Origin of the sequence: Aeromonas sp. QDB18, assembly GCF_027705325.1 — a bacterium.
GTDB classification, from domain to species: Bacteria; Pseudomonadota; Gammaproteobacteria; order Enterobacterales; family Aeromonadaceae; genus Aeromonas; species Aeromonas caviae.
In genome coordinates, this window is sequence record NZ_JAPDBQ010000018.1 from 1 (window position 1) to 41193 (window position 41193).

The following is a 41193-nucleotide window of genomic DNA, read 5'->3' on the forward strand; positions in this document are numbered from 1 at the left end:
CACAGATGAGCTCAAGGATCACTTGATTCAGCTCTGGCCGGTGATCACGACTATAACCACGCACCAGTTGCAGCTTACCGACCAGATCCCCATCGGCACAGTCATAGGCGCCATCGACGTGGAAGCTGGTAATATCGAGGTGCACTGCGGTGCTTTTGAGCCCCAGCCGCTCGACAACTTGCGCCGCCATCACCTGATACAAGGCGCTGACATCGGCCTCAAAGAGGGCATCGAGACAGCGACCGAGCACATCATCATTGAGGTCATCAGCACAGATCCCGGGGCCAATCAGGCGCTCAACCGGCTTGTTAGCGAAGAATTGCGGGAACATGTGCAGGGTGCTGCTGTGAAAGCCGAGGCCGTTCACTATCATGGCGACCAAGGCTTCACCATGTGAGACCTTGAAAGGCGGGGTTTTGGGGAGCAAGGCATCGATCATGCGGGCAATGCCCAGTTCCTGGCAGAGTGCGGCGACCAAACCAAGGTGATCGAGGTTACGGATCGAGATAGCGGGTGCGGCCATGATGATCTACCTGCAAAAGAGAGTAATAGATCAGAACGGCCGATCGCCGTCAAGCACTGAAAATAGCAAAATCAGGTGCGGAATGACGGTTTGAACGCATCTGTTGTCCATTGTCATGGACGATGGGAAGGAGGGGTGACGTTCCGTATGGCTGCGAAATGCCCTGGAGAGGCTCGCCTGACCTGGTCAGGCGAGCCGGCTCATATCGCGTCAGTCATCACCCCTGGACATTGACCAGGATCCGACCGCGCACCTGGCCTGCCAGGAAGGCATCCCCCAGGGTCACGACCTGGGAGAGGGGCACTTCCCGGGTGAGGAGATGGAGGCGAGTCAGGTCGAGATCCTCGGCCAGCCGGGCCCAGGCCTGCTGGCGCTGCGGGCGCGGTGCCATCACGCTGTCGATGCCATAGAGGGTGACGCCGCGCAGGATGAAGGGCATGACGGTGGAGGGGAAGTCCATCCCTCCCGCGAGACCGCAGGCGGCCACGGCGCCGCCGTAGCGGGTAGTGGCGCAGGCATTGGCCAGGGTGTGGCTGCCGACGGTGTCGATGACGCCGACCCAGCGTTCCTTGCCCAGCGGGCGTCCCGGCGCGGCCAGTTCGGCGCGATCGATCACCTCGGCGGCGCCGAGGGACGTCAGATAGTCGGCCTCGTGCAGCCGCCCGGTGGCGGCCACGACCCGATAGCCCAGCTTGGCCAGGAGGGTGATCGCCACGCTGCCCACGCCGCCGTTGGCGCCCGTCACCAGAATGTCACCGTCACCGGGGGTGATGCCGTGCTTCTCCAACGCCATCACGCAGAGCATGGCGGTGTACCCTGCGGTGCCGATGGCCATGGCGTCCCGGGGCTGGAAGCGCTCAGGCAGGGCGACCAGCCAGTCGCCCCGGACCCGTGCCCGCTCAGCCAGCCCGCCACTGTGGGTCTCGCCCACGCCCCATCCGTTGAGCACCACCTTGTCGCCGGGGTGCCAGTCGGGATGCTGGCTCTCCAGCACGGTACCGGCAAAGTCGATGCCGGGGATCAGAGGGAAGCGGCGTACCACGGGGGAGGCGCCGGTGAGGGCCAGGCCATCCTTGTAGTTGAGGGAAGACCACTGTACCGCCACGGTCACATCCCCGGCAGGCAACATCTCCTCGGAGAGGCTCTGGTAGCTGGCGCGATAACCCGCCTCGTCTTTCTCGATCAGAATACCGTTGAACATCTTGTCTACTCCCATTAATTGGACTGACTGACTATTAATCTTCGTAAAAAAATCACTTTGCTAACTTCATGAAAAAATTGAGAAAAGAGAGCATTGGCTCGGTATCGCCCACCAGGCGTGCGCGCAGTACGGCCCCTTCCCAGCCGATCCAGAACTGATGGGCGAGGGCAGGGCAGTCACAATCAGGGGGCAGCTCCCACGCCGTCACCGCGTCCCTCAGGCAGCGGGCAAGCAGCGCCTCCCAGTCGAGGAGGATCTGCTCGAGGCGCAGGCGCAGCTCGGGGGACAGTTGCACCACCTCCTGACCCAGGTTACCCACGAGACAGCCCCGCTGGAACGCAAACCGGGTCATGCCCCGGCAGGCGCTGTCGACGAAGGCAACAAGACGGGCCAGGGGGGGCAGGCTCTCATCCTCCAGATAGCGCGTCAGCTTGCGGCAGAAGTAGTGGTGATAGGCATCCATGACCGCCAGAGTGAAGTCGTGCTTGGTGGCGAAGTAGTGATAGAAGGAGCCCTTGGGGATCCCGGTCGACTGCAACACCCGCTCGATGGAGGTGGCGGCGATGCCTTGTTCGGTCAGCAGCTCCATGCCCCGGCGGATCAACAGCTCCCGGGTATCGGCATAGGTGTGCCCGTGCTGGGCAGGGCGGCCGCGAGGGCGGCGAGGCAGGGGGTCATTGGCTTGCATGGGGCTTATTAGACGTCTCAACTAGAAATGATGCAAGCGCGGCATCGAACGGACGAAACGAGTGGATGAGATCGGGTAGTCGAGACAAGCTGGCGCCAGCGGGGCTGAAAACAGCGAGGGCGCCATTGGCGCCCTCGCATCGATGGGGGGGCTGCGCCTCAACTGCGCAGCTTGTTGTAGACAAACAGCACGATCAGGGCGCCAACGGTGGCGATGATGATGCTAGGCAGGTTGAAGCCGGTGACCGTTCCCATCCCAAGCAGGGTGCTGACATAGCCCCCCACCATGGCACCGACCACCCCCAGGATCACCGTCATGAAGAAACCGCCGCCATCCTTGCCCGGCATGATCCATTTAGCCAGGATGCCGACGATCAGCCCCAGTACCACCCAAGTAAGAAATCCCATGGTCATCTCCTCGTTATGTGCAGAGAACCAGAGTATATGCAGGGATCCAGCTTGTATCCCGCCGCAGCACGACGTGAGTCAGAAACGGTCATATGAGACTCGCTCCTGACCATGGCAGGCAGAGGGCCTCAGCCGAGCGCGCGGGTGTCGAGGCGCTGCCCGGCGGGGGAGCACACCAGCACCGACCCCTGCTTGAACCAGTCTCCCAGCACGATGCGCCGCGCCGCACGCCCATCCAGAGTGAAGTCGTGGATGGCGGGCCTGTGGGTGTGACCGTGGATCATCAGGCGGCAGCTGTGCTGGCGCAGCATGTCGTCCACCGCCTCCGGAGTCACGTCCATGATGATCTGGCTCTTGTGGGCATTCTCCATCTGGCTCTGGCCGCGCATTTTGTGGGCGATGGCCTGGCGGCGCGAGAGCGGCAGGCGCAGGAAGATCCAGCGCAGCCATTTCTGTTGGGTGATGCGGCGAAACTTCTGGTAGCCCTCGTCCCGGGTGCAGAGCAGATCCCCGTGGCTCAGCAGCACCCGCTCGCCGTACAGCTCGATGACACAGGGGTCGCCAAGCATGGTCATGCCGGCCCGTTTGGCAAACTGGCGCCCCAAGAGGAAGTCGCGGTTGCCGTGAATGAAATAGAGGGGCACCCCCTGCTGGCTCAGGGCGAGAAAGGCATCGGCCACCTCGCGGTGGAGCGGGTTGGGGTCGTCGTCCCCAATCCAGAATTCGAACAGATCCCCCAGCACATAGAGGGCGTCGGCACCGGGCGCGTCTTCGGCCAGAAAGCGCACCAGGGCCGCCGTCATGTCGGGCCTGCCTTGGCTGAGGTGAATGTCACTGATAAAGAGGGTGCTCATGAGTTCCTGGGCATCATGGTAAGAGAGTCCCGCCTGGGTGCGGACAAGGCCTGTGACCTTGCTCGTCGAACGGGTGGGGGAGGGAAGGGCAGCAGAGCCCCGCAAGGTTGACGCCCTCCAGGGTCAGCAACGCCTCGTAAGGGTCGCCGGACAGGCCCAGCAGGCGGCACATGGCCGCTTCCCCCTTGAGCCCTTCATCAACACGCAGGCGCAGCACTTCCCGGTGGAAGGGGGCGCCAAAGTGCTCAAGCAGGGCGGCCATCAGGCTGAGGTGGCGCCAGCCATGACATGTCTCGAGGGGATCAGAGGTGAGGTAGAGCTCGACTGGCCAGCACTGGCCATCTGGCCCGTGGCGTTGCTGCTCGGCGATCCAGACCTGTTCGCCCTTGCTTCGCACCTGCCAGCCTTGTGCGGCCAGTGTCGCGGCAAGGAAGGCCGGGTCCGGATGCTGGCAGAGGATGTCGAGATCGCTGCCGGGCCTATCCAGCCCGATGGCGATCGTGCTCACCAGGGCCAGATCGTTGCACAGGGGGCCAAGCTCATCCCACAGGCCGCCGCTCAGCAGGGCGTGGGCCGAGCGCTGACGTTCGTTGCCCTGGGCCAGATAGTCGAGGCGGCGCCAGTTGGGGGCTGCAGATGGAAAAACTGCGGCCGGGGCCGCAGTTGTGTCAGAGCCTGGCCGGCAGGGATTACTCGGCAAGGGTCACCTTGGTGATGACGACGTCTTCGGTCGGAACGTCCTGGTGCATGCGGCCGTAGTTGCCGGTCTTCACACCCTTGATCTTGTTGACCACGTCCATGCCGGCGGTCACTTCACCGAACACGCAGTAGCCGAAGCCCTGGGTGGTGGCGGACTTGAAGTCCAGGAAGTCGTTGTTGTTCACGTTGATGAAGAACTGGGCGCTGGCGGAGTGCGGCTCCATGGTGCGGGCCATGGCGATGGTGCCGACCTTGTTGGACAGACCGTTGGCCGCCTCGTTCTTGATGGGAGCGCGGGTCTCTTTCTCTTCAAAGCCCGGGGCATAGCCGCCGCCCTGGATCATGAAGCCGTCGATGACGCGGTGGAAGATGGTGTTGTCGTAGTGACCGTCACGGCAGTATTGCAGGAAGTTGGCCACGGTCTCCGGGGCTTTTTCCGCGTTCAGGGTCAGGGTGATGTCGCCGTGGTTGGTGTGCAGAGTAACCATGAGTTGTCCTTTCATTTTGACGCGGGCAGCAAGGTGCCCGCAGGTGTATGGCATAAAGTGGTGGCAATTCTAGCCCATCAAGGCCCTGCGGCATAGATGGCAGGGGGGAGAGGGGGCTTTTTCTGCCTCGTTTTCTATACCGGATGCGGTTAGAATGGCAGGCCATTTTACTCACAGGCAGTGGTCATAAGATGCTGAAGATATACAACACACTCACTCGTCAAAAAGAAGAATTCAAACCTATCCACCCGGGCAAGGTGGGCATGTATGTGTGTGGCGTCACTATCTATGATCACTGTCATATCGGCCATGGCCGTACCTTCGTCGCCTTCGACGTCGTCGCTCGCTACCTGCGTTATGCAGGGTACGACCTCACCTATGTGCGCAACGTCACCGACGTGGACGACAAGATCATCAAGCGTGCCGCCGAAACGCACGTGACCTGTGACGATCTCACCGAGCGCCTCATCGGCGACATGCACCAGGATTTCGACGCCCTCGGCATGGTGCGTCCTGACATCGAACCCCGCGCCACCCAGCACATCGGCGAGATCATCGCCCTGGTTGAAACCCTGCTGGAAAAAGGGCACGCCTACGTGGCGGACAACGGCGATGTGATGTTCATCGTCGAGTCCTACGCCGACTACGGCAAGCTCTCGGGCCAGGATCTGGAGCAGCTGCAGGCCGGCGCCCGGGTCGACGTGGTGGATGCCAAGCGCAATCCGCTCGACTTCGTGCTGTGGAAGATGTCCAAGCCCGGCGAGCCGACCTGGGACAGCCCCTGGGGCCCGGGCCGTCCTGGCTGGCACATCGAGTGCTCCGCCATGAACTCCAAGCACCTTGGCAACCACTTCGACATCCACGGCGGCGGCTCCGATCTGCAGTTCCCCCACCACGAGAACGAGATTGCCCAGTCCTGCTGCGCCCACGGCGGCGACTACGTCAACACCTGGATGCACAGCGGCATGGTGATGGTGGATAAAGAGAAGATGTCCAAGTCCCTTGGCAATTTCTTCACCATCCGTGATGTGCTGGCCCACTACGACGCCGAAACCGTCCGTTACTTCCTGATGTCCGGTCACTACCGCAGCCAGCTCAACTACTCGGAAGACAACTTGAAGCAAGCCCGCGCCGCCCTGGAGCGGATGTACACCGCCCTGCGCGATCTGCCGGCGGCTGCCGCCGCCGGTGGTGACGAGCAGGTGGCTCGCTTCAAAGAAGCGATGGACGACGACTTCAACACCCCGGAAGCCTACTCCGCCCTGTTCGACCTGGTGCGCGAGATCAACCGCCAGAAAGCCGAAGACATGGCTGTCGCCGCTGGCCTCGGTGCCCGCCTGCGCGAACTGGGCGCCGTGCTCGGCATCCTGCAACAGGATCCGGACGCTTTCTTGAAGGGTATTGAGGCGGACGAAGAGGTCGCCGAGATCGAGCGCCTGATCGCCGAGCGCAATCAGGCCCGCGCCGACAAGAACTGGGCCGCGGCGGATGCCGCCCGTAACCGTCTCACCGAGATGGGCATCGTGCTGGAAGACAGCGCTGGCAAGACCAGCTGGCGCCGTGCCTAAGGCCGGTGGCCTTGTTGATGCCAACAGCTTGACCCAATAAAAAAACCGCAGCCCTGGGGCTGCGGTTTTTGTTTCCCTGTGATTAGGGCACGGGTCGGTTTGTCTATAAAGACTCTGCCAATAATGTGTGCAGATGTTTTCTAATGGGTGCCGCCTGCCCCAATCGTGTGTGTAGCCAAGGTTACCCCTAACTCATAAACTAAGGAAGGTGCGAATAAGTCATATGGCACAAGAGCATTTACTGGTAACCCATTGATATTAAATGACTAAAATTTTCATTTTTTGTTCGTGGGATACTTGTTCGCACTTTCCCTAGTCTGACGGCGCTTACTGCTGAATTCACTGTCGGCGAAGGTGAGCTGATGACTCATGATGAACCCTTTTTCATGGCTCCAGATGACAAACATGATCTCATATCAGGGACTTGTTCGCACCTTCCCTGGAAGGGGTGAACAACAAGATCAAAGTGATAAAGCGCATGGCATATGGATTTAGGGACTCAGAATACTTTTTTCTGAAAATCAAGGCGGCCTTCCCCGGAAAGCCGCGATGAACCAAAGATAAGGCATTATGGCACGGCGCCGCGTCTCGGGGCAGGGGCGCCGTTGGCGCTGCGACACAGGTCGCGGCACGGGGCCATGTCTTTGCACTAAAAAGGCCCCCGCCGTGAGGAGGGGGCCTGAAGGACGTCCGGGGCGGCGGTGGCGATCAGTGCTCACGCTGATCCCCCGCCGGCTTCTATGGAGGTCAGGCGAAGATCAGGGTGGAGATGCCAAGCCCCGCAAAGAGGATGGCGCAGGCAATGCGGATCCCCTTGAGGGGGAGCTTGTCGGCCCCGAGCTTGCCGAGCAGCACCACGGGCACGTTGGCCAGCATCATGCCGAGGGTGGTACCGGTGATCACCTGGATCAGGGAGTCGTACTTGGCTGCCAGCAGCACGGTGGCTATCTGGGTCTTGTCACCGATCTCGGCGATGAAGAAGAGCACGAAGGTGGCCATGAAGGGGCCGTACTTGTCCAGGGAACTCTCTTCATCGTCCATCTTGTCCGGCACCAGGATCCAGGCGGCCATGGCGATGAAGGCGCCAGCGACCAGCCAGGTCATCACCTTGGGATCCATCCAGCGACTGATGAATTCCCCTATCCAGGCGGCCCCTGCGTGGTTGAGCAGGGTGGCAGCCAGCATGCCGGCGATGATGGGCCAGGGTTTGCGAAAACGACAGATGAGCAACAGGGCCAGCAGCTGTGTCTTGTCGCCGATCTCGGCGATGGCAACGCTGATGGTTGAGGTTAACAAGGCTTCCATAAAAATGACCGGGGGACGGAATTGTTATAAACCAGAGACAAGCCTGCACCATCCGTCCCCGGTTTTGGCACTGGCCCGTCAAAGGTCTTGTCAAATCCGGCATTGCCCGGATCACCCTGACCATGGTGAGTTGGCACCAAGTATGTTGATCAGGATCGCGCACGAAACGGGTCCGTGGCGAGACTACTCCCCCTCGATGGGAGCGGGCATTCTAGGGAAAAACCCCCGGTGAGGCAAGGCGCGGGATGGGGAATTATCCCCCCACCAGCTTGACCTGAAAGCCGGCCTTCTCCAGTTCGGCCTTGATAAGGTCCCGTTTGTCCCCCTGGATCTCGATGATCCCCTCCTTGAGACCGCCGCCGGTACCGCACTTCTTCTTGAGCAGGGTGGCGAGGGCCTTCTGCTGGTCGGCGGGAACGCCGTGGATGCTGATGACCCCGGCCCCCTTGCGTCCCTTGGTCTCGCGGCGGATGCGCACGACCCCGTCGGCGGGGAAGGGGGAGGCGTGCTGGGCAGGGGCGGATTCCTTGATCATGCCGCCGTCCGTGCTGTAGACCAGGCGGCTGTTGTTGTCGTGACTCATGGCAATACTTTGTCGGTTAGCTAAGCGGAGTTTGATTTTACGCAAATAAATGTTGAGGGCACAGCTTATAATCCCCCCATTAAAAGCGAATTATTCTTGTTTAACTTCAGGAGCCCGTCATGGTACTCACAGAGCTGTCGCCGGGACAGAGCGCTCGCATCACGCACATGAACCACCTTGGCCGCGCCTTGCGGCGCAAGCTGATGGTGATGGGGCTGCTGCCCCAGACCGAGATCCTCTATCTGCGGGCCGCCCCCCTGGGGGACCCGCTCCAGATCCAGTGCCAGGGCATCTGCCTCTCCATGCAGCGGAGTCTGGCCCAGCAAATCGAGGTGGAGCCGGTATGAGCTACAACCTGGTCACAGTGGGCAATCCCAATAGCGGCAAGACCTCCCTGTTCAACGCCCTGACCGGCTCCCGCCAGCAGGTGGGGAACTGGAGCGGGGTCACCGTCGACAAGAAGATGGGGGCCTTTGCTGCCCGCGGGCAGGAATACACCCTGGTGGACCTGCCCGGCATCTATGCCCTGGCCAACCAGGAGGCGAGCCTGGACGAGCAGATCGCCAGTCGCTTCGTCCAGCGCCAGCAGCCGGATCTGCTGCTCAACGTCATCGATGCCGCCAACCTGGAGCGCTCCCTCTACCTCACCCTGCAACTGCGGGAGCTGGGGCTGCCCATGGTGGTGGTGCTCAACAAGATGGATCTGCTGCAAAAGCGGCGCATCACCATCGACGAGGCCTTGCTCGCCAAGGCGCTGGGGTGCCCCGTGGTGTCGCTCTCGGCCCACAATCGCCAGCAGGTGGCGGCTTTCAAAGAGGGGATCCACCAGTTTATCGGTCAGTCCCAGCCCGCCCTGGTGCTCGACTACGGTCAGCCCCTCGAGGGGGACATCGCCGAGCTGGAGACCCTGCTCGCCCCCCATCATCTGCATCGCCGTGGCCGCGCCCTGCGCCTGCTGGAGGAAGACATCGCCATGCAGGAGACCCTGGCGGCGGGGCAGCAGGCGGCGGCCGACAACGTGGTGAGCCGCGCCCACCACGTCCAGGACATCGACCTGCAACTCGCTGATTTGCGCTACGGCCATATCCACCACTGGTGCCAGCAGGCGTGCCGCCATCAGGACAAGCTCACCGTCGCCCAGAGCGAACGGCTGGACAGGGTGCTGCTCAACCGCTGGGTGGGCATCCCCTTCTTCCTGCTGGTGATGTACCTGATGTTCATGTTCGCCATCAAGGTGGGTAGCGCCTTCATCGATTTCTTCGACATCCTCGGGGGGGCCCTCTTCGTGGACGGGGTGCACCACCTGCTGGGGCTGATGAATGCCCCCGACTGGCTGGGAGCCGTGCTCGCGGACGGCGTGGGTGCCGGTTTGCAGACGGTGGCGACCTTCATCCCCGTGGTGGGCTGTCTCTTTCTCTTCCTCGCGGTGCTGGAGAGCTCCGGCTATCTGGCCCGTGCCGCCTTCGTGGTGGATGCCCTGATGCGTCGCCTCGGCCTGCCCGGCAAGGCCTTCGTCCCCATGCTGATGGGCTTTGGCTGCACCGTGCCCGCGGTGATGGCAACCCGGACCCTGGGGTCGGAGCGCGAGCGGCTGATGACCTCGGCCATGGCGCCCTTCATGTCCTGCGGTGCCCGTCTGCCGGTCTACGCCCTGTTCGCGGTGGCCTTCTTCCCCGAGTCGGGGCAGAACCTGGTGTTCGGTCTCTATCTGTTCGGCATCCTGGTGGCGGTGCTCACCGGCCTCTTCCTGCGCAGCACCCTGCTGCCGGGCAAGAGCGACTCCATGGTGATGGAGATGCCCGATTACGAGTGGCCCCGTCCGGTGGACGTGGGGCTGCGCACCTGGCAGAAACTCAAGGGCTTCATCTTCGGCGCGGGCAAGACCATCGTCCTGATGGTGGCGGTGCTGAGCGTGCTCAACTCCCTCGGCACCGACGGCAGCTTCGGCAACCAGGATCAGGAGAACTCGGTGCTGAGCAAGCTGAGCCAGTCCATGACCCCGGTGCTGCATCCCATAGGCGTGCGGGACGACAACTGGCAGGCCACGGTGGGCATCCTCACCGGCATCTTTGCCAAGGAGGCGGTGGTCGCTACCCTCAACAGCCTCTACGCTGGCGGCGCCGGTGATGAGGAGGAGAGTGAATACTCCCTGCTGGGCAGCCTGAAAGCGGCGCTGGCCACCATTCCCGCCAACCTGGCGGACATCGACCCCGCCGATCCCATGGGGCTCAAGGTAGGGGATCTGGAGGACAAGCAGGCGGCAGCCGAGGCCCAGGAGGTGGATACCTCCACCTACGGCAATATGCAGACCCACTTCGACGGCGTGGCCGGGGCCTTTGCTTACCTGCTGTTCGTGCTGCTCTACATGCCCTGCGCTGCCGCCATGGGGGCCCTGGTACGAGAGACCGGTCGCCAGTGGGCCCTGTTCACCGCCGCCTGGTGCAACTACGTCGCCTTCCTGTGCGCCACCCTCTTCTATCAACTGGCGACCTTCGATGCCCACCCGGCGCAGAGCCTGGTCTGGAGCCTGAGCTATCTGCTCTCCCTGGTGCTGCTCTGGTGGCTGGGGCGTCGTCACGGCGACATCGTCGCCCGCAAGGTGGTGACCCTGTGAAGGGGCTCATGGTCAGGGGCGAGTGCGCCGAGAGGGGGGTATCCTGTGATCCTGCGTGAACTGGGGGACTATCTGGCCCTGCACAAGAAGGTGAGCCGGCGGGCGCTGGCCCGCCACTTCCACACCTCCGAGGATGCGGTAGAGGCCATGCTCGGAGTCTGGATGCGCAAGGGGCGCGTCGCCAAGCGGGAGAGCCGCCTGTGTGGCGGCTCCTGCTGCGGCAAGCACGAAGAGGTGACGTTCGAGTGGTGCGAGCCCGGCCAGATAGGGCTGGTCCAGAAGGGCTGACGCCTGCTCATATGCAAAAGGGAACCCGAGGGTTCCCTTTTTCGTGGCCGCCGGGCCCGGTCTTAGAAGAGGTCACCCTCGTCCTTGGTGGGCTCCAGGCTCCAGCCGCTCGCCGCCGCGCTGTTGCCAATCTGGCCCTTCTCCCGCCAGAGTTTGATCTTGAGGCGCAGGTTGTTCTGGGAGTCCGCGTTCTTCACTGCCTCCTCCTCGTCGATCACCCCCTCGACCACCAGATCGAACAGGGTACTGTCGAAGGTCACCATGCCAAGGGCCCTGGATTTTTCCATGATCTCCTTGAGGCCGCCAAACTCGCCGCGCTTGATGAGATCGCGCACCGTGTGGGTTCCGAGCATCACCTCCACCGCCGCCCGGCGCCCGCCGTCCGTGGTCTTCACCAGCCGCTGGGAGACAAAGGCCTTGAGGTTGTTGCCAAGGTCGTTGAGCAGCTGGGGTCTGCGCTCTTCCGGGAAGAAGTTGATGATGCGATCCAGCGCCTGGTTGGCGTTGTTGGCGTGCAGGGTGGAGATGGCCAGATGCCCGGTCTCCGAGAAGGCGAGGGCATGCTCCATGGTCTCCCGATCGCGGATTTCACCGATGAGGATGACGTCCGGCGCCTGGCGCAGGGTGTTCTTCAGGGCCGCATGGAAGCTGCGGGTATCCACCCCCACCTCCCGCTGGTTGATGATGCTCTTCTGGTGGCGATGGACGAACTCCACCGGATCCTCGATGGTGATGATGTGGCCGCCGCTGTTGCGGTTGCGATGATCGATGAGGGCCGCGAGCGATGTGGATTTGCCGGACCCCGTGCCGCCGACGAAGAGCACCAGACCCCGCTTCTCCATGATGGTGTCGAGGAGCACCGGAGGGAGTTTGAGATCCTCGAAGCGGGGGATCTCGGTCTTGATGTTGCGCGCCACCAGGGAAACTTCATTGCGCTGCTTGAAGATGTTGACCCGAAAACGGCCTATCTGGGGCAGGGAGATGGCGAGGTTCATCTCCAGCTCTTTCTCGAACTGCTGTTTCTGCTCGAGATCCATGATGTCGTAGGCGATGCGGGCCACCTCGCCCGGCCCCAGGGGCTCTTGGGTGAGGGGGCGCAAGGCGCCGTTGAACTTGGCGCAGGGGGGGGCGCCGGTGGAGAGATAGAGATCGGAACCGTCCTGTTTGGCCAAGATCTGCAGCATGTCTCTCAATTCCATGAGGGGCCTCGTCGCTCAAAGGGCTGGGGGATGATGAATGGCTTGAGTGTACAGCCTCAGGCGCCGGTCAGTTTTTCGCGGAACACAAAAAAGACCGCGCCCAGGATGCACAGACCCGCCCAGAGGTAGTCCCACTTCAGGTCTTCTTTCAGATAGAAGATGGAGAAGGGAACGAACACGGTGAGGGTGATCACCTCCTGCAGGATCTTGAGCTGGCCGACGGAGAGCACGGTGTGGCCGATGCGGTTGGCGGGCACCTGCAACAGGTATTCGAACAGGGCTATCCCCCAGCTCACCAGGGCGGCGATGATCCAGGGTTTGTGATTCATGCTCTTGAGATGGGCGTACCAGGCAAACGTCATGAAGACGTTGCTGCAGATGAGCAGGCCGATACTGGTCATGATGGGGTTCATTAGGTTCTCCTTTTAAATCAATGCATTTTATCTCGACTCCATGGGTTTTCATAAGTGGTGCTTGAGGGTATTTTTAGCTCACAAGGATGTAACAAAAGAAGGCGAAAGCTGGATGGGCAAGACAAGCTGGGGTGCGCTTTGTCTGTTGTTTGCCTGCTGGGCGCAAGGTGCGCCGACCCTGACGGTGGCCACCGATGTCTGGCCGCCGTTTCGCATGCTGGCAGAGAACGACGACTTCCAGGGGCTGGATATCGACATTCTGCGCCAGTTGCAGGCACGCAGCGGCATTGTGCTCACCCTCAAACGGGTGCCCTGGGGACGGGCACTCAAACAGATGCAGACCGGTCAGGTGGATCTGATGATAGGGCTGGCTCACACCGAGGAGCGGGCCGCCTTCATCGACTACCTGCAGCCGTCCTATTACCAGTGCCGGCCTGCCTTCTATGGCAAGCCCGCCGCCGTGGCCGGTCTCAGGCGCTACGAGGATCTGCGAGGCCGCGAGATAGGCTATGTGCTCAACTCCGCCTACTTCCCCCCTTCGATGGCGACACCCAGCTCGACAAGCACGGGGTCCCCACCGAAGACCAGTTGCAGCGCATGGTGGAGCGGGGCCACCTGCCCCTGATGATAGGGACCGACTGCCAGGTGGATTACGCCCTGAGCCAGCGCAACGACGCCGGCCTCGTCAAGGCGCCCTTCCAGCCCCCCAACCCGGTGGTGCTCTACCTCGGGATGAGCAAGCACTCACCCCACCATGAGCTGGGCCCCAAGCTGGCGCAGGCGTTGCTAGCCATGGTGGAGAGCGGCGAGATAGCGGCGCTGGCCAAGCCCTACCAGCCTTGACCTTGGGTGGTAACGCGCTGTTATCATGCAGCTTTCCTGCCTGCCCCCCGGCGGGCCTCGCTTCTTGGGGATCCCGTGTATCTCGCTCTCATCCGTCGCCAGCAGCGCTGGCAGCGCCGCTGGCTGCTCCTGCTGTCGCTGCTGACCCTGGCCCTGTTCCTGCTCTCCCTCGCCCTCGGGGAGTTCGTACTGCTGCCTTGGCAGCCGCTGGGGGATCTGGAGCTGCGCATCCTGCTGGAGCTGCGCCTGCCGCGCGCCCTGCTGGCTCTGCTGGCGGGGGCCTCCCTTGCCTGCGGCGGTGCCGTGCTCCAGGTGATGCTGCACAACCCGGTGGCGGAACCCGGCCTGCTCGGCGTCTCGAGCGGCGCGGGGTTGGCCGCCATGGTGGCGATGGCGGTGGCCAAGGGGCTCGGGCTCTATCTGCCGGGCTGGGGGCTGTCGCTGGCGGCCTTTGGCGGCGCCCTGGTGGTGACCATGCTGCTCATCCGTCTCGCACGCCGGGCACGGCTCGGCCATGGGCGGCTGCTGCTGTTCGGAGTCGCCATCGGCATCCTCACCAATGCGGCCATGACCTGGCTGATGTATTTCGCCGACGACGGCGCCTTGCGGGAATTCATGTTCTGGATGATGGGCAGCCTCGCCTACGGCAGCCAGCAGCTCGCCTGGTGGTGGCTGGTGCTGCCCCTCACCCTCGGCTGGCTCTGCTGGCAGGGGCGGGCACTGCAACAACTGCTGCTTGGGGAGACCCAGGCCCGCCTTATGGGGTTGAACGTGGACAGCATGCGGGTACGCCTGGTGCTGGCGGTCTGCCTGCTGACCGGGGTGGCGGTCTCCCTGTGCGGCGTCATCGGCTTCGTCGGCCTGGTAGTGCCTCACCTGCTGCGCCTGTGCGGTGGCAGCGATCAGCGCTTTCTGCTGCCCGCCTCGGCGCTGGGGGGCGGCGCCCTGCTGCTCGGGGCCGATCTGGTGGCCCGCTCGGCGCTGCACGCCGGTGAACTGCCCATCGGGGTCATCACCGCCTCGGTGGGCGCCCCGCTCTTTATCTATCTGCTGCTGAGGCAAGATGCCGATGTGTCCCGCTGATCCCGCCCCCTGGCGGCTGGAGGCCCGTGCCCTGGCCATCCCCCATCGCCTCGCCCCCCTGGATCTCGCCTGGCCCGGTGGTCAGCTGGTGGCCCTGCTCGGCCCCAATGGCAGTGGCAAGTCCTCCCTGCTCGGGGCCCTGGCGGGCCTGCTGCCCGCCGATGGCGCCGTCTTGCTGGGAGGAGAGGCCATCACGACCCTGAGCTGGCCCGAGCTTGCAACGCGGCGCGCCATGCTGCCCCAGCGCCAGCCCCAGCTGTTCCACATCCCGGTGTTCCAGGTGCTGAGCCTGGGGCTGGAGGAGGGGGCCCCCGATGCCCAGGCGCAGGCGGTGGCGGATGTGTGCGACGCCCTGGAACTGGCGCCCCTGCTTGCACGGGACTTCAGCCGATTGTCCGGGGGGGAGCAGCAGCGGGTGCTGATCGCCCGCACCCTGCTGCAACTGTGGCCAAGCCTCAATCCGACCGGGCGGGTGCTGCTGCTGGATGAACCCCTGGCGGGGCTGGATCTGCATCACCAGATGGCGCTGCTGCGGCTGCTCAAGCAACTGGCCGCGCAGGGATTGCTGGTGGTGGTGGCCATCCACGACATCAATCTGGCCATCGACTGGGCGGATCGCGTGCTCTGCCTGCAACAGGGCCGCGTGGTGGGGGAAGGGGACGTCGGGATCATCGACGAGGCGCTGCTGGAGCGGGTGTTCCAGATCCGCACCGATCGCATCGAGGCGGCCGGCCGCATCTGGTTTATGCCGAGCCTGTGAGGCGGGCTCCCCCCTCATCCCCAGCCCTTCTCCCATTCTTTTGAAACAAGTGGGAGAAGGGAGCCGCTCTGTCGACTACGGATACAGCATTGAAAACCTGCAGAGGCTGAGTGAAGCCAAGGGGGCGATTGAATCACCGTGGACATGAAAAGAGCTAGGCATCCGTGATGCCTGGCTCTTTTGGTAGAGAGAGCGTTGAGTGGTTGCTCAGGCTTTCTGCTTGTCCAGCCGCACCTGGGCGGCTTCTGCCAGCATGGCCAGCAGGGTTTCGGTGTCACTCCACGACAGACAGGCATCGGTGATGCTCTGGCCGAAGGTGGCGGCACAGCCGTTCTCCACGTCCTGACGCCCTTCCACTAGGAAGCTCTCGGCCATGATGCCGGCGATGCCGGTGCGGCCACGGCGCAGTTGATCGCAGATATCCTGGGCCACCAGCAGTTGGCGGCGGTGATCCTTCATGCTGTTGCCGTGGCTGAAGTCCACCACCAGACGCTCCGGCAGGCCCACCTGGGCCAGAGCCTCGCACGCCTCGTCGATGCTGGCGGTGTCGTAGTTGGGACGGTGGCCGCCGCGCAGGATCACGTGGCCGTAGGGGTTGCCGGCGGTGCGGTAGATGGTCATCTTGCCGTCCTTGTCCGGGGAGTAGAAAATGTGGCTGTGACGGGCGGCGCGCACCGCATCGATGGCGATGCGGGTGTTGCCGTCGGTGCCGTTCTTGAACCCCACCGGGCAGGAGAGGGCGGAGGCCATCTCCCGGTGAACCTGGGACTCGGTGGTGCGCGCCCCGATGGCGCCCCAGGTGATGAGATCGCTGATGTACTGGCCGGTCACCATGTCGAGGAACTCGGTGGCGGTGGGCATGCCGGTCTCGTTGATGTCCACCAGCAGCTTGCGGGCCAGTTTCAGCCCTTCATTGACGTCGAAACTGCCGTCCAGGCGCGGATCATTGATGAGCCCCTTCCAGCCGACGATGGTGCGCGGCTTTTCGAAGTAGGTGCGCATCACGATGCACAGGCTCTTTTTGTACTCTTCACGCAGGGTGTTCAGACGCAGAGCGTATTCGTGGGCGGCGGCGGGATCGTGGATGGAGCAGGGGCCGACGATGACCAGCAGGCGCTGATCTTCACCGGACAGAATGGCTTCCACTTGGCGGCGGGCATCCAGCAGGTTCTGGGCGATGGTGTCGGTTAACGGGAAGGCGTGCGCCAGCTCGCTGGGGGTGATCAGGGCCTCCAGGCGACGGGTGCGCAATTCATCGGTGTGAATGGACATACGACTCAATTCTCGAGTGGATAAGGTGGGCGGGATGCCAAAATGCAAGGGAATAAAATAAAGCAAAAGTCACCCGATGGAAACCTTGGGCGGCTCTGATAGGATGTGAACCCAAAAGCCATTTCAAATGAGGTAGTTATCGTGGCAAAGCCAGGCGCGACCGGGATCACCCGCATCATCAACGCAACCGGTTACAGCATGAAAGGTCTCAAATCGGCCTGGGTCAACGAGGCCGCCTTCCGTCAGGAGCTGCTGCTCATCCTGCTGCTGATGCCGCTGGCATTCTGGATAGGTGACTCCCTCAACGAGATCCTGCTGCTCGTCTGCATCAGCTGGCTGGTGGTGATCGTCGAGGTACTCAACTCCGCCGTGGAGGCGGTGGTGGATCGCATCGGCTCCGAGCATCACGAACTCTCGGGCCGCGCCAAGGATCTGGGCTCCGCCGCCGTCTTCATCGCTCTGGCCCTCAATGCCCTGGTGTGGGGCGCCCTGGTGGGCCGCAACCTGCTGGGCTGGTGGTAGGTTACGAGAGCAACCTTTCTCCTGACATAAAAAAGCCCGTCGTCACGACGCAATGCTGTTCAGATAAGCACATTTTTGACTAATTATTCATAAATGCGACTTGAGTTGGGGGAGCAAGGCTGTTTCCAGTCGATGTTCCTTCAGCCTTTATCCAGCGTGGCTTGCAATAGAAAGAGGGAGGCATCATGCCTCCCTCATTTTTTAGCCCTGATACTACGTGGACTGGAACTCAAATTCTCTTAAGTGAACAGCATTGCGTCGTCACGACGGGCTTTTTGCTGCGCAGATAAGGGCTTATCAGTGCAGGATCCGGGCACGGATGGTGCCATTGATCTCTTTGAGACGGGCCAGGGCCTTCTCGCTGTGCTCGGTTTCGACGTCGATGACCACGTAACCGATCTCGCTGCTGGTCTGCAGGTACTGACCGGCGATGTTGATCCCCTCGTCGGCGAAGATCTGGTTGATCTGGTTCATCACGCCGGGCTGGTTGCGGTGAATATGCAGCAGGCGGCTGGAGCCCTTGTGGCCGGGCAGGGAGACCTCCGGGAAGTTGACCGCGGAGAGGGTGGAGCCGTTGTCGGAGTATTTGACCAGCTTGTTGGCCACTTCCAGACCGATGTTTTCCTGGGCTTCCTGGGTGGAGCCGCCGATGTGGGGGGTCAGGATCACGTTGTCCAGGCCGCGCAGCGGGGTGAGGAACTCCTCGTTGTTGGACTTGGGCTCCACCGGGAAGACGTCGATGGCGGCGCCGGAGAGGTGGCCGCTCTTGATGACGTCGGCCAGGGCGTCGATGTCCACCACGGTGCCGCGGGAGGCGTTGATGAAGATGGCGCCCGGTTTCATCATGCGAAGTTGCTCTGCACCGATGAGATCCTTGGTGGAGGCGGTTTCCGGTACGTGCAGGCTGATGACGTCAGACATGTTGAGCAGTTCCACCAGGTTCGGCACCTGGATGGCGTTGCCAAGGGAGAGCTTGTTCTCGATGTCGTAGTAATAGACCTTCATGCCGATCATCTCGGCGATGATGCCAAGCTGGGTGCCGATGTGGCCGTAGCCGATGATGCCGAGCTTCTTGCCGCGGGCTTCGACGCTGCGGTTGGCCAGCTTCTCCCAAACGCCGCGATGGCACTTGGCGTTCTTCTCGGGAATGCCGCGCAGCAGCAGCAGGATCTCCCCCAGTACCAGTTCGGCCACGGAGCGGGTGTTGGAGAAGGGGGCGTTGAAGACGGGGATGCCGCGCACGTGGGCGGCGTCGAGGGAGACCTGGTTGGTGCCGATGCAGAAGCAGCCGATGGCCACCAGCTTGGTGGCGGCATCCAGCACCTTCTCGGTGATCTGGGTGCGTGAACGCAGGCCCACGAAATGCACGTCACGAATGCGCTCGATCAACTCCTCTTCCGACAGGGACGTCTTCAGATATTCCACATTGGTGTAGCCGGCTGCCCGAAAGGTCTCCACCGTGTTGGGATGGACTCCCTCCAGCAGCAGTACCTTGATCTTATCCTTGTCCAGCGAAAACTTGACTGTCATGACGTTCCCTCTATTGTTTTGAAAAATGCGTTCAGGCTTGCAGTGTGAAGAAAACCGTAAAGTAGCAAAAACGTTTGGGAGAGGGAATATTTGTGACGAAAGTCAAATTCTTTGAAGTTATCAACGATTGTTGCAGATGTGCTGCTACAAGCCATTGAGGGATAACCAGAAACGGCGCCATGAGGCGCCGTTGTCCATTTGGGGCAGTCAGGTTGACTGACCCGGGCGGGGGCTTGCCCGGAGGGGGAGGTCCGGGGAGCAGGCCTTAGTTGGTGATCACACCCTCGGGGGTGCCGATCAGCACAACGTCGGCGCCACGGTGGGCGAACAGGCCGTTGGTGACCACGCCCACGATGCTGTTGAGGCGGGTTTCCAGAGCCTTGGCATCGGTGATGGCCATGCCCTTGACGTCCAGGATGATGTTGCCGTTGTCGGTCACCACCCCTTCACGCCACACCGGGTTGCCGCCAAGGGCGCGGATCTCGCGGGCCACGTATTCGCGGGCCATGGGGATCACTTCCACCGGCAGGGGGAAGGTGCCCAGCACGTCGACGGTCTTGGTGTTGTCGATGATGCAGATGAACTGGTCGGCCACGGCGGCGACGATCTTCTCGCGGGTCAGGGCGGCGCCGCCCCCCTTGATCATGTCGCGGCTGGCGTTGATCTCGTCGGCACCATCCACGTAGACGGAGAGGGCATCGATGTCGTTGAGGTCAAACACCGGGATGCCGAGACCCTTGAGGCGCTCGGTGGAGGCGATGGAGCTCGACACCGCGCCCTTGATCTGGTCTTTCATGGTCGCCAGTGCGTCGATGAAGTGATTGACGGTAGAGCCGGTGCCCACCCCGACGATGGTGCCGGGTACCACGTATTTGAGCGCAGCCCAACCGGCCGCCTTCTTCATTTCATCTTGAGTCATGATGGATCCTTATGGAAAAAGCGGGCGCATTATATCCAAGCATCCCCCCCAGAGCGACCATGGTGCTCACGTTCCGGCGCAAAAATCCCCAAGATGTAAATCGTTTGCCTGTTTATTGAACCGAAGGGGGCGCCCCCGTCTCATCAGGCAAAGTGCCAGCTGCGGCTGGGGGTGATGATCTGGGGGAGCGGCACGTCCCACTGCTCCCGGGGGACGGCATCCACCTGCTGGCAGTCGTGGGCGAGCCCCAGAGGTCTTGGGCCGAGCTGGTGCTCGTGCCAGCAGGCGAGGGTGCGATCGTAGTAGCCGCCCCCCATGCCGAGGCGGTTGCCAGCCTCATCGAAGGCCACCAGCGGGGTGCAGATGATGTCCAGCATGCTGTGGGGCAGCACCTGCTGCACGTCGAGCTCGGGCTCGGCGATGCCGTAGCGGTTGCGGGTCATGGGGGTGGTGGCGGTGTAGCGCAAGAAGAGCAGGTGACCCGGGGTGAAGGGGTGCAGCACCGGCAGGTAGACCTCCTTTTGCCGGGCCCACAGCCAGTGGATGGCGGGCAGGGGATCGAGCTCCCCGTCGTTGGCCAGATAGAGGGCGATGCGCCTGGCCGCGAGGATGCCGGGGTGTTCCTGGAAGCGTTCGACCAACTGCTGGGCCGCCGCCTGCTGCTCGGCCTGACTCAGGCTTTTTCTGCGCTGGCGAATGAGCTGGCGCAGGTTCTGGCGTTCGGGTTGGGGATCCGGCATGGGGACTCCTGGGCAAAGGTGGGCTGGCGCTACCTTAGCAAGGGGCCGACGGGATGAAAAGCCGATGGCGGGGCCGCCAGCCGGGCGGCCCCTGAGGTCGGGCGTCAGGAACGGTGGGGGGCGGGAGCCACTGCGCCCATCTGGTGCTTGAGGAAAACGGCCACGATGGCGGCCAGGGCCAGCGCCATGGGGTAGAAGCTCATGCTCACGACCAGGATCGGCGAGAGGGCGAAGATGGAACCCAGCAGCAGCGCCTGGGCGCCCCAGGGAATCAGCCCCTGTACCACGCAGGAGAAGATGTCCAGCATGGAGGCGGCGCGGCGCGGGGTGACCCCGTGATGGTCCGCCAGATCCCTGGCCACCTTGCTCGCGACTATGATGGCCACGGTGTTGTTGGCGGTGCACAGGTTGGTGAGGCTCACCACGCCGGCGATGCCGAGCTCGGCCGCCTTTTCGTTCTGCTCGCCATCGTGGTGGCGGGTGAAGCGGGCAATCAGGGCGGCGATGCGCTCACTTATCCATGCGAGCCCCCCCTGGCGTTCCATCAGGGCACCCAGACCGCCGATGAGCATGGAGAGCAGGAAGATCTCCTGCATGCTGGTAAAGCCCTGATAGATGTCCTTGCTGAACTGGCCGAGGGAGTAGCTGCCAAGCAGCCCCACGCCACCGGCCGCCAGGATGCCGAGCCCCAGTACCATGAAGACGTTCATGCCAGAGAGGGCCAGCACCAGGATCAGCAGATAGGGGGCGACCTTGAGCAAGTCCGCCTCGGCGGTGGGGGCCGGCGCTTCACCGGTGGAGCCCAGCACCAGATAGAGCAGGATCACCAGCACGGCGGCGGGGGCGGCAATCTTGATGTTCTCGCGAAACTTGTCCTTCATCTCGCAGCCCTGGCTGCGGGTGGCGGCGATGGTGGTGTCGGAGATGATGGAGAGGTTGTCCCCGAACATGGCGCCGGAGAGGATGGTCCCCGCCATCAGCATCGGATCGATGCCGGCGGCATGGGCGACGCCGAGCGCCACCGGTGCCACGGCGCCGATGGTGCCCATGGAGGTACCCATGGCGGTGGCAATGAAGGCAGAGATGAGGAAGAGCCCCGGCAGCAGGCACCAGCCCGGAATGAGGGAGAGGCCGAGGGCGACCGTGGCATCCACCCCGCCGGTGGCCTTGGCCACGGTGGCGAAGGCGCCCGCCAGCAAATAGATGAGGCACATGGCCATGATGTTGCTCTCGCCCACTCCCTTGAAGAAGGTCTCGAGGTTCTTGTTGAACCCCTCGCGTCCCATCAGCAGGGCCAGCATGACGGCGGGCAGGGCGGCAACGGGGGCGGGGAGCTGGTAGAAGGCGAACTCGACCCCCTGCAGGGTCAGCCAGGTACCGGTACCGATGAAGAGGGCAAGAAAGACCAGAAGGGGCAGCAGGGCTCTGGCACGGGGTTGGGTCTGGATCATGTGTTCCTCGAAACTTGAACAATGACCTCCTGTCGTTGCCTGTGGCGCCTCCAGGGCGGGCACAGGGCGGGCATCCTGCCACCATGGGGGGCCAACAGTAGTGAGTCGGCCCGCCCGGGTCAAGATAGCCGTCCAGATGGATAGGGCTTTTTGCTTCGAGATTCTGACTTGTCTGGTTATTCCGTTATTTATTCTGTTTTTAATGAATTTATCGTTTAAACGTCGGGGTGGTTTGGCGGGCCAGATCGGGCTTTTCAAAGGGGACGCGGGCTGGTAAAACGGTCTCTTTCCATAATAAAGAGATGAGAGGGTGGAGATGGACAATCCGATCCGTGTGGCCGTGATGGGCTGTAATGGTCGTATGGGCAAGGTGCTGCTGGAGGCTATCGCCAACGCCGAGGGCGTGGTGGTGGGAGCGGCGCTGGAACGACCGGGCTCTGCCGTGATGGGTCTGGATGCGGGTGAACTCAACGGCCTGGGGCGCCTTGGCGTCATCATCAGCGACAGTCTGGAGAAGGTGAAGGACGAGTTCGATCTCATCATCGACTTCACCCGCCCCGAGGTGACTCTGGCGAACCTCGCCTTTGCACTGGCGCATGGCAAGCAGATGGTTATCGGCACCACAGGTTTCGACGACGCGGGCAAGGCGGCCCTGCACGAGGCGGGCAAGCAGATCGGCATCGTCTTCGCCTCCAACTACTCGGTCGGGGTCAACCTGGTGTTCAAGCTGTTGGAGCAGGCGGCCAGGGTGATGGGGGAGTACACCGACATCGAGATCATCGAGGGGCACCACAGACACAAGGTGGATGCACCGTCCGGCACCGCGCTCTCCATGGGGGAAGTGGTGGCGAAAACCCTGGGCCGGGATCTGAAAGAGTGCGCCGTCTATGGCCGTGAGGGGATCACCGGTGAGCGGGATCGCAACACCATCGGCTTTGCCACCATCCGCGCCGGCGATCTGGTGGGGGAGCACACCGTCATGTTCGCCGACATCGGCGAGCGGGTCGAGATCAGCCACAAGGCTTCCAGCCGTTTGACCTTCGCCAACGGTGCAGTGCGGGCGGGCAAGTGGCTCGGCCAGCAAGGGGCCGGTCTCTATGACATGCAGGATGTGCTCGGTCTGAAATAAACCGTCTTCAGGGGGAGTGCAGACTCCCGTACTGGTTGCCAAACCCCGGTCCGCCGGGGTTTTTTGTCACTTTTTTGTAGAAATAAGCCTTAATCATCACTTTTTGAGTGAACCTCGCTAAATCCTGCCATTCTTACAAGCCTGCCACCCTCTTGCGACAAAAATGTCATCAAGGGGTAACGGGTTTGGGTCTCAATATTCCCCTGCGGGGGGCATTTCGCCCTGATGTGAAATAGACTAAAAATGCAATCAAAGAAAAACGTTTTCTATTCTTTGCGTTCACTTTTCTGGCTTCAAATGGTGTTTTTGCTGTTGTGTTGTTTATTTTTTGATTTTCTATCTTGCTGTTTACTAAGTGGTAAATCTGGTTTTTTGTACGTTGCACGGCATCGGGTGTCGCTTTGTGGTCTGTGTTTGGCTTTTCTTTTTGAAGAGGGGGTTGCAAAGCGAGTGAGTGCATAGATAATGGGTAATGTTGCTTGTTTATTGAATTTAGATGCATTTCAAACGAGAAAAGACGTTGAAATGAGATCGTTTTTAAGTAGAATGCGCCCAATTTGCCAGAAATCTGCCGGGTTTGAACCCTGTTTCAAACAGCGTCCGGACCCGCAACACCCAGGTAAATTGCTGAATTTAAAGCTAAATAACTGGAGGTTGTCTTGAATCACACTGCATTGCTAGTGCTGGAAGATGGAACTGTGTTCAAAGGCGTGTCGATAGGCGCCGAGGGATGTTCCGTTGGTGAAGTGGTTTTCAATACGTCGATGACGGGCTATCAGGAAATCCTCACAGATCCCTCTTATTCCCGTCAGATCGTTACTCTCACTTACCCCCATATAGGCAACACCGGCACCAACAGCGAAGATGAAGAGTCCAGTCAGGTCCATGCTCAGGGCCTCATCATCCGGGACCTTCCGATACTGGCCTCCAACTTCCGCAATCAGCAATCCCTCTCCGATTACCTCAAGTCTCACAACATCGTTGGCATCGCCGACATCGATACCCGCAAGCTGACCCGCATCCTGCGCGAGAAAGGCGCCCAGGCCGGCTGCATCCTGGCCGGCAAGCAGCTCGATGAAGCCCATGCCCTCGAACAGGCCCGCGCCTTCCCCGGCCTCAAGGGGATGGATCTCGCGAAAGAAGTGACCGTGAGCGAATCCTACAGCTGGACAGAAGGTAGCTGGCAGCTCGGCAAGGGGCACGTCACCCCGGCAGAGGGCGACTTCAAGTACCACGTGGTGGCCTACGATTTCGGCGTCAAGCGCAACATACTGCGCATGCTGGTGGACCGCGGCTGTCGCCTGACCGTAGTGCCGGCCAAGACCCCGGCCGCCGAGGTGCTGGCGATGAACCCGGATGGCATCTTCCTCTCCAACGGCCCCGGTGACCCCGAGCCGTGCGACTACGCCATCGACGCCATCAAGGCCTTCCTGGCCACCAACACCCCGGTGTTCGGCATCTGCCTGGGCCACCAGTTGCTGGGTCTGGCCTCCGGCGCCAAGACCGTCAAGATGAAGTTCGGCCACCACGGTGCCAACCACCCGGTGAAGAGCCTGGACGACAACACAGTGATGATCACCGCCCAGAACCACGGCTTCGCGGTGGACGAGAACAGCCTGCCGGACTGCCTGCGCGCGACTCACGTCTCCCTGTTCGATGGCTCCCTGCAAGGCATCCATCGCACCGACCGCCCGGCCTTCAGCTTCCAGGGGCACCCGGAGGCGAGCCCGGGCCCGCACGACTGTGCCGGTCTGTTCGACCACTTTATTGAATTGATCAAGCAGTATCGCGCTTAAGAGGAAAAGAGAAGCCATGCCAAAACGTAACGACCTACAGAGCATCCTGATCCTCGGCGCCGGCCCCATCGTCATCGGTCAGGCCTGCGAATTCGACTACTCCGGCGCCCAGGCGTGCAAGGCCCTGAAAGAAGAGGGCTATCGCGTCATCCTGGTGAACTCCAACCCGGCCACCATCATGACCGACCCGGAGATGGCCGACGCCACCTACATCGAGCCCATCACCTGGGAAGTGGTGCGCGAAATCATCAAGAAAGAGCGCCCGGACGCCATCCTGCCCACCATGGGTGGCCAGACTGCCCTCAACTGCGCCCTGGCGCTGGAGCAGCACGGCGTGCTGGCGGAGTTCGGTGTGGAGATGATCGGCGCCACCGCCGACGCCATCGACAAGGCCGAAGACCGCTCCCGCTTTGACAAGGCCATGCGCAGCATCGGCCTGGAGTGCCCGCGCGCCGGCATCGCCCACAACATGGAAGAGGCCTGGAAGGTCCAGGCCGAAGTGGGCTTCCCCTGCATCATCCGCCCCTCCTTCACCATGGGCGGCTCCGGCGGCGGCATCGCCTACAACCCGGAAGAGTTCGTGGAGATCTGCGAGCGCGGTCTGGATCTGTCGCCGACCAAGGAGCTGCTCATCGACGAGTCGCTCATCGGCTGGAAAGAGTACGAGATGGAGGTGGTGCGGGATCGCAACGACAACTGCATCATCGTCTGCGCCATCGAGAACTTCGACCCCATGGGCATCCACACCGGTGACTCCATCACGGTCGCGCCGGCCCAGACGCTGACCGACAAGGAGTACCAGATCATGCGCAACGCCTCCATGGCGGTGCTGCGCGAGATCGGTGTCGAGACCGGCGGCTCCAACGTCCAGTTCGGCATCAACCCCAAAGACGGTCGCATGGTCATCATCGAGATGAACCCGCGGGTGTCGCGCTCCTCTGCGCTGGCTTCCAAGGCGACCGGTTTCCCCATCGCCAAGATCGCCGCCAAGCTCGCTATCGGTTACACCCTGGACGAGCTGATGAACGACATCACCGGCGGTCGCACCCCGGCCTCCTTCGAGCCGGCCATCGACTACGTGGTCACCAAGGTACCGCGCTTCAACTTCGAGAAGTTCGCCGGCGCCAACGACCGTCTGACCACCCAGATGAAGTCCGTGGGCGAAGTGATGGCCATCGGCCGCAACTTCCAGGAGTCCCTGCACAAGGCGCTGCGCGGCCTCGAGACCGGCAAGACCGGCTTCGACCCCATGGTGGACCTCAATGCCCCCGACTCCCTGACCCGCATTCGCCACGAGCTGCAGGATGCCGGTGCCGAGCGCATCTTCTACATCGCCGACGCCTTCCGTGCCGGTCTCTCCATGGACGGCGTGTTCAAGCTGACCAAGATTGACCCCTGGTTCCTGGTGCAGATTGAAGAGCTGGTCAAGCTGGAAGAGCAGGTGAAGGAGCGCGGCATGGCCGGCCTGGATGCCGACTTCCTGCGCAGCCTCAAACGCAAGGGCTTCGCCGACGCGCGTCTGGCCAAGATCCTCGGCGTGGCCGAAGGGGAAGTGCGCAAGCTGCGCGCCCGTCACAACATCTTCCCGGTCTACAAGCGGGTCGATACCTGCGCGGCCGAGTTTGCCACCAACACCGCCTACATGTACTCCAGCTATGACGAGGAGTGCGAGGCCAACCCCACCAACCGCGACAAGATCATGGTCATCGGTGGCGGCCCGAACCGTATCGGTCAGGGCATCGAATTCGACTACTGCTGCGTGCACGCGGCCCTGGCCCTGCGCGAAGACGGTTACGAGACCATCATGGTCAACTGCAACCCGGAAACCGTCTCCACCGACTACGACACCTCCGACCGTCTCTACTTCGAACCGGTCACCCTGGAAGACGTGCTGGAAATCGTGCGGGTCGAGCAGCCCAAGGGCGTCATCGTCCAGTACGGCGGCCAGACTCCGCTGAAGCTTGCGCGGGCATTGGAAGCGAACGGCGTGCCGGTCATCGGGACCAGCCCCGATGCCATCGACCGCGCGGAAGATCGCGAGCGCTTCCAGTCTGCCGTGGAGCGCCTCGGCCTCAAGCAGCCGGAAAACGGCACCGTCACCGCCCTGGAGCAGGCCGTGCTGACCGCCGAGCGCATCACCTACCCGCTGGTGGTGCGCCCCTCCTACGTGCTGGGTGGCCGCGCCATGGAGATCGTCTATGACGAGCAGGATCTGCGCCGCTACTTCGCCGAGGCGGTGAGCGTCTCCAACGAGTCACCGGTACTGCTGGACCGCTTCCTGGACGACGCCACCGAGGTGGACGTGGATGCCATCTGCGACGGCGTTGACGTGGTCATCGGCGGTATCATGGAGCACATCGAGCAGGCCGGTATTCACTCCGGCGACTCCGCCTGCTCCCTGCCGCCCTACACCCTGTCCAAGGCCATCCAGGATGAGATGCGCGAGCAGGTGCGGAAATTAGCGCTGGAGCTCGGCGTGGTCGGCCTGATGAACGTGCAGTTCGCGGTGAAAGACAACGAGATCTACCTCATCGAGGTGAACCCCCGTGCCGCCCGGACCGTGCCCTTCGTCTCCAAGGCCACCGGCGCGCCGCTGGCGAAGATCGCCGCCCGCGTCATGGCCGGTCAGAGCCTGAAGGAGCAGGGCTTTACCCAGGAGATCATCCCGCCCTACTACTCGGTGAAAGAGGTGGTTCTCCCGTTCGCCAAGTTCCCGGGTGTGGATCCGCTGCTGGGGCCGGAAATGCGCTCCACCGGTGAAGTCATGGGGGTAGGCAGCAGCTTCGCCGAGGCCTATGCCAAGGCGCAGCTGGGGGCCGGTCACCAGGTTCCGAGTGAAGGTCGCGCCCTCTTGTCCGTTCGCCACGGCGACAAGGAACGGGTGGTCAACCTGGCCGCCAAGCTGCTGGAGCTGGGTTATGACCTCGACGCCACCCACGGCACCGCCGTGACCTTGGGCGAGGCGAGCATCAACCCGCGTCTGGTGAACAAGGTGCACGAGGGTCGTCCGCACATTCTGGATCGCATCAAGAATGGCGAGTACACCTACATCGTCAACACCGCCGAGGGTCGTCAGGCCATCGAGGACTCCAAGCAGCTGCGCCGTGGCGCCCTGCAGCACAAGGTGGCTTACACCACCACGCTGCACGCGGCCTTCGCCACCTGCATGGCCATCAGTGTCGATGCCACCGCCAATGTGAACTCGGTGCAGGAGCTGCACGAGAAGGTGAACAACCGCTAAGAGCACCGGCAGCACGCTGCCCGCTCGATGCACGCAAACCCCGCCAGCGATGGCGGGGTTTTTTATTGCCTGCGCCCTGCCACTCCCGGGGAAACGCCTTCAAGGAAGATGGGTGAGATGGCGAATAAATCATCATGGGTGGTGATACTCACCCCATGAATGAACTTTCGCTGCATCAATATTGCTGAATTGGCATGATGGGGTGCAATCTTCGCAATCTCTCGCCCCCACGACCTCCCTATACTGGGTGCTCATACAAACAAGGTCGTCTGCGCCGACACACCGAAAGGTGGCGTGCGAGAGGATCAGCGCCCGCAGCCCGATCCGGCTGCCGTGGCCGGCCCCGGTGACCGACGGGGGCCGCAGGAAAACCGGTCGCGGGGTTACCGCCGCGCGACTCGTCAGGGCCGGCGTTACCGCGCCAGCCCGCTTCCCCTCCTTGCCCCACCCGCCTGTCGGCCCGGTCGTCCGGCGCCTCGCCCATCCGTCAAGGGAATCTGAATATGAGCTTCGATCATCGCAAATACCGCCGCTCCCCCGTCATCAGTCTGGCGGATCGCCAGTGGCCCAACCGGGTGCTGGAGCGGGCGCCGCTCTGGTGCGCTGTGGACCTGCGCGACGGCAACCAGGCGCTGGTCGAGCCGATGACGGTGGCCCAAAAGCTGCAGATGTGGGCGCTGATGGTGCACATCGGCTTCAAGCACATCGAGGTGGGCTTCCCGGCGGCCTCCCAGCCCGATTTCGACTTCGTGCGCGAACTCATCGATCGCAACCTCATTCCGGACGATGTCACCATCCAGGTGCTGGTGCAGGCGCGCGAAGATCTCATCGCCCGCACCTTCGAGGCGCTCAAGGGGGCGAGGCGGGCCATCGTCCACGTCTACAACTCGGTCAACCCGACCCAGCGCAACTATGTGTTCAACTCAGGCAAGGACGGGGTCAAGGCCATCGCCGTGCAGGGGGCGCGCTGGGTGCGGGAGTATGCGGCCCGCAATCCGGGCACTGAGTGGAGTTTCCAGTATTCTCCGGAGAGCTTCAGCAGCACCGAGGTGGAGTTCGCCGTCGAGGTGTGTGACGCCGTCATCGACGAATGGCGTGCCGCTGCCCGTCCCATGATCCTGAACCTCCCCGCCACGGTGGAGGTGAGCACCCCCAACGTGTTTGCGGATCAGGTGGAGTGGTTCTGCCGACACCTCAAGGCGCGACCCGAGGTGAGCATCTCCATCCACACCCACAACGACAGAGGCTGCGGGGTGGCCGCCGCCGAGCTGGCGGTGCTGGCGGGGGCGGATCGCATCGAGGGCACCCTGCTCGGCAACGGGGAGCGCACCGGCAACATGGACATCGTCACCATGGCCATGAACCTCTACAGCCAGGGGATTGACCCCGAGCTGGACCTGTCCGACATGGATGCCATCGTCGCCACCGTGGGGGCCTGCACCCAGATTGCCCTGCACCCGCGCCACCCCTATGCCGGCGAGCTGGTCTACACGGCGTTTTCCGGCAGCCACCAGGATGCCATCCGCAAGTCTCTCGCGGCAGAAAAACCGGATCACTACTGGGACGTGGCTTACCTGCCCATCGATCCTGCCGATCTCGGTCGCAGCTACGAGGCGGTGATCCGCATCAACAGCCAGTCCGGCAAGGGAGGGGTGACCTATCTGCTGGAACGTGACCTCGGTCTGCAACTGCCGCGCTGGCTGCAAATCGACTTCAGCCGCCGGGTGCAGGCCGAGGCTGAGGCGAGCAGCAGCGAAATCAGCCCGGAGCAGATCCGCACCCTGTTCGAGCAGCACTATCTTGAGCCGGCCCACGGCTATCGCATCGGGCGCTTCCAGCTCGGTCATGACAGTCAGGAGAGCCTGCGCCTGGAGTTGCAGACCCCCCACGGCACCCTGCAATTGTGTGGTGAAGGGGAGGGTGCCATCACCGCCCTGGTCAACGGCTGGCAGCGTCAGACCGGCATGCACATCGATGTGCTGGATTACTCCGAGCATGCGCTCACCGCCGGCACCGAATCCCGCGCCGCCGCCTATGTGCTGCTGAGCGTCGAGGGCACCCGGATGTGTGGCGTCGCCGTCGGTCGCGACGTGGTCAACGCCTCCCTGCAGGCGGTGATCAACGGCGCCGCCCAGCATCAGGCCCTGCGCCGGAGCGCCTGAGGCAGCACTGCCCGCTTGCCGTGAGGACGAACAGGGAAGGGCCGCCCGCCCCGATGTCACGGCAGATCGCGCAGTCCCCGTTGCAACAATCCCCTGACCCATATGGTGAGGGGATTGTTTTTTATGGAAAAATCGGCCCACAATATCAGTGATTTGCCACCAGGAATGCCGTCGGGGTTCGCTGGCGATGGCAGCCAACGGCTGCCATTCGGGATAGAAGACATGCGCGCTTGGAGCCCAAAACATGATGAAGACTCCCCTCAGGTTATCCGTTCACCCCGCCCGGTTCTTCTCGCTTCCTCCCTGCCGTCGTCTCGCGCTGGTGAGCCTGCCCTGTCTGCTGCTGCTGACGGGGATCCTGGATGGGGCCAGTTTTGATCTCCTGGCAGAGCACAACCTCTATACCGTCGGGGCTCTGGCCGAAGCGCTCAACGTGTTGACCCTGCTGTTCATGTTCTGGGTGGTGCAGTGTGCCCAGATCACCTTGAAAACCTATCTCTCCCTCACCGGCGGGCTGACCCTCTGGCTCGTTTCCGGCGTCATCGATCTGATGGATGAGGCCTATTTCCAGCCCTGGTGGCTCTCCACGGTGGAAGACAGCCTGCGCACGATCGGCATGCTGGCCTCGGCCTGGGGTGTGCTGCTGATGGTGCAGCAGATGTATGGCACCCAGATGCGGCTATCCTCTCTCGCCATGTCAGACGAGCTGACCGGGCTCTCCAATCGCCGGGCGTTTCGCGCCGTGCTGGAGGCGCACGGAGAGGAGGGGACGCCGCTCCTGCTGCTGGATCTCGATCACTTCAAGCTGATCAACGATCGCTATGGCCACGCCATCGGCGACAATGTGCTGCGTGAATTCAGCACCCTGCTGCGCCAGCTCTGCCCATTGGATGGGGTGGTGGCACGCCTTGGGGGAGAGGAGTTTGCCATCTGGCTGCCCGGCATGACTGGCGACAAGGCCCGTACGCTGGCGGAGCAGATAAGGTGCGTGACCGAAGAGCTGGTCTCAGGTGACGGGGTAAGATTCACCGTGAGCCTTGCCCTGGGCATCAGCCAGAGCGGGGAGGGGGTGGATGCCCTGCTCCAGCGTACCGATCTCGCCCTCTATCAGGCCAAGCATCGGGGACGCAACCGGGTGGAGCTGGCGTGATGGCGCCAGGGGATGCCGCAGCCAGCGGGCCAGCAGGTTCATCCGCCTTCATCTTGTCAGATTTGTTCCCTACAATGTCCGCCTCCATGCATTCGAGCCCTCTCATTCGCGATGAGGGGCAGGTCCCGCTCTTCAGGAAGCCTTCATGATCTCCTCTCACTCCTTGTTTGATGCCCATTGGCGCTGGCTGTCACTGCTTTCCCTTGCCCTGCTGTCGGGTTGTGCCAGCGAGCCTCCCGCCCCGACCAGCACGGCGACGCCGGCGGGGCGCCCCACGCCTAAGGCGATGCAGCCGCAAAAACCGGCCGACATGAAGAGCCGCATCGTGCGTTTCCTGCCGCGCAACGTGGTGGACAAGCCAGGCTGGGCCAATGACGTGGTGACGGCGCTCACCACCCAGGGACTGACGGTGAGCGATCACAACGTCTGCAGCGTGCTGGCGGTGGCGGAGCAGGAGGCGACCTATCAGGCGGACCCCGTGGTGCCCAACCTCAACAAGATTGCCTGGAAGGAGATCAATGCCCGGGCCGGCAAGCTGCTGATCCCCGAGTTCATGGTGCGCACGGCCCTCTCCATCCAATCCCCCACTGGCAAGAGCTATGCCGAGCGCATCGACAAGCTTCGCACCGAGCGGGAGATGAGCGAGATCTTCGAAGACATGATAGGCAGCGTCCCCATGGGCAAGCAGCTCTTTGGCAACCTCAACCCGGTGCGCACCGGCGGCCCCATGCAGGTGAGCGTCGCCTTTGCCGAAGCCAACGCCCGTGGCTACCCCTATCCCGTGAAGGAGTCCATTCGCCACGAGGTGTTCACTCGTCGGGGCGGCATCTGGTTTGGCACGAAACACATCTTCGGCTATCCCGCCGACTACCCGGATACCCTCTATCGCTTCGCCGACTTCAATGCGGGCTGGTACGCGAGCCGCAATGCGGCCTTCCAGGCGGCGGTAAGCCGGGTGAGTGGCAAGCCCCTGGCCCTGGACGGGGATCTCATCCGCTACGACTCGGATTTGCCCGGCAAGACCGAACTCGCGGTCCACAGCATCGCCAGCCGCGTCAACATGAGCAAGCAGGCTATTCACCAGAGCCTGAAGCTGGGGGACAGCAACGACTTTGCCAAAAGCGATCTCTACCACAGGGTCTTCGCCCTGGCCGACAAACAGGCCGGGACACGGCAACCCCGCGCCATCTTGCCCGGTATCCAGCTGAAAAGTCCGAAGATCACCCGCAACCTCACCACTGCCTGGTTCGCCAAGCGGGTGGATGACAGGGAGCAGGCCTGCGTCAGAAAGATGGCGACCATTCGCTGATAGCCAGAGACAACAAGGGCGGCCAATGGGCCGTGATTTGACCACCTGGCTGGTCATGGTCGGTAGCTCCCAGGTTCCCCCCAGAGTGATCATGCGACAGCTACCAGTGGTGCTTTTCTCACTCTGCACGAAGGTTTGGCCGTCCCATACCCAGCTTTCGAAAGAAAAACAATCTCCTATTCCTCTTCCTTTGTGCGAGGCACTCAGTTCGCCCTCTCCATAACCGTTTGCGTAAGTGCTGATGAGGGTTGCACTGCTGGTATCAAGGTCCGTATCAATCAGAATAAATGCCGAACCGTCGTTGTAAGCGGCGAGCCAGCAGGGTAGCCGGATCAAGGCTCGTTCCTGGTTCAGGGGATAGATCTGGCCATCTTCCTGATTCTCATATGCGCTGGGGCAGACATCTTCATTGACGTGTTGTTTCAGCCAAGCCCTTATGCTCTGTAGCTCAGGCTTGGTGAGTGGGCGAGATAGGTTGTCTGCGGCAACGGCACCTGCATGGATCACGGGGGCCACCAAGGCCGGGGGAATAGTTGTGGTGGGTAACGAGCCCTGTTTGGTCAGGGCTGTACTGGTATTGAGACGGCCTTGGAACTCATCCATTTTGAGAAAAATGGCATAGGCACCGGCACCGGATAACGGTTCTTGGTGCTTGCTCCATTCAAATACCACCTTGCCAGTCCCTTTGATTGCTCGGACGAGCGCTGCAGTTTGGGGCTGGGTGAACGGAGTCCGCTCTTTTACGATGCCGAGCACCTCGCCATTGATGCGCAGTGTGATCAAACCATCAGCGGGGGCCGCCGGAGCCCGCTGATCAACCTCTGCGATGGCAAGCTCGGCATGCAGTGTGCCCTTGGCGCCAGCCTCTCGGGTGAGCAGAACCGAAAGTCCACCCAATTCCGCGCTGTAACCTGCCGCTCGGCATGTGCGCGTGTTGTCACAGGCCAGTTCCCAGTCCTTGTGTTGAAAAGAGAGCCCTTCAGTAAACGAGCCGAGTGCAGAGGCCAATAGTGTTGTGATGAACATTAGAGGTTTCCAGAAGCATTGGGACGGTCAGGATAGCATTCTGGAAGGTTCAAATTGAATCTTGTTTTGGGTTGACTGAGCTGTGCCGAGTGGCGTACCCCTTTGATCCGATTAGAAACTCATCGCCAGTCCGATGGAGTAGCCGCTGGTGTTGTGGCTGAACATATAGCGGGCCACCAGCCGGGTGCGGGTGATGAAGATGTCGTACTTGCTGCTGTCGAGTTCGAGGCCAAGTCCCAGGGAGTTGAGGCTGTTGAAACCGAGCAGCCCCCGTTGCTGCCCCAGGTATTCGGTTCTGGCCCCTTCCAGCACGTAGCGAAGGGACCTGTCCAGCAGGGTCCAGTGCCACAGGGGGGCGCGGCGGCGCAGGTAAAGCCCGAGGTTTTCCGCATCGGCCTGACCGCTGACGCTCTCGGCGGTGCCGGTGAAGCTTTGCAGATGCTGGTAGGAGTAGCGCAGCTCGGCATCGATGTCCTGGGCGGCGGAGAAGAGCTCATAGTCCAGCATCAATGAGCCGCCGAGGCCATAGACATTGAGGGTGCCGCCGTCGAGGAAGTCCAGATTCTGGCCGCTCCTGTGCTCGAGCAGGGCGGCCCCGATGCGAAGGTCGCTGGCCACCGTGCCCAGGGTGACATTGGCGATGGGCCGCAGCACCAGATTGCCACCAAAGCGATCCCGGTGGACGCCGACATCCCAGCCGATGCCGCCGGTGGCGCTCAGGCTGTTCCATTTGGTGGGAATGGTGCGGGTCTCGTTGCCATCGGTGAACACGAACTGGGGATCGTAGCGGCTGTAGCCCAGGGTGCCCTCCAGATAGAGGGGAACATCCTCGCTCAGGGTGGCGCCACCCCCGAGCTGGGTGATGGTGAGGGCAGAGGTGTCGTTGGTGCCGCTGCCGATATTCAGGTTGCTGGCGGTGATATCCGGCACCACGGCGTAGCTCATCAGGGAGACGACGGCGTTGGCGCGCTGTTGAACCAGGCTCTCGTCGCTGGCACGGGCCTTTGTCACAAGACCGGCAGAGACGCCGGCAAGCACCGCCAGCAAGGAAAGTGTGTGAGAAGAGAGCTGTCTTGCCATACCTGGCTCCATGAGTACCCCGTCCATTGGGGCATGTTCACACTGTAACGGTTTTCATCTGGCTTGGCAGCCTGGCAAGGGCCGACCCGTCCTGTTTTGGGCGTGCGCATTGGGCCGCGAGAAGGGTGAGCCGCTGGGCAGAAATCACAGACATTAATTTATTGTTCAGTTCCCCGGGTGTATAAGAGGCCTCCCATACGAACATTGGGGTGGTAGCAGGGATGGATTACCAGACGGGGCCTTCGGGTCATCATGACGAATGCGCATTACGTTGATGGGAGTCACACCAGATGCAGGACATGCTGCTTGCCATATGGCATCAGGATTTTGATCAGCTTATACAAATGCAGGCAATCGGTCTGCTCGTCACCTGTCTGGTGGTGATCCTCTTCCTTGAATCGAGCTTCGTCTTTCTGCCCCTGCCCGGTGACAGCCTGGTGCTGCTGGCGGGCGGTCTGGTGGGCATGGGGGTGCTGGGGCCCGAGGTGACCTTGCTCTATCTGCCGCTTGCGGCCGGGATAGGGAGCGTGCTCGCCTACTGGCAGGGGCAGGCACTGCATGGCACCCGTTTCATGGGCCATGTGGAGCGGATGATCCCGGAAGGGAGCCTGCCCAGGGCTTCCCGACTGCTGGATCGTTACGGCTTCTGGGCCATGTTCGTGTCCCGTTTCATCCCCTTCGTGAGAGTGTTGACCCCCATGTTGATGGGAGTCTCCCGCCTGCACCTGCTGCGGGTGGCCGTGGCGAGTTTTGCCAGCGCCTTCCTCTGGTCCCTGGTATTGAGCATGGTCGGCAAGATGGTGATGGCGACCCCGGTCTTTGCCCATCATCAGGAGCTGCTGACCAAGTGCCTGCTCGTCACCTCTTTCGGGCTGTTCGTCATTGCGGTGGCGGCCATCGGCATGCGGCTGCTCAAGCGTCCGAGCAAGCGGGTGCGCTGATCTCACTGCCCGGGCTGCGCCTGCTGCCGCATCTGGAGAGCGCAGCCCCCGGAAAAATACAGGCCATTTGAGGCGGCATTCCTGTCGCCTATCTGTTACACTTCGCGCCCGCCATTTTCCGGCTCATCTTCTGATCTGATGTCAGACCCAGCCGTCCTTGGCTCCACGCCTCGCCGATGCCAGGCCACACGCCGGCCCAGGCCACCCACGCCAACTACAGCTCCGCTGGAACACAGGAACCCAACATGAGATTTGAATCGTTCGATTTTGCCCCCGAGATTTTGCGCGCCATCTCAGATTGCGGTTATCAGGAGATGACCCCTGTGCAGAGCCAGGCCATCCCGGCCATTCGCCGTGGCCGCGATGTGCTGGCCAGTGCCCAGACCGGTACCGGCAAGACCGCCGCCTTTGCGTTGCCCATCCTGCAACGCCTGGTAGACAACCCGGCGCCGGTGCAGCCTTCCAATGCCCGCGTGCTGATCCTGACCCCGACCCGCGAGCTGGCAGCCCAGGTGGCGAGCAATATCAACGATTTTGCCAAGTATCTTGATATCACTACCCTCACCATCGTGGGTGGCGGCAAACAGGATGTGCAGGCCAAGAAGCTCAAAGCGGGCGCACACATCATAGTGGCCACCCCTGGCCGTCTGCTCGAGCACCTCACCGCCTGCAACCTGAGCCTCTCCGGGGTCGAGACTCTGGTGCTGGACGAGGCGGATCGCATCCTCGACATGGGCTTTAGCGCCGATGTGCAGCAGATCCTGCAGGCGGTCAACAAGACCCGCCAGAACCTGCTCTTCTCCGCCACCTTCTCCGAGGCGGTAAAAAAGCTGGCCAACCTCATGCTGGACAAACCCCAGGTGGTGGCCGTCGACAAGCAGAACTCCACTGCCGACACCGTGAGCCACACCGTCTATCAGGTGGAACAGAAGCGCAAGCGCGAGCTGCTCTCCGAGCTTATCGGCAAGCAGAACTGGCAGCAGGTGCTGGTGTTTGCCAGCACCCGTGAGAGCTGCGATGAACTGGTGGAGGAGCTCAACCTCGACGGCATCAAGTCTGCCGTGGTGCACGGTGACAAGGCCCAGGGGAGCCGTCGCCGCGCCTTGCGTGAATTCACCGAAGGCAAGCTGCGGGTGCTGGTGGCCACCGAGGTGGCCGCCCGCGGCCTGGACATTCCGAGCCTGGAATACGTGGTCAACTATGATCTGCCGTTCCTCGCGGAAGATTACGTGCACCGTATCGGCCGAACCGGTCGCGCTGGCAAGAGCGGCATGGCCATCTCCTTCGTCAGTCGCGAGGAGGAGCGCACCCTGCTGGAGATCGAGGCCCTCATCGGCCAGAAGATCCGCCGCATCATGGTGCCGGGTTACGAGGTGAGCAGCCGTGACGACCTCATCAAGCAGTTGCAGGAGCGCCGCCGCTTCGGCAAGCGCCCGCAGCGTGAAGACAATGCCGCCGCCCAGGCCATGGCCGAGGCGAAACTGCAAGGTCAGCGCCTCAAGCGTCTGGCGGCGGCCAAGAAGCCCCGTCAGCCGAAATAAGGCAACGTCGCACCCTCCCGGTCGGGGAGGGGCGTTTACTCTCCAAAGGCGCCACTGGCGCCTTTGTGCTGTCGATGACGCGGCCCCTGGCCGCCCCGTTTCAGAGGATCCGAGATGACCCTTCCTGCTTACAATCAGGCCCTGCTCGAGATGGCCCGCCAGAGCCTGGCGGAGCTGGAGCGCACCGCCGCCCAGAAGACGGGCAAACGCACCCCCGCCCAGGAGAGCCACTTTCTCTGTACCTGGATGGCGGATTCTCTCAAGGAGAAACGCTTCTCCCGGCTGGTGATGGAGGATCTCAAGACCTGGGTGCAACTGGGGCGGACGCTGGGGGCGGGGGCCGATCTCAAGGGGCTGCTTGAGCGGGTGCAGCGCCAGTATGAGCGCGCCATGCATGAGCCGGTACAGCTGGGGGCGCGCCTGGCCGATCTGCTTTTGGCGCTGGAGGGGGCGGGCTGGCTGGTGTTCACCGACAGCGAACTGAACACCCGGCAGCGGCTGCTGAGCCAGGGGCAATCCAGCCTGATCATCTCGGCCAGCGAGTATCAGGGCCATATCGAGGGGGGTGAGCTGGTCAAGCCCCTCACCCTCTATGTGCGCGGGGACGAGCAGGTACTGGCCGAGGCGGCATTTGCCCGGGGCCTGCTGCTGAGCCAGGGCAACAAGAAAACCACCCTGGTCAAGCACCACAAGGCCTATCGGCTGATGCCGGGCAACGCGCAGCCTGCCCTGGCGCTGTTGTCCTCCTGATCCCGCCTTCTCATCCCGTCACCCGGCCTTGCGCCGGGTTTTTTTATGGCAAATGCACCCCACGGGGTTGCCTGCACGCTGGGGCCGGGCGGGCAATCTTTGTCGCAGCCAAGGGGCTCCCCCTCTGATGGGGGGCGTCCCCCATATGGAGGGATGGTGGGGTGGTGCTTCTGCTCTAGGGTGGATGGGCCCCAAAGAGGGCCTTAAAGGAAGCAGACCGCCTGACAAGGCGACACTCAATGAATGAGGAAACATGATGAAAGCGACTCCAATTGCCCTGTTGCTGGCCGGCGTGCTGGCGTCCCCGCTCTGCGCCGCCGGACTCGATGCCCGGCTCACCCTGGTGGAGGGCAGCACAGACGATGTGCGCGTCAACCTGACCCTGACCAACACCGGGGAGAAGCCGGTTCGTCTGCTCAAATGGCAACTGCCTGGCAGCGAGGATGCTCCCCTGTTCCAGGTGGAGCGTGACGGCCAGCCGGTGGATTACGAAGGGGCCCTGATCAAGCGGGCCGCCCCGAGTGACAAGGACTACCAACTGCTCAAGGCGGGCCAGAGCCTGACAGTGCAGGCGGAGGTCTCCGGTCTCTACGACATGAGTGCCCAGGGCCAGTACAGCATCCGTTACCTGCTGCCGACCGTGGCGCAGGAGGGGAAAGCGGCCAAGGCCAAACAGGCCCAGGCGAGCGAGTCCAATGCCGTGACCCTCTGGGTGGACGGGGTGAGCGACGAGCGGGTGCTGGCCAAGGCGGCGGTGGCCGAGCCCCAGGCGGTGAGCGCCTCGGTCAGCTTCAGCGGCCGTTGCACCAACACCCAGAAGAGCGACATCCTGGCGGCGCTCGATGCCGCGAGTGGCATCGCGAACAACTCCAGCAGCTACCTCGCGGTGGACAAGCCGAATGGGCAGCGCTACCGCAGCTGGTTTGGCGCCTATGACGCCACCCGCTGGAACCAGGCCGAGACCAACTTCAGCAAGATCAAGGATGCCATCGACAACAAGCCGCTCACCTTCGACTGCGGTTGCAAGCAGAGCTACTTTGCCTATGTCTATCCGGACCAGCCCTACAAGGTCTATCTGTGCAAGAGCTTCTGGACTGCGCCGGTCACCGGGACCGATTCCCGCGCCGGCACCATTGTCCACGAGCTGAGCCACTTCAACGTGGTGGCGGGCACCGACGATCTGGGATACGGTCAGGCCAATGCGCGCAATCTGGCGAGCACGGATCCCCAGAAGGCCCTGAACAATGCCGACAACCACGAATATTTCGCCGAGAATACCCCGAGCGAAAATTGAGTTGCAAACAGGGGCCGGATGGCCCCTTTTTTGACGGAGGCACCATGATGACACTCTTGCTCACCACCCTGGCACTGGCGCCCTTGCAGTGCGAGCTGTCGGTCAGCGCAGAGAGCGGGGTGAACGAACCCCTGCCCCTGGTGATGACCCTGACCAACCGGGGGGAGACGCCCCTCGAGGTATTGACCTGGTTCACCCCCTTCGAGGGGTGGTTTGCCGATGCCATCGACCTGACCCGCGATGGGCTACCGCTGGACTATCGAGGGCCGCTTGCCAAGCGAGGTACCCCCGGGGACGGCGACTTCCTGCACCTGGGGGCGGGGGAGCAGAGCCAGGCCGATGCGGATCTGGCGCAGGCCTACGATCTGTCCCAACCGGGCCGCTACCGGCTCAGCTATCGTGCCCAGCCCCTGACGCTGACCAAGGGCGTGGCGCCCAGTTGCCCCGCCATCGACTTTACCCGGGTGGCCCCCTAGGCGATCTGCGGCTTGCCCTTGGTATCCGGCAGCCCGACGGCGCGGGTGGCCACCGCCAGACCGGGTGACGATTGGCTTTCCCGCCAGCAGCAGTGCACCAGCGTGATGACATGGTGAGCCAGGGTGTTGTCTTTATCCGGATGACGCAGGGGATGGGCCACCGAGTGGGTCGATAGCAAAATGATGAACATGAGGGGCGGTCCAGCCATGCCATGCACCGGGCCGACTCGTTTACACCGTCAAGGAGGAGACATGGCACTGGAACAACTGAAACGGGAGCTGGAGCGCTTTGGCGAGCAGAATGACGGCGCGCAACAATCCCGTGGCAGCAAGATGCTCAACATTACCCGCGACACCGGCGAACTGCTGGCGGTGCTGGTGCAGACGAGGGGGGCGCAGGCTGTGCTGGAGATCGGCACCTCCAACGGTTACTCCACCCTCTGGCTGGCCGAGGCAGTGAAACGGCTGGGGGGCCGGGTCACCACCATCGAGCTGGACGAGGGCAAACGGACCATGGCGGCGACCAACTTTGAGCGGGCCGGGCTCACTCCCTGGATTGAGCAGTTGGCGGGGGAGGCCGGCAGCCTGTTGCCCTGCCTGCCGACGGCGGGCTATCAGCTCATCTTCCTCGACTCCGAGCGCCGCCACTACCAGGCCTGGTGGCCCGAGATCCAGCGCCTGCTTGCCCCTCGTGGCCTGCTGGTGGTGGACAATGCCATCTCCCATGAGGACGAGATGAGGGAGTGGATGGCACAGGTGCGGCGTGACCCCGATTTCCTGACTTCCCTGGTGCCGGTGGGCAAGGGGGAGTGGCTGGTGGTGCGGTTGTAGGAGGGCTGGATGGAAAACAGGACCATGGAACCAAAAACCGTGGTGCAGACCACAGGCAGACCACTGGCAGGCCATGCAGAGCAACGGTTTCGTCAGGGCCCCCAGGTGGCTGAGCGGCGCGCGGGGCGGGTCAACTTCGTCGAGATCCATCGGCGCTACCCGGCGACCGGGCCCTGGAATGTCGACATCGTCCGCCTGCTGGAGCAGGGCGGGAGGTGGTGATCACCGACGGTGACGTCAAGGCGCGCGCCATCCCGCCATTACCTTCCACGTGGTGCGTGGCAATCCCCTTTGCCATCAGACCGAATTTTGGCCCGATTGATACGTTGTGTCGTGACTGGGCCACTGCCATCCCGCGGGAGCCGCAACCCGCCTGATATGGTTTCCGCTGACGGAGCGCCGCCAGCGGGGCGATTCCTCTGCCAGCCCGGCCATTATTTTTCCTGATTACCCATGATTAGCAGTCACCACGAGCTATACTGATCTTACGTACAGTTACTGAGGTGCGAGATCATGG

General features: G+C 62.5%; 38 protein-coding genes and 3 pseudogenes. 22 read left to right on the forward strand and 19 right to left on the reverse strand.

Annotated features, from left to right (window positions below; genetic code table 11):
* The 7 genes from OKC30_RS04920 to OKC30_RS04950 form a co-directional block, all read right to left on the reverse strand.
* On the reverse strand, positions 1-523 hold a 523-nt coding region (locus OKC30_RS04920; protein ID WP_270666202.1), incomplete at its 3' end, for an IS1634 family transposase.
* 217 nt (positions 524-740) lie between these two features.
* A complete protein-coding gene (acuI, locus tag OKC30_RS04925; RefSeq protein ID WP_160837479.1) occupies positions 741-1724 on the reverse strand; it encodes an acrylyl-CoA reductase (NADPH) in 984 nt (327 codons plus the stop codon).
* A gap of 52 nt (positions 1725-1776) precedes the next feature.
* Complete coding sequence (acuR, locus tag OKC30_RS04930; protein WP_160837477.1) at positions 1777-2412, reverse strand: acrylate utilization transcriptional regulator AcuR; 636 nt, start codon at positions 2410-2412, stop codon at positions 1777-1779.
* A gap of 158 nt (positions 2413-2570) precedes the next feature.
* Positions 2571-2819, reverse strand: coding sequence for a GlsB/YeaQ/YmgE family stress response membrane protein (locus OKC30_RS04935; RefSeq protein ID WP_010675223.1), 249 nt, complete (start codon positions 2817-2819; stop codon positions 2571-2573).
* A gap of 128 nt (positions 2820-2947) precedes the next feature.
* Positions 2948-3673, reverse strand: coding sequence for a UDP-2,3-diacylglucosamine diphosphatase (gene lpxH, locus OKC30_RS04940; RefSeq protein ID WP_160837475.1), 726 nt, complete (start codon positions 3671-3673; stop codon positions 2948-2950).
* A 13-nt stretch (positions 3674-3686) separates the two neighbouring features.
* Entirely contained in the window at positions 3687-4373 is a 687-nt protein-coding gene (locus tag OKC30_RS04945; protein ID WP_160837473.1) for a DUF4269 domain-containing protein, read from the reverse strand.
* On the reverse strand, positions 4363-4860 hold the full coding sequence (locus tag OKC30_RS04950; RefSeq protein WP_010675220.1) for a peptidylprolyl isomerase: 498 nt from the start codon (positions 4858-4860) through the stop codon (positions 4363-4365). Before OKC30_RS04950 ends, OKC30_RS04945 begins: the two co-directional genes overlap by 11 nt.
* A gap of 191 nt (positions 4861-5051) precedes the next feature.
* Here OKC30_RS04950 and cysS point away from each other — a divergent pair, with 191 nt between their 5' ends.
* Together cysS and OKC30_RS04965 are read left to right on the forward strand one after the other, a co-directional pair.
* Positions 5052-6428, forward strand: a complete 1377-nt coding sequence (gene cysS, locus OKC30_RS04955; protein ID WP_160837471.1) for a cysteine--tRNA ligase — start codon at positions 5052-5054, stop codon at positions 6426-6428.
* A 439-nt stretch (positions 6429-6867) separates the two neighbouring features.
* Positions 6868-6981: pseudogene (locus OKC30_RS04965) on the forward strand (transposase); the annotation flags it as partial.
* A gap of 194 nt (positions 6982-7175) precedes the next feature.
* Here the strand turns inward: OKC30_RS04965 and OKC30_RS04970 are convergent.
* Both OKC30_RS04970 and OKC30_RS04975 read right to left on the reverse strand, forming a co-directional pair.
* The gene (locus tag OKC30_RS04970; RefSeq protein WP_010675206.1) at positions 7176-7733 is read right to left on the reverse strand and encodes a TMEM165/GDT1 family protein; all 558 of its coding nucleotides are present in this window, start codon (positions 7731-7733) and stop codon (positions 7176-7178) included.
* A gap of 253 nt (positions 7734-7986) precedes the next feature.
* Positions 7987-8316 carry a translation initiation factor gene (locus tag OKC30_RS04975; RefSeq protein ID WP_039041208.1) on the reverse strand — a complete coding sequence of 110 codons (330 nt, stop codon included), beginning with the start codon at positions 8314-8316 and terminating at the stop codon, positions 7987-7989.
* 119 nt (positions 8317-8435) lie between these two features.
* Between OKC30_RS04975 and OKC30_RS04980 the strand changes: the two genes are divergently transcribed.
* The 3 genes from OKC30_RS04980 to OKC30_RS04990 are packed head-to-tail and all read left to right on the forward strand — an operon-like array spanning position 8436 to position 11218.
* A complete protein-coding gene (locus tag OKC30_RS04980; protein ID WP_010675204.1) occupies positions 8436-8663 on the forward strand; it encodes a FeoA family protein in 228 nt (75 codons plus the stop codon).
* Positions 8660-10930 carry a Fe(2+) transporter permease subunit FeoB gene (feoB, locus tag OKC30_RS04985; RefSeq protein ID WP_104453103.1) on the forward strand — a complete coding sequence of 757 codons (2271 nt, stop codon included), beginning with the start codon at positions 8660-8662 and terminating at the stop codon, positions 10928-10930. The genes OKC30_RS04980 and feoB overlap by 4 nt, the downstream gene beginning before the upstream one ends.
* A gap of 45 nt (positions 10931-10975) precedes the next feature.
* Entirely contained in the window at positions 10976-11218 is a 243-nt protein-coding gene (locus OKC30_RS04990) for a FeoC-like transcriptional regulator (RefSeq protein WP_039041210.1), read from the forward strand.
* A 62-nt stretch (positions 11219-11280) separates the two neighbouring features.
* Here OKC30_RS04990 and tapW read toward each other — a convergent pair whose 3' ends face one another.
* Both tapW and OKC30_RS05000 read right to left on the reverse strand, forming a co-directional pair.
* The gene (tapW, locus tag OKC30_RS04995; RefSeq protein ID WP_029314740.1) at positions 11281-12417 is read right to left on the reverse strand and encodes a type IVa pilus ATPase TapW; all 1137 of its coding nucleotides are present in this window, start codon (positions 12415-12417) and stop codon (positions 11281-11283) included.
* A 56-nt stretch (positions 12418-12473) separates the two neighbouring features.
* On the reverse strand, positions 12474-12830 hold the full coding sequence (locus tag OKC30_RS05000; protein ID WP_010675200.1) for a DMT family protein: 357 nt from the start codon (positions 12828-12830) through the stop codon (positions 12474-12476).
* A 112-nt stretch (positions 12831-12942) separates the two neighbouring features.
* Between OKC30_RS05000 and OKC30_RS05005 the strand changes: the two are divergent.
* The 3 genes and pseudogenes from OKC30_RS05005 (at position 12943) to OKC30_RS05015 (ending at position 15516) form a co-directional block, all read left to right on the forward strand.
* Positions 12943-13673, forward strand: a pseudogene (locus OKC30_RS05005) (substrate-binding periplasmic protein).
* Positions 13674-13748: 75 nt separating this feature from the next.
* Entirely contained in the window at positions 13749-14756 is a 1008-nt protein-coding gene (btuC, locus tag OKC30_RS05010) for a vitamin B12 ABC transporter permease BtuC (RefSeq protein ID WP_039041213.1), read from the forward strand.
* The gene (locus OKC30_RS05015; RefSeq protein WP_113977414.1) at positions 14743-15516 is read left to right on the forward strand and encodes an ATP-binding cassette domain-containing protein; all 774 of its coding nucleotides are present in this window, start codon (positions 14743-14745) and stop codon (positions 15514-15516) included. Before btuC ends, OKC30_RS05015 begins: the two co-directional genes overlap by 14 nt.
* 207 nt (positions 15517-15723) lie before the next feature.
* Here the strand turns inward: OKC30_RS05015 and OKC30_RS05020 are convergent, their stop codons facing one another.
* A complete protein-coding gene (locus OKC30_RS05020) occupies positions 15724-16788 on the reverse strand; it encodes a 3-deoxy-7-phosphoheptulonate synthase (RefSeq protein ID WP_113977416.1) in 1065 nt (354 codons plus the stop codon).
* Positions 16789-16929: 141 nt separating this feature from the next.
* Here OKC30_RS05020 and OKC30_RS05025 point away from each other — a divergent pair, with 141 nt between their 5' ends.
* On the forward strand, positions 16930-17310 hold the full coding sequence (locus OKC30_RS05025) for a diacylglycerol kinase (protein ID WP_052816484.1): 381 nt from the start codon (positions 16930-16932) through the stop codon (positions 17308-17310).
* Between the two features lie 297 nt (positions 17311-17607).
* Here the strand turns inward: OKC30_RS05025 and serA are convergent, their stop codons facing one another.
* The 4 genes from serA to OKC30_RS05045 form a co-directional block, all read right to left on the reverse strand.
* On the reverse strand, positions 17608-18840 hold the full coding sequence (gene serA, locus OKC30_RS05030; RefSeq protein WP_113977420.1) for a phosphoglycerate dehydrogenase: 1233 nt from the start codon (positions 18838-18840) through the stop codon (positions 17608-17610).
* A 265-nt stretch (positions 18841-19105) separates the two neighbouring features.
* Positions 19106-19759 carry a ribose-5-phosphate isomerase RpiA gene (gene rpiA / locus OKC30_RS05035; RefSeq protein WP_039040383.1) on the reverse strand — a complete coding sequence of 218 codons (654 nt, stop codon included), beginning with the start codon at positions 19757-19759 and terminating at the stop codon, positions 19106-19108.
* A gap of 143 nt (positions 19760-19902) precedes the next feature.
* A complete protein-coding gene (locus OKC30_RS05040) occupies positions 19903-20499 on the reverse strand; it encodes a 5-formyltetrahydrofolate cyclo-ligase (protein ID WP_160837465.1) in 597 nt (198 codons plus the stop codon).
* A gap of 104 nt (positions 20500-20603) precedes the next feature.
* Positions 20604-21950 carry a Na+/H+ antiporter NhaC family protein gene (locus tag OKC30_RS05045; protein WP_160837463.1) on the reverse strand — a complete coding sequence of 449 codons (1347 nt, stop codon included), beginning with the start codon at positions 21948-21950 and terminating at the stop codon, positions 20604-20606.
* Positions 21951-22266: 316 nt separating this feature from the next.
* Here OKC30_RS05045 and dapB point away from each other — a divergent pair, with 316 nt between their 5' ends.
* The 6 genes from dapB (at position 22267) to OKC30_RS05075 (ending at position 32737) form a co-directional block, all read left to right on the forward strand.
* Positions 22267-23079, forward strand: a complete 813-nt coding sequence (dapB, locus tag OKC30_RS05050) for a 4-hydroxy-tetrahydrodipicolinate reductase (RefSeq protein ID WP_160837461.1) — start codon at positions 22267-22269, stop codon at positions 23077-23079.
* Positions 23080-23738: 659 nt separating this feature from the next.
* On the forward strand, positions 23739-24875 hold the full coding sequence (gene carA / locus OKC30_RS05055) for a glutamine-hydrolyzing carbamoyl-phosphate synthase small subunit (protein WP_042078154.1): 1137 nt from the start codon (positions 23739-23741) through the stop codon (positions 24873-24875).
* A 16-nt stretch (positions 24876-24891) separates the two neighbouring features.
* Positions 24892-28116, forward strand: coding sequence for a carbamoyl-phosphate synthase large subunit (carB, locus tag OKC30_RS05060; RefSeq protein ID WP_160837458.1), 3225 nt, complete (start codon positions 24892-24894; stop codon positions 28114-28116).
* Between the two features lie 503 nt (positions 28117-28619).
* Positions 28620-30278 (forward strand): 2-isopropylmalate synthase, encoded by a 1659-nt coding sequence (gene leuA, locus OKC30_RS05065; protein ID WP_160837456.1) that lies wholly within the window; start codon positions 28620-28622, stop codon positions 30276-30278.
* A 244-nt stretch (positions 30279-30522) separates the two neighbouring features.
* On the forward strand, positions 30523-31428 hold the full coding sequence (locus tag OKC30_RS05070) for a GGDEF domain-containing protein (RefSeq protein WP_160837454.1): 906 nt from the start codon (positions 30523-30525) through the stop codon (positions 31426-31428).
* A 145-nt stretch (positions 31429-31573) separates the two neighbouring features.
* Positions 31574-32737, forward strand: a complete 1164-nt coding sequence (locus OKC30_RS05075) for a DUF1615 domain-containing protein (RefSeq protein ID WP_202395077.1) — start codon at positions 31574-31576, stop codon at positions 32735-32737.
* A gap of 63 nt (positions 32738-32800) precedes the next feature.
* Here OKC30_RS05075 and OKC30_RS21495 read toward each other — a convergent pair.
* Both OKC30_RS21495 and OKC30_RS05080 read right to left on the reverse strand, forming a co-directional pair.
* Positions 32801-33763 (reverse strand): annotated as a pseudogene (locus OKC30_RS21495) (DUF1176 domain-containing protein); the annotation flags it as partial.
* A 111-nt stretch (positions 33764-33874) separates the two neighbouring features.
* Complete coding sequence (locus OKC30_RS05080) at positions 33875-34843, reverse strand: hypothetical protein (RefSeq protein WP_270809569.1); 969 nt, start codon at positions 34841-34843, stop codon at positions 33875-33877.
* Positions 34844-35133: 290 nt separating this feature from the next.
* On the opposite strand from OKC30_RS05080, the gene OKC30_RS05085 reads away from it, so the two are divergent.
* The 5 genes from OKC30_RS05085 to OKC30_RS05105 all read left to right on the forward strand — a co-directional run bounded on the left by OKC30_RS05085 (position 35134) and on the right by OKC30_RS05105 (position 39845).
* Complete coding sequence (locus tag OKC30_RS05085) at positions 35134-35784, forward strand: DedA family protein (protein WP_010675180.1); 651 nt, start codon at positions 35134-35136, stop codon at positions 35782-35784.
* Positions 35785-36029: 245 nt separating this feature from the next.
* A complete protein-coding gene (locus tag OKC30_RS05090; RefSeq protein ID WP_160837450.1) occupies positions 36030-37325 on the forward strand; it encodes a DEAD/DEAH box helicase in 1296 nt (431 codons plus the stop codon).
* Between the two features lie 114 nt (positions 37326-37439).
* A complete protein-coding gene (locus OKC30_RS05095; RefSeq protein WP_069652571.1) occupies positions 37440-38075 on the forward strand; it encodes a DUF2913 family protein in 636 nt (211 codons plus the stop codon).
* Positions 38076-38328: 253 nt separating this feature from the next.
* Positions 38329-39369: a M35 family metallo-endopeptidase gene (locus tag OKC30_RS05100; protein ID WP_041213093.1), complete on the forward strand. Its 1041-nt coding sequence runs from the start codon at positions 38329-38331 to the stop codon at positions 39367-39369.
* Positions 39370-39413: 44 nt separating this feature from the next.
* On the forward strand, positions 39414-39845 hold the full coding sequence (locus tag OKC30_RS05105; protein ID WP_160837448.1) for a protease: 432 nt from the start codon (positions 39414-39416) through the stop codon (positions 39843-39845).
* Here OKC30_RS05105 and OKC30_RS05110 read toward each other — a convergent pair.
* On the reverse strand, positions 39842-40036 hold the full coding sequence (locus OKC30_RS05110) for a hypothetical protein (protein WP_202395081.1): 195 nt from the start codon (positions 40034-40036) through the stop codon (positions 39842-39844). The two genes, OKC30_RS05105 and OKC30_RS05110, sit on opposite strands and share 4 nt — an antisense overlap.
* Before the next feature lie 61 nt (positions 40037-40097).
* On the opposite strand from OKC30_RS05110, the gene OKC30_RS05115 reads away from it, so the two are divergent.
* Both OKC30_RS05115 and OKC30_RS05120 read left to right on the forward strand, forming a co-directional pair.
* Positions 40098-40676, forward strand: coding sequence for an O-methyltransferase (locus tag OKC30_RS05115; RefSeq protein WP_270809571.1), 579 nt, complete (start codon positions 40098-40100; stop codon positions 40674-40676).
* Positions 40677-40700: 24 nt separating this feature from the next.
* On the forward strand, positions 40701-40898 hold the full coding sequence (locus OKC30_RS05120; RefSeq protein WP_234888583.1) for a hypothetical protein: 198 nt from the start codon (positions 40701-40703) through the stop codon (positions 40896-40898).
* Positions 40899-41193 lie beyond the last annotated feature (295 nt).

What these genes read in the sequence shown, in the direction of transcription:
- acuI (WP_160837479.1), bottom strand. Translation starts at nt 1,724, where the DNA reads ATGTTCAACGGTATTCTGATCGAGAAAGACGAGGCGGGTTATCGCGCC.
- acuR (WP_160837477.1), bottom strand. Translation starts at nt 2,412, where the DNA reads ATGCAAGCCAATGACCCCCTGCCTCGCCGCCCTCGCGGCCGCCCTGCC.
- OKC30_RS04935 (WP_010675223.1), bottom strand. Translation starts at nt 2,819, where the DNA reads ATGGGATTTCTTACTTGGGTGGTACTGGGGCTGATCGTCGGCATCCTG.
- lpxH (WP_160837475.1), bottom strand. Translation starts at nt 3,673, where the DNA reads ATGAGCACCCTCTTTATCAGTGACATTCACCTCAGCCAAGGCAGGCCC.
- OKC30_RS04950 (WP_010675220.1), bottom strand. Translation starts at nt 4,860, where the DNA reads ATGGTTACTCTGCACACCAACCACGGCGACATCACCCTGACCCTGAAC.
- cysS (WP_160837471.1), top strand. Translation starts at nt 5,052, where the DNA reads ATGCTGAAGATATACAACACACTCACTCGTCAAAAAGAAGAATTCAAA.
- OKC30_RS04970 (WP_010675206.1), bottom strand. Translation starts at nt 7,733, where the DNA reads ATGGAAGCCTTGTTAACCTCAACCATCAGCGTTGCCATCGCCGAGATC.
- OKC30_RS04975 (WP_039041208.1), bottom strand. Translation starts at nt 8,316, where the DNA reads ATGAGTCACGACAACAACAGCCGCCTGGTCTACAGCACGGACGGCGGC.
- OKC30_RS04980 (WP_010675204.1), top strand. Translation starts at nt 8,436, where the DNA reads ATGGTACTCACAGAGCTGTCGCCGGGACAGAGCGCTCGCATCACGCAC.
- feoB (WP_104453103.1), top strand. Translation starts at nt 8,660, where the DNA reads ATGAGCTACAACCTGGTCACAGTGGGCAATCCCAATAGCGGCAAGACC.
- tapW (WP_029314740.1), bottom strand. Translation starts at nt 12,417, where the DNA reads ATGGAATTGAGAGACATGCTGCAGATCTTGGCCAAACAGGACGGTTCC.
- OKC30_RS05000 (WP_010675200.1), bottom strand. Translation starts at nt 12,830, where the DNA reads ATGAACCCCATCATGACCAGTATCGGCCTGCTCATCTGCAGCAACGTC.
- OKC30_RS05015 (WP_113977414.1), top strand. Translation starts at nt 14,743, where the DNA reads ATGTGTCCCGCTGATCCCGCCCCCTGGCGGCTGGAGGCCCGTGCCCTG.
- OKC30_RS05020 (WP_113977416.1), bottom strand. Translation starts at nt 16,788, where the DNA reads ATGTCCATTCACACCGATGAATTGCGCACCCGTCGCCTGGAGGCCCTG.
- serA (WP_113977420.1), bottom strand. Translation starts at nt 18,840, where the DNA reads ATGACAGTCAAGTTTTCGCTGGACAAGGATAAGATCAAGGTACTGCTG.
- rpiA (WP_039040383.1), bottom strand. Translation starts at nt 19,759, where the DNA reads ATGACTCAAGATGAAATGAAGAAGGCGGCCGGTTGGGCTGCGCTCAAA.
- OKC30_RS05040 (WP_160837465.1), bottom strand. Translation starts at nt 20,499, where the DNA reads ATGCCGGATCCCCAACCCGAACGCCAGAACCTGCGCCAGCTCATTCGC.
- OKC30_RS05045 (WP_160837463.1), bottom strand. Translation starts at nt 21,950, where the DNA reads ATGATCCAGACCCAACCCCGTGCCAGAGCCCTGCTGCCCCTTCTGGTC.
- dapB (WP_160837461.1), top strand. Translation starts at nt 22,267, where the DNA reads ATGGACAATCCGATCCGTGTGGCCGTGATGGGCTGTAATGGTCGTATG.
- carB (WP_160837458.1), top strand. Translation starts at nt 24,892, where the DNA reads ATGCCAAAACGTAACGACCTACAGAGCATCCTGATCCTCGGCGCCGGC.
- leuA (WP_160837456.1), top strand. Translation starts at nt 28,620, where the DNA reads ATGAGCTTCGATCATCGCAAATACCGCCGCTCCCCCGTCATCAGTCTG.
- OKC30_RS05070 (WP_160837454.1), top strand. Translation starts at nt 30,523, where the DNA reads ATGATGAAGACTCCCCTCAGGTTATCCGTTCACCCCGCCCGGTTCTTC.
- OKC30_RS05075 (WP_202395077.1), top strand. Translation starts at nt 31,574, where the DNA reads ATGATCTCCTCTCACTCCTTGTTTGATGCCCATTGGCGCTGGCTGTCA.
- OKC30_RS05080 (WP_270809569.1), bottom strand. Translation starts at nt 34,843, where the DNA reads ATGGCAAGACAGCTCTCTTCTCACACACTTTCCTTGCTGGCGGTGCTT.
- OKC30_RS05085 (WP_010675180.1), top strand. Translation starts at nt 35,134, where the DNA reads ATGCAGGACATGCTGCTTGCCATATGGCATCAGGATTTTGATCAGCTT.
- OKC30_RS05090 (WP_160837450.1), top strand. Translation starts at nt 36,030, where the DNA reads ATGAGATTTGAATCGTTCGATTTTGCCCCCGAGATTTTGCGCGCCATC.
- OKC30_RS05095 (WP_069652571.1), top strand. Translation starts at nt 37,440, where the DNA reads ATGACCCTTCCTGCTTACAATCAGGCCCTGCTCGAGATGGCCCGCCAG.
- OKC30_RS05100 (WP_041213093.1), top strand. Translation starts at nt 38,329, where the DNA reads ATGATGAAAGCGACTCCAATTGCCCTGTTGCTGGCCGGCGTGCTGGCG.
- OKC30_RS05105 (WP_160837448.1), top strand. Translation starts at nt 39,414, where the DNA reads ATGATGACACTCTTGCTCACCACCCTGGCACTGGCGCCCTTGCAGTGC.
- OKC30_RS05110 (WP_202395081.1), bottom strand. Translation starts at nt 40,036, where the DNA reads ATGTTCATCATTTTGCTATCGACCCACTCGGTGGCCCATCCCCTGCGT.
- OKC30_RS05115 (WP_270809571.1), top strand. Translation starts at nt 40,098, where the DNA reads ATGGCACTGGAACAACTGAAACGGGAGCTGGAGCGCTTTGGCGAGCAG.
- OKC30_RS05120 (WP_234888583.1), top strand. Translation starts at nt 40,701, where the DNA reads ATGGAACCAAAAACCGTGGTGCAGACCACAGGCAGACCACTGGCAGGC.